This is a genomic window from Frigoribacterium sp. CFBP 13707 (genome assembly GCF_014842245.1).
Classification (GTDB): Bacteria; Actinomycetota; Actinomycetes; order Actinomycetales; family Microbacteriaceae; genus Frigoribacterium; species Frigoribacterium endophyticum.
Map to the genome: position 1 here is coordinate 57,672 of NZ_JACYVL010000003.1, position 57,671 is coordinate 115,342.

The window sequence follows — 57,671 nt, forward strand, 5'->3', positions numbered from 1 at the left end:
ACGCCGCCGTAGAAGCCCTGCGAGTCGAGGTAGAGGGCGCCGATGCGCTCGGCGCCGCCCTCGCCGCCGTCGGCGCTGGGGATGGAGCAGCCCGCGAGGGCGGCGGCCGCCGCGAGGAGCGCGGCGGCGGAGAGGACGCGGCGTCGCGCCCTCGGCCTGATCGGTGTCGACATGGTGGTCATGGTTCCTTCCTAGGGGCGCCCGGCGTCGTCGCCGGACGTGACCGCGGGGGCGGTCGGGTCGGGGGTGGTGGGGTCGACGGGGGAGGGCTCGTGGCCCAGCCCCGTCCACAGCTCGGCGACCACGTGGCGCAGCCGGGTGACGTCGGCGTCGCGCCCCTGCTGCGGGTCGTCCTGGAAGAGCAGCATCGTGGGCAGCGAGGTGGCGAAGTAGTCGACCTCGGCCGGGGTGGCGGCCAGCTCGACGACGAACGCGTCGAACCGGCGGAGCAGGGCCCGCGCCTCGTCGTCAGCGCCGAGCCTGGTCAGGGCGGTCACCGACGCGGCGCTCCGCTCGGTGAAGGCCTGGGCGGCCATGCCGGCGAAGTCGCCCGTGGCGTCGGCCGCCTGCCGCCAGGCCCACCGGGCGGCGTCGTCGTCTCCGCGGGCGGCGAGGGCGTCGCCGAGGGCGAGGTGGAGCTCCGCCGTCGTCTGCAGGGGGTGGCGGGCCTCGCCCAGGGTCGTCGGGGGCTCGAGCGCGGCGACGACGTGGTCGTGCGCCGTGTCGGCGCCGCCCGCGGCGAGCGCCGCGCGGGCGGCCGCCAGCGAGGCGGCCTCCCAGGCGCCGAGCACCTGGCCCTCGCCGCCCTCCCAGGGCTGGAACCGACGAGCGCGCACCGCGGCGAGGGCGTCGTCGTGACGGCCGACGGCGGTGAGCAGCCGGGCGCGGACGACGCTGAGGTCGTCGCGCTCGAGCACGAGGGCCGACTGCCGTTCGAGGGCGTCGAGTCGCTCGGCCGCGGGCACCCCACGGCGCTCGGCGAGCTGGTCGCTCTCGAAGAGCAGGCGCGAGTCGTCGGGCCGGAGCTGGCGGGCCGCGGCGTAGTGCTCGGCCGCCGCCTCGGGGTCGTGGGCGACGTTGTAGGCGGCCACGCCGAGGTTGCGCTCGACGACCGCGGCCTGGGCGTCGTCGAGGTCGCCCTGGAGGGCCCGACGCCACGCGTCGGCGGCGTCGGCGCCGCGGCCGTGGGCGTAGTACCAGCTGCCGAGCAGCGACCAGGCGAGGCCGTCGGCCGGCACCACCTGCACGGCCTCGAGCAGCACGGTGACGTCGTCGAGCCGCGACGGCAGGCAGCGGGTGGCGTCGACGGCGTGCAGCGAGACGAGGGCGCGGCGGGCCTCGGCCGTGCGGCCGGCCCGGGCCAGCAGGGAGGCGCGGTGGTAGCCGAGCAGGGGGCCCACGTTCACCTGGCCCTGAGCGGCACGGGGGAGCTGCGCCTGGGCGAGGTCGAGAACCGAGAGGGCCTCGTCGAGGTACCCGGCCGAGCCGTACTCGAGGGCGACGTCGAGCAGGGTGGGGGAGTCGTCGGAGAGGACCCGGCCGGCGAGGTGCCGGGCCCACTGGTCGAGCGGGTCGAGGGCCAGCGTCTCGTGCAGCAGGTCGTCCGCCTCGTCGCGCCGGTCGAGGTCGCGGAGGGTCAGGACGAGGAGGTCGCGGGCCTGCAGGTTGTCGGCGTCGCGGCGCAGCACGGCGCGGAGTAGCTGCTCCGCGGCGGCGGGGTCGGAGCGGCCGAGGAGGCGCGCGCGGGCCAGCGAGGCGGGCCCGGCCCAGGCGGCGTTCCAGGCGGACTTCGCCAGCGCCTCCTGCGCCTCCGCCCCCCGGCCGAGGCGGGTGAGGGTGAGGCCGAGCCGGTAGAGCGGCTCACCGTCGGCAGGGTTCGGCGCCCAGGCCAGCTGGCGCGTCACGGCCGTGCGCAGCAGGTCGAGCGCCTCGCCCCAGCGGGCGGAGTCGTGCAGGAGCGTCGCCAGCGCGACGTTGACCCGCACGTCTCCGGGGTCGCGACGGAGCGCCTCCCGCCAGTACGGCTCGGGCGACCGGGTCGCGTGGCGGTACTGCTGCAGGTACTGGCCGACGAGGAAGAGCTCGTCGACGGTGGCGACGTCGGCGGGGGCCGGCGGAGCGACCGCGGCGGCCGGGGCGTCGACGGTGCCGGTGCCGTCGGTGCCGTCGGTGCCGTCCGCGCCGCCCTCGGCGTCGAGCTGGGCGGCCACGCTGCGGCCGTCGACCGCGACGAGCACGCGCCCCTCGGCCCGCGCCTCCACCAGGACGTCGTCGAGCACCGTGCCCTCGGGCAGCGGGCGGTCGAGCACCGCGGGCGAGCCGGGCGCGACGGCGACGCGGTGCTGGTCGAGCACCCGGCCGTCGCGGGCCCGGACGACGACGTCGACGGCGGGGTGGGCGTGCGTCACGGCGAGGCCGACGCGGAGCACCGCGGGCCCCTCCTCGGGCAGGTCGACACGCAGCGCGGCGTCGCGCGTCGCCTGGTGAGCCGGGCCGATCTCGGTGATCGGGTACCAGAACTGGCTGAAGGTCTTCGTCTCGCCGGGCGTGAGGAAGGAGAAGTCGGGCTGGTTGTCGGTGTACACGCCGGCCATGAGCTCGACGTAGGGGCCGTCGCCGTCGGTGAGGTTGTCGTCCCAGGCCCAGCCGAAGGGAGCGTCGCCCCACGTCCACTGCTTCTTGCCGGGGGAGATCGCCCGGTCGGCCCAGTGGACGAAGCCGGCCCGACGGCCGTGGTCGTAGCCGCCGAAGAAGTCGTCGTCGGTGTGCGTGACCATGTACGAGGTCGGCACCGGGATGTTGCGGTACCAGTCGAGCCGGTCGCCGTCGGGGTGGTCGGCGTCGACGCGCGCGGGGTAGTCGACGCCGTAGTACTCGCCGGCGACCCGTGGGAAGTCGACGACGGCGCGCTTCGCGTGGTCGGCCACGTGCCGTACGTCGGTCGGGAAGAACGACTGGTAGTCGTCGTTGACCGCGGCGGCGACGTTCGCCCACCAGAGGAAGGTCTGCGTCTCGTCGCTGCGGTTGAAGAGCCGCACGCGGGCCTCGATCAGCGAGGAGCCGGGCCGCAGGCGGATGCCGTGCATGCCCTTCATCCGCGCGAAGGGGTCGTGGTCGGAGCACCACACGGTGACGGCCCCGTCGGCCTCGCGCTCGATCGACACGTCGGTGGGGAGGAACGTCGCGGGGCGGTGGTGCTGGGGCCAGTTGAACTCGACGCCGCCGGAGATCCAGGGCCCGGCGAGGCCGACGAGCGCGGGCTTGACGACGTTGTTGCGGTAGAAGATGTCGTAGTCGGCCGTCTTGTCGTAGGCCACGTGGATGCGGCCGCCGAGCTGCGGCAGGACGACGAGGCGCAGCCACTCGTTCTCGAGGTGCACGGCGTCCCACGCGTGGGGCCGCTTCTCGGCCTCGATGCGCTCGTGGAACGGCAGCGGGAAGACCCGCCCGGACGATCCTTGGTAGACCCGGGAGTCGAGGAAGGCCGGGTACCTGTCGGGCTCGCCCGGCAGGTAGGTGTCGACGACGAGGGGCTCCGACCAGGCGGCGACGCCTGCCGAGGCCTGGTCAGCGGGCACGGGGGGAAGAGTCAACCTCGACTCGGCGGTGAGCATGGGGCCAGCGTACGGAGCCGACCCGCGCCTCCGGAACGCCCGATCCACCGGCGTCCCTGGACGAAACGACGATCGGTGCGTCATCATCGACCCATGACCATCGAGGACGGCTTCCCCGGGCAGCGGCTGCTCGTCATGCCCCGCCAGGCGGTGCGCACCGCCCTCACGCAGCCGGGCACGTCGCACCTCGTCGTGACCGACGCGGGGTACTTCCCCGAGGCCCGCGCGCACGGCATGGCCCGCCCCGCCGGGGTGCCGCAGAGCGTCGTGCTCGTCTGCGTGCGAGGCGGCGGCTGGTGCGAGGTCGGCGGCGTGCGCCACGTCGTCAGCGCCGGGCAGGTCGTCGTGGTGCCGCCCGAGACGGCGCACGAGTACGGCTCGGACGACGCCGCGCCCTGGACGCTCTGGTGGCTGCACCTCGACGGGCGCGACCTCGCCGAGTTCCTCCGCGTCGCCGGCCTGACCGCGTCGGCGCCCGTGCGGCAGCTCACCGACGTCTACCGCGTCGTCGCGCTGATCGAGGAGGTCGTGCAGGCGATGGAGCGCGACCAGACCTTCGCGAGCGTGCTCGCCGCCTCGGGCGCCGCGTGGCACCTCATGGCCCTGCTCTGCTCGGAGCGCCGGGTCGGCAGCCCGCGGGAGTCGGCGGTCGAGCAGGCGCAGGACTACCTGCGCAAGCACGTCACCGAGCGCGTCTCGGTCGAGGAGCTCGCGGCCCTCGCCCGGCTCAGCCCGTCGCACTTCGCGGCGCGCTTCAAGGCGGAGACCGGGTCGACCCCGCTGCGGTACCAGACGCAGCTGCGCATGGCGCGGGCCCGGGAGCTGCTCGACACCACCGACCTGCCGGTCGGGCTGGTGGCGGAGCGGGTGGGCTACGTCGACCCCTTCTACTTCTCGCGCCAGTTCAAGGCGGTGCACGGGTCGACGCCGGTGGGGTACCGGGCGCAGCGGAAGGGCTGAGGTCAGGGCCGGGCCGGCCCGCACAGGGCGGGCGGCGCTGGCGGGCCGTGCCGTCCTCAGGCCGCGGGCAGCGCCCCCGCGACCACCCGCCCGCGGGCCACGACCGCGACGATCGCGTCACGGTCGAGCGCGGCCGCGTCCTCCCACGGGCGCCCGCGCAGCAGCACGAAGTCGGCGGCGGCCCCGACCGCCACGCGGCCGAGCTGCGTCGACCGGCCGATCGCCGCCGCCGCCCGCGACGTGCCCGCCCGGAGCACCCGCTCGGGCGACCAGCCGAACACGTCGCCCATCCGCCGCAGCTCGCGCATCTGGTCGCCGAACGCGACGTGGAACCCGTTGGCGTCGGTGCCGAGCACGAAGTCGACGCCGACCTCGGCGGCGGCGCGGAACGCAGGGTCGCGGGTCGCGACGAGCGCGGCCGCCGTCTCGCGCTGCTCGGCCGAGACGGGCACCGAGCCCTCGGCGATGGCGTCGTTGATCAGCAGCGTGGGGGCGACGGGCAGCCCGGCCGCCACGACCTGCCGGGCGAGGTCGCCGTCGAGCTGTGTGGCGTGCTCGATCGAGTCGACGCCCGCGCGGAGGGCCACGCGGATGCCCTCGGCGGTGTGGGCGTGGGCCGCGACGAGCAGGCCGAGCGCGTGCGCCTCGTCGACGATCGCGTCGATCTCGGCGCTCGTGTGGTTGCGCCAGGAGGGGGCGTCGCCCTCGGAGAGCAGCCCGCCGCTCGTCGCGATCTTGATGCCCGTCGCCCCCGCACGCGCGTGCGTCCGCACCAGGGCCCGGCAGGCGTCGACGCCGTCGGCGGTGGGCTTCCGGAGGCGCGGGTCGACCCCCGGGGGCACGAACATGTCGCCGTGCCCTCCCGTCATGCTCACCATGCCGTGCGCGAGGATCCGCGGCGCCTCGACGAGCCCCGCCTCCACGGCGCGCGCCAGCGAGAACTGCACCTCGTCGGCCGACAGGTCGCGCAGGGTGGTGACCCCGCCGGCCAGGGCACGCCGGGCGTGGGCCAGGCCGTGCAGCACCTGCTCGGTGGGGGGCGTCACGAGCGGCCAGGTCAGGAACCCCGAGGAGGCGCCTCCCGCGTTCCCGATCAGGTGGACGTGGGTGTCGACGAGGCCGGGCACGAGCGACAGCCCCTCGAAGCGGGCCGACGGCTCTGCCGGCTCCACCTCGGTGACCACGGCGTCCGTCGCGATGCCGGGCCGCGCGGGGCCCCAGCTGACGGTGCTCGGGCCGAGGGCGCCGTGGCCGTCCCAGACGTCGACGCCGGCGAGGGAGGTGGGGGAGGCATGGTGGAGCACGGTGGGTCCTCGAGAGGTCGGGGGAGCAGGAGCAGGAGCAGGGGCAGGAGCAGGAGCAGGACGGGCCGGGCGGGGTCAGCTGCGGCGCGTGCGTCGCGGCACCAGCCGCCCGAGCGCCGCCGGGGGCCGCATGCGGGTGCCGGCGACGACCAGCACCGCCAGCGTCACGACGTACGGGGTCGCGCTGGAGACCGCGGCGGGCAGCGGCACCGCGACGAACACGACGAGCAGCACGACGCCCACGACCAGGGGCGGCAGGCCCTCGCGCAGCTTCCGGCCGGGCACCGTGCGGCGCAGCCGCAGCAGGCCGAGGGCCGTGAAGACGACGGCGAGCACGAGCACGAGCGCCCGCAGCGTCTCCGGCCGGCCGATGCCGACGGCGTCGCTGACGCCGAAGAGGGCGGCGCCGAAGAACACGCCCGACGGCGTCCAGTTGCCGAAGATCAGCGTCGCGAGGCCGATGAAGCCGCGGCCGGCGGTCTGGTTCTCGATGTAGCCCTGCGAGATGAGGGTGAGGTAGCCGCCCGCGAAGCCGGCGAGCCCCGAGCCGACGAGCACCGCGATCCAGCGCGTGCGGTGCACGCTGCCGCCGAGCGCCTGCAGGGCGGCGGGCTCCTCGCCGGCGGCGCGCCAGCGGAGGCCGAACGGCGTCTTCCAGAGCACCCACGCGACGACGGGGATGATCAGCAGGCCGATCACCGCGGCGAGCGAGACGTCGCGGGTCAGGCCCCCGACGAGGCCGCCGACCTGGGCGACGACGGGCAGCTCGGAGGCCTCCATGGCACGGCTGAGGTCGGGCGTGCCGAGGCCGCCGCTGACGAACGGCAGCGACAGGTGCGGCACGTCCGCGCCGATGCGGGGCGACCGCGCGATGGTGCCGCCGTCCATCCCGCTGAAGACGATGTCGGAGGCGAAGCGCGCGACGGCCGCCGCGATGACGTTGATCGAGACGCCGACGATCAGCTGGTTGATGCCCATCTCGATGCAGAGCACCGCCATCAGCACCCCGAAGACGAGCCCGCCGGCGACGCCGCCGACCAGGGCGGCCCAGGGGCCCGCGACGGCGCCGAGGAGGCCGGCCGTCCACGTGCCGCCGATCATCATGCCCTCGAGGCCGACGTTGATGACGCCCGAGCGCTCGGAGAGGAGGCCGCCCATCGCGACGACGGCGATCGGCACGGTCAGCCGCAGGGCCGAGCCCCAGGTCGCCGACGCCGTGATGCCGGGGGCGTCGGCCAGGTAACGGGCGAGGATGAGCAGGCCGAGGCCGAGCAGGGTCCAGCGGAGCGCGGCGCGCACGTGGCGCGCGGACGGGCGGAGGCGGTGGACGGAGGCGCGGGCGGGCCCGGCCCCCGAGGGGGTCACCGCGGCGAGGGGATCGGTGCCGGTGCTCATCAGGAGGCTCCTCCGGTCGGGGCGGCGTCGGGGGTGCGGGCGGCCCGGAGGCGGCGGCGCACGGCGGCGGCGAGGGCGACGCGCTGGTCGACGCGCTCGGTGAGCCAGTACCCGACGGCCGACGAGAGCAGCACGACGGCGAGGAAGACCTGGCCCACCTCGGTCGGCAGCTGCACGAGGCCGAGCACCTGGCTGCTGCGCTCGACGAAGGCGAGCACGAACGCGCCGAGCGCCATGCCGATCGGGTGCTGGCGCCCGAGGAGGGTCGCCGCCAGACCGGTGAACATGAGGTCGGTCGGCAGCGTGCCGTCGAAGCGGCCGGCGACCGAGAGCACGTGGGGCAGCCCGACGAGCCCGGCGACGGCGCCGCTGACGAGCATCGCCTGGACGATCTTGCGGTCGACCCGGATGCCGGCCGATTCGGCCGCCTCGGGCGACCGGGCCGCGACCCGGAGGCCGTAGCCGAAGAGGCTGCGGTCGACGACGAGGTGGTAGACGACGCCGACCAGCACGGCGACGACGACGAAGCTCGAGACCGCTCCCTGCCCGCTCCCCGTGCCGGGCAGGGCGGGCATGAGCCCGCTGGCGTCGATCATCGCCGTGCCGGTGTTCTGCCCGCCGCCGGACCGGAAGACGCCGCTGAGCAGCACGGCGACGACGGTGGTCGCGACCGCGTTGAGGAGGATGGACGTGATGACCTCGTTGACGCCGCGGTGGATCTTGAGCAGGGCGGGGATGAGGGCCCAGCCGGCGCCCACGGCGCACGAGATCAGCAGGGTCAGGGGCAGGCGCACCGCCAGCGGGAAGGGCAGCGACGCGGCGGCGACCGCGCCGGCCAGGGCCGCCATGCGGTACTGCCCGTCGACGCCGATGTTGAAGAGGCCCATCCGCACCGCGAAGGCGCCCGCGACCGCGGCGAGGTAGAGCGGCACGGCCGAGTCGAGGCTCGCGACGAGCGACGCCGGCTGCGTGCCGTACGACCACATCACCGAGAAGGCGCTCGACGCGCTGTAGCCGCCGACGGTGAGGAAGAGGGCGGTGACCGCGAGGGCCAGCAGCACCGAGACGACGGGCCCGGCCGCGGTGACGACGACGCGGCGCATCAGCTGGCCCCTCCCGTCGCGGGGGCGTGGGCGCCGGTCATGTGTTCTCCCAGGTCGAGGGCGGTGACGTGTCGGGGGTCGAGCTCGGCGACGACGCGGCCGCCGTACATGACGAGCAGCCGGTCGCTCAGGGCGAGCAGCTCGTCGAGGTCGGCCGAGACGAGCAGCGTGCCGAGGCCGGCGTCGCGGGCCTCGACGAGTTCGCGCCAGACGGCGCTCTGCGCGCCGACGTCGACGCCGCGGGTCGGGTGCGCCGCGACGAGCACCGTCGGGTCGGAGCCGAGCTCGCGGCCGATGATGAACTTCTGCTGGTTCCCGCCGGAGAGCGCCCGGGCGCGGGTCGACGGGGTGCCGCCGCGCACGTCGAAGCGCCGGATGATCTCGGCGGNCGGCCCTGGTAGCCGAGCGCGGCGTTCTCGGCGAGGCTCAGGTCGAGCACGACCCCGTCGCGGTGGCGGTCCTCAGGGATGTACGCGAGCCCGAGCGCGCGGCGCTCGCGGGTGGGCAGGTCGTCGATGACGCGCCCGCCGAGCGACACGCTGCCCGTGTGCTCGACCCGGCCGAGCAGCGCGGCCAGCAGCTCCGACTGGCCGTTGCCCTCGACGCCCGCGACGCCGACGACCTCGCCCCGGCGCACGGTGAGCGACAGGTCGTCGACCAGGGGGCGCTCGCCGGGGCGGCCGACGGTGAGCCCCTCGACGGCGAGCACGACGTCGTCGCCCGGCGGCGTGCTGCGCGGCTCCACGGTCGGCATCGCGACCTCGACCATCAGCCCGGCCAGCTCGCGCGGCGTGGTCTCGGCAGCGGTCGTCCGCCCCACCACGCGCCCCGCCCGGATGACCGTGATGTCGTCGGCGAAGGCGAGCACCTCGTCGAGCTTGTGCGAGATGAAGACGACGGAGGCGCCCCTCGCGGTGAGCGCGCGGATGGACGCGAAGAGGGCGGTCGCCTCCGACGGCACGAGCACGGCCGTGGGCTCGTCGAGGATGATGACGCGGGCCTCGCGCCAGAGCACCTTGAGGATCTCGACCCGCTGCCGGTCGCCGACGCCGAGGTCGGACACGAACGCCTCGGGGTCGACGTCGAAGCCGTTGGCCGACGCCAGCTCGCCGACGCGTCGGCGGGCCGCCGCCGCGTCGATGCGCCAGGCCGAGCCGGGCTCGTCGGCGAGGACGACGTTCTCCCACACGCGGAGGGCGCCCGCGAGGAGGAAGTGCTGGTGGACGATGCCCACGCCGGCCTGCTGGGCCTGGCGCGGCGAGCGGAAGTCGTGCGCGACTCCCTCGACCTCGACCGTGCCCTCGTCGGGGCGCTCCTCGCCGGCGAGCACCTTCATCAGGGTCGACTTGCCGGCCCCGTTCTCGCCGACGACGGCGTGCACCGTGCCGGGGCGCACGAGGACGTCGATCCGGTCGTTCGCGGTGAACGTCCCGAAGCGCTTGACGATCCCGGTCAGCCGGACCGCCGCCTCCTGCGCCCCCACGGTCTCAGAGCGCCGTCGGGACGGTGACGTCGCCGTCGACGACGGCCGTCTTCGCCGCCTCGAGCTGGTCGGCGATGCCGTCGACGAAGCCGCCGCTCGTCGAGTAGCCGACGCCGCCGGTCTCCAGGTCGAAGACCTGCTCGCCGGGCTCGAGGCTGCCCTCGTCGAAGGAGGTGATGACGTCCTTGACCGCCACGTCGACGTTCTTCAGCGCCGAGGTGAGGATGAACGGCTTGATGTCGTCGTCGACCTGCGCGTACGCGTCGCCGTCGACGCCGATCGCCCAGACCTTGGCGGAGTCGGTGCTCGCGGCCGCAGCCTGCTCGTAGACGCCCTGGCCGGAGCCGCCGGCGGCCGCGTAGACGACGTCGGCGCCGCCGGCGTACATCGAGGCGGCGGCCTCCTTGCCCTTGGTCGGGTCAGAGAACCCGGTGAAGTCGCCGAGCGGCGAGAGGTAGGTGGAGTCGACGACGACGTCGGGGTCGACGCTCTTCGCCCCGGCCTCGTAGCCGACGAAGAAGTTCTGGATCGACGGCTGGTCGACGCCGCCCACGAAGCCGATGTGGCCGGTGGTCGAGGTCAGCGCGGCGGCCACCCCGACGAGGTACGACGACTCGTTCGCGGCGAACGAGATGGTCGTCACGCCGTCGATCTCGGTGCCGATGTCGGTGTCGACGTCGACGAACGCCGTGTCGGGGTGCTCGGTGTCGCCCATCGGCTGGGCGAACTGGAAGCCGATGCCGACGGCGAGGTCGGCGCCCTGCGAGACGGCGAGGTCGAGGCGGTCCTGGTAGTCGTCGGTGTTCGGGCTCGACAGCTCGAGGGGGTTGAAGCCCAGGTCCTCCTGCGCCGCGGTGAAGCCGGCGTAGCCGCCGTCCATGATGGAGTAGTCGCCCGTCGTGCCGTAGAGCAGCGCGACCGTCGCGGCGTCGGGGTCGGCCGAGGGGGCCGTCGCGGCCGTCTGGCCGGAGCAGGAGGCGAGGAGGAGCGTGGCGCTGAGCGCGGCTCCCGAGACGATCAGGAGGCGACGGGGGCGACGCAGGGGCATGGGGTGCTCCGGTTCTGTGAACGTTTTCACGGCAGGTGGCCTCGGGCGCTCGCAGGATCGGCTCCGAGGGGGTGCAGGGGTGCTGCAACCGTAGACCGGCTCGTGTTACCGACGTGTTTCGGGGACGTAAGGAGTCGGGTAAACGTTCTCAGCGACTCCCGCGTCCGTGGCACGCTGGCGACATGACCCCCGCAGCTCCCGGCGCCGCTCCGGTGCCCGTCGACCTCGTCGTCCGTCGCGTGACCGTGCTCGCGCCGACCGTCCGGCCGCCGGTCGGGTACCCCGACCTCGACCCCGGCGACCCCGGGCGACCAGCCCCGGCCGTGTTCGTGGCCGACCAGGCGATCGGCGTCGCGGGCGGCGTCATCGCCTGGATCGTGCCCGACGCCGACCTCGGCCCGGCCGACCTCGCCGGCGCCCGGGTGGTCGACGCGCCGGGCCGCGTCGCGATCCCCGGCCTGGTCAACGCCCACAGCCACTCGTCGATGACCTTCTTCCGGGGCTCCGCGGAGGACGTGCCCACCGCCTCCTGGTTCAACGACCACATCTGGCCGATGGAGGTCAACCTCACCGACCGCGACGTGCTGCTCGGCGCGCGCCTCGCGGTCGCCGAGATGCTGCTCGCGGGCGTGACCACGGTCGCCGACCACTACTTCTCGACCGAGCAGATCGCCACGGCGGTCGACGAGGGCGGCATGCGGGCCGTGCTCGCCCGCACCTTCTTCTCGTCGCAGGGCGCGGAGGGCCTCGACCGGAGCGCCTCCTTCGCGGCCGAGTGGGACGGCGCGGCCGGCGGGCGCATCACCACGATGCTCGGGCCGCACGCCGTCTACACCGTCGACGACGCCGACCTGGCCCGCACGGCCGAGGCCGCCCGGGCGATCGGGGTGCGGACGCACATCCACGCGTCGGAGACGATGCACCAGACGGAGTCGTCGCTCGCCCGGCGCGGGGCGACCCCGATCCAGGTGCTGCACGACACCGGCGTGCTCGACGCGGGAGCCCTGATCGCGCACGGGACGGGCATCGTCGAGAGCGACCTGCAGTGGCTGACGCCCGTCGCCGACCGGGTCGGCGTCGCGTGCTGCGCGAAGGTCTACCAGAAGCACACGCACGGGCCCACGCCGATCCGCCTGCTGCACGACGCGGGCGTGCCGGTGGGGATCGGCACGGACGGCTGCGCGTCGGGCAACACCCTCGACGTGCTCGAGAGCACCCGCACCATGGCCCTCGTGCAGAAGGCCCACACGGGCGACGCCACCTGGATGACGAGCGCCCACGCCCTCGACCTCATGACCCGCCAGGGCGCCGCCGTCATCGGGCGCGAGCACGACCTCGGGTCGCTGGCGCCCGGGTTCGCCGCGGACGTCGTGCTGATCGACCCCTGGAAGCCGCACCTCCAGCCGATGAACGACCTCGCCGCCGCCCTCGTGCTCAGCGTGCGGGCGAGCGACGTCGAGACCGTGATCGTCGCCGGCCGCGTCGTCGTCGAGCACGGCCGCCTCGTCGACGTCGACCTCGGGCCGCTGATGACCGAGATGAACGAGCGCCTGCCCGGGCTGACCGACCGGTCGCACGGCCGCACCGTGCAGACGTACGCTCCCTAGTGATGATCGACGCCGACCACACGCCCTGGCCCGACGTGGCCGCCGCCCACCGCCGCGGAGCCGGCCTCGCCGTGCTGCCCGTCGGCGCGCACGAGCAGCACGGGCCGCACCTGCCCCTCGGCACCGACACGGCCACCGCCGTCGAGGTCGCCCGCCGCCTGGCCGAGCGGCTCGACGCCGTGCTGCTGCCGCCGGTGCACTACGGCGCGACCTGGGGCACCTCGGGCTGGCCGGGCACGCTCTCGCTCTCGGCCGCGACGGTCACCGCGATCGTCGTCGACCTGGGGCGGGCGCTCGCCGCGTCGGGCGCGGGCGGCCTCGTCGTCGTGAACGGCGACTGGGGCAACCGGGCGCCGCTGCTCGTCGCGGCCCAGCAGCTCACGGAGGAGGGCGTGCTGCCCGTCGTCACGCTCGACCACCCCGGCATGGCCGAGGCGATCGACGAGGTGCGCGAGAGCGCCCCGGCGGCGCCCGGTCTGGCCCACGCGGAGGAGGTCGAGACCTCGATCATGCTGCGCCTCGCTCCCGACGACGTCCACCCCGACCGGTACGAGGCCTGCTACCCGGTGTTCCCGTCGCACTTCGGCACCGCGCCGATGCCGCTGCACCCGTTCTCGCCCAGCGGCGTGTTCGGCGACCCCGCCCTCGCGACCGCGGAGAAGGGCGAGCGGCTGCTCGCCGCGACCGTGGAGGGGTGCCTCGCCGTCCTCGACGACTTCGTCGCCGGCGTGCTCGCGGGCCGGGCGGAGGCGCGGTGAGCCCGACGTCCGTCCCCACCCTGGTCGACGTGGCCCGGGAGGCCGGGGTGTCGATCGCGACCGCCTCGCGCGTGCTCTCGGGGGCCCAGCACGTCTCGGAGGCCCGGGCCCGCGCGGTGCGGAAGGCGATCACCGAGCTCGGCTACCGGCACAACGCCGTCGCCAGCGCCCTGCGGAGCCAGCGCACCGAGACGGTCGGGCTCATCCTGCCCCGGTACACGACGGGCTTCCTCTCCGCCCTGATCGAGTCGGTCAGCGAGGCCCTCGACGACGCCGGGCTCTCGCTGGTGCTGCGGTACTCGGCGGAGGGCGACGACCACGACGCCCGGACGGTGGAGTCGCTCCTCAGCCGACGCGTCGACGGCCTCGTCATCTGCCCCCCGACGGAGGAGGTCAGCCGTGACGCCGTCGCGGCCGCCGACCGCGTGCCCGTCGTGCAGGTGGGCCGCCACATCTTCGGCGACGGCACCGACTCGGTGGGGCTCGACGACAACCGGGCGACCGACCTGCTCGTCGGCGCCCTCGCGGACGGCGGGACGACGGAGGTCGTGACCGTCGGCCTGTCGCCGGCCGACCCCGCCGACGCGCGACGCATCGCGGCCGTGCGGGCCTCGTGCGAGCTGCGCGGCGTGCGGTTCGGCGGCGCGCGACCGGCCGGGGCCGAGCTCGCGGGCGGCGTCGCCGCCGCGAACGAGCTCGTCGCGAGCGGCGACCTCGCGCGGCTCGACGCGGTGGTCTGCGCGAACGACGACGTGGCGCACGGCCTGGTCACGGTGCTCCGCCTCAACGGCGTCGACGTGCCGGGGGCCGTGCAGGTCGCGAGCCTGCTCGACGTGTCGTCGGTCGAGGGCGACGACGAGCGCGAGATCACGACCCTCCGCCACCCGTGGCCCGCCATGGGCCGGGAGGCCGTGCGGCTGCTGCTCGACGCCCTGGCGAGCGGCGACCGCGACGACTCCGGCGGCGCCCGCCGCGTCACGCTCGCGCCCCGGCTGCTGCACGGACGCTCGACCCGCTGACCGCGGCTCCGGGAGCCCGGGGGAGTCGCCCCCGCTGTCGGTCGCGCCCGCTAGCGTTCGAGCACGGCCGGGTCGCTGCCCGGGCCGGACCTGAACGTCAGCACAGCGCCGCCCCGCACTGCCACGCACCGCCCGCACCGCCCGCACGCCCGCACCGCCCGCCGAGGAGGCCGCCATCTACATCGACCCCGACACCGACCTCGTCGTCACCAGCCCGTCCGACCTCACCACCTGGGCGGCGTGCGAGTGGGCGTTCCTCCGGCGGCTCGACGCCGCCCTGGGGCGCATCGACCGGATCGACGCCGTGTCGGACGCCATGCTCGACCGGACGGCGCGGATGGGCGACGACCACGAGGTGCGCTTCCTCGAGCAGCTGCGCGCGAGCCACGAGGTGGTCGAGTTCGAGCGCCCGTCCCGGGAGGGCTACCCGGCGGCGGCCGCGGCCGCCGAGCAGGCGATGCGCGACGGCGTGCCGGTGCTCTACCAGGCGACGTTCCACGACCCGACCTTCATCGGCTTCTCCGACTTCCTCGTGCGCAACGACGCCGGCGAGTACGAGGTCTACGACACGAAGCTCGCCCGGCACGCGAAGATCCCCGCCCTCCTCCAGCTCGCGGCCTACGCCGAGCAGATCGAGGCGCTCGGGGTGCCGGTGGGGGCGCAGGTGCACCTCGTGCTCGGCGACGGGTCGCGGTCGACGCACGAGCTCGCCGACATCGCCCCCGTGCACCGGGCCCAGCGGTCTCGGCTGCGCGACGCGGTCGAGCGACGGCAGCGCGCCTCCTCGGCCCTGTCCTGGGGCGCACCCGGGGTGACGGCCTGCGGCCGGTGCTCGCAGTGCGCGGCGCAGGTCGAGGCGCACCGCGACCTCGTGCTCGTCGCCGGCCTGAGCCTCGGGCAGCGTGCCGCGCTGATCGCGGCGGGCGTCGACAGCATCGACGCCCTCGCTCGGAGCACGGGCGGCGTGCCGGGCGTGGGCGGGGCCGCCCTGTCGCGGCTGCGCGCCCAGGCGCAGCTGCAGGTCGCGAGCGAGGGCGGCGTGCCCGAGGTGCGTCTCGTCGACCCCGGGGCGCTCGCGGCGATCCCCGCCCCCGACGACGGCGACGTGTTCTTCGACTTCGAGGGCGACCCGCTGTACACGGAGGGCGACGGCAGCACCTGGGGCCTCGACTACCTCTTCGGGCTGGTCGACGTCGAGGCGCGGTCGACCGCCTTCTGGGCGCACGACCTCCGGGCCGAGCGGCAGGCGCTCGTCGACTTCCTGGCGTTCGTGCGGGAGCGACGGGCGGCGCACCCGGGCATGCACGTGTACCACTACGCCTCCTACGAGCGCACCCACCTGCTCTCGCTCGCCGCCCGGCACGGCGTCGGAGAGGAGGAAGTCGACGACCTGCTGCGCGACGGCGTGCTCGTCGACCTCTACCCGGTGGTGCGGAAGGCGCTCGTCGTCGGCTCGCGCAGCTACTCGATCAAGAAGCTGGAGCCGCTGTACATGGGCGGCGACCTCCGCGACGGCGACGGGGTCCTCAACGGCGCCGACAGCATCACCGCCTACGTCGAGGCGATCGCGGCGGTGCGGGCCGGCGACCCGGCCGGGCAGGCGCGGCTCGACCAGGTCGCCGACTACAACGAGTACGACTGCCGGTCGACGCTCCGGCTGCGCGACTGGCTGCTGTCGTTCGTGCCGCCCGGGTCGACGACCGACGAGGCGGTCGCCCTCGTCGACGACGAGCGCGTGCGCGCCGAGCCCGACCCGGTCTTCGTCGAGCTGTCGGCTCTGCTCGCCGACGTCGACCCGCTCGACCGCACGCCCGACCAGACGGCCCTCGCGCTCGCCGCGGCCGCGATCGACTACCACCGGCGCGAGGCGAAGACGTTCTGGCAGGAGCACTTCGGGCGGCTCCGTGACCCGCTCGACGAGTGGGCCGACACGCGGGACGTGTTCGTCGTCGAGCAGGCCGAGGTGGTCCGCGACTGGGAGAAGCTGCCGCGCGCCCGCACCCTGTCGCGCGACCTGCGACTGAGGGGCTCGCTCGCGCCCGGCAGCCGGCTGACGCCCGGGGGAGCGCCGCACCTCGTCTACGACGCCCCGCTGCCTCCCTCGATCACGGCGTCGGGGCCGGGCCTGCGCGGCGCGACGTCGCGGGTCGCGGTGCTCGACGTCGACGCCGACCACGACGGCGTCGTGATGCTCGTGAAGGAGTCGCTGCCCGGGGGCGCCGACCCGCACGAGGCGTTCCCGCTCGCGATCACGCCGGCGGCGCCCCCGCGCGCGGCCCCGCAGCCCGCGGCGATCTCCGAGTGGGGTCGCTCGGTGCTCGACGACCTGCCCGCCTTCGTCGACGACGCGGCACTCGACCTGCTGCGTCGCGTCCCCCCGCGGGGCGGGGTCGTGCCCGTCGTCGGCGACGACACCGTCGGCGCCGTCACGGCGACGCTGCTCGGCCTCGACCGGTCGTACCTCGCCGTGCAGGGCCCGCCCGGAACGGGCAAGACGTACGTCGGGTCGACGGTCGTGGCGCGGCTGGTGCGGGAGCACGGCTGGCGCGTGGGCGTCGTCGGCCAGTCGCACGCGGTGGTGGAGAACTTCCTGGAGGCGGTGGTCGGCAAGGGCGTCGACCCCGCGCTGGTCGTCAAGGTGCCGAAGAGCGGAGCGAGCGCGGAGGCGGTCGAGGCCGCCGCGTGGACGCCCGTGAAGAACGGGGCCGGCCTGGCCGAGTTCCTCACCGGCCCGGGCGAGACCGGGGGAGTCGTCGGGGGCACCGCCTGGACCTTCGCCAACCCGGACTACGTCGCGCGGCACTCGCTCGACCTGCTCGTCGTCGACGAGGCCGGTCAGTTCTCGCTCGCGCCGACGATCGCGTCGGCCGTCGCCGCGCAGCGCCTGCTGCTGCTCGGCGACCCGCAGCAGCTGCCTCAGGTCAGCCAGGGCTCGCACCCCGAGCCCGTCGACGCGTCGTCGCTCGGCTGGCTCGCCGACGGGCACGACGTGCTGCCGCCGGAGCTCGGCTACTTCCTGTCGCGGACGTACCGGATGCACCCCGCCGTGACGGCGCCGGTGTCGCGGCTCTCGTACGAGGGCGCGCTCGAGTCGAGGGCGCCGGAGCGGCACCTCGAGGGCGTCGAACCCGGGCTGCACGCCGTGCCGGTCGAGCACGCGGGCAACACGACGTCGTCGGTCGAGGAGGCCGAGCGCGTGGTCGACCTCGCCCGGTCGGTCGTCGGTCGGGAGTGGTCGGACGAGCACGGCACGCGTCGGCTGACGGACGACGACGTGATCGTCGTCGCGCCGTACAACGCGCAGGGGGCCGTGATCCGCGACGCGCTCGACGCCGCGGGGCTGACCGGCACGACGGTCGGCACCGTCGACCTCTTCCAGGGGCGGGAGGCGGTGGTCGCGATCGTCTCGCTGGCCGCGTCGAGCGCCGCCGACATCCCGCGCGGCCTGGACTTCCTGCTCATGCCCAACCGGCTCAACGTCGGCATCAGCCGAGCGCAGTGGGCGGCGTACCTCGTGCACTCGCCCGCGCTGGCCAGCTCGATGCCCACGTCGATCGCGGGGCTCGGCACGCTGTCGCGGTTCATCGAGCTGGTCGAGCGGCGCTGACGCGCGCGCGGGGCGGGGCGGCGTGCGCCGTGCTGGCCCGCGGGCGGCGCGCGCCGCTCCGGCCCGCGGGACACCCCGTTCTCGCACGGGAACCCCGCCGCGGCAGGGTTCCCCTGCAAGAACAGGGTTCATCTCGGCGAGCGGCCGACCGCTCGGCCCGAGCGGCACCACCTTCCCGCACGCGAACCATGCCGCGGCGTAGTTCCCCTGCGAAGAAGTGGTTCATCGTCGTCGCCTCGAGCTCGCAGCTCGTGGAGACCGATCCGAGAGGGCCGTCGGTCCTGCGATCCTCACTTCTCGGTGCGGACGTCGTGGAGCACCGGCGTCACACGTCCACCGCCGCGCGCCGCAGCACCGCAGCACCGCCTCCACGGCGTCGATCGCCTCGGCCGGGGGCGTGTGCTCCCACACCCGGACGACCGCCCACCCCGCCGACCTCAGCTCGTGGTCGTGGGCGACGTCGCGCCGCCGGTTGGCGAGCAGCTTGGCGTGCCAGTAGGCCGCGTTCGCGGTCGGCAGGTGCGTGTGCTCGACGCAGAAGTGCCAGAAGCAGCCGTCGACGAAGACGGCGAGGCGGAGGCGCGGGAAGAGCAGGTCGGGGCGACACCGTGAGACCCCCGCCACGGGGCGGCCCACGAAGTACCGCCAGCCCCTCGCGTGCAGCCCACGTCGCAGAGCGAGCTCGGGGCGCGTGTCACGACGGCGGATCCGGCTCATGCGGCGTCGCAGTGGAGACGCGCATCAGTGGGCAGGCAGCATCACCTTCCAGCTCGACGGCAGCCGCTCCGAGCACGACGTCCTCGACGCCGTCGCGACCGGCTTCACGTCCCAGGAGGGCTTCCGGTCGACGGTCGACGACGACGGAGAACGCGAGCGCATCCTCGTCTCCGGGCCCGAGGGTCTGGCGTTCGTCGCCCGGGTCAGCGACGCGGACGAACTCTACGTCGCGTCCGCGTCCCGCTGCTTCCTGCTCCGCGACGATGAATCGGTCCACGACACCTACTGATGCTGGCTGCTGCCGGTCGAACGACGGCGAGGACCGCGAGTCGCCGTCCGGCACGGACTGGCCGGGCCCCGCGCCCACCCGTCGTAGGCTCGTCTCCATGGGTCTCTTCTCGCGCCGCACGTCAGTCCGACCCGCGGAGGCGCCCCCGAGCACGGAGTCGCAGGCTGACGAGGTCGGCCCCGCGCAGGCCAGCCGCGCCGAGACCGAGGTGACGGAGGCTGGGCAGCCGACCCGCGACTCCTCGGGGCTCGTCGTCCACACCGCCCTGCAGCAGGCCCTGACCGGGTGGGGGCGGGAGAAGAACTCCGTCACGCTGGGCACCGTCATGGCCGAGCTGACCGCCGGTGAGCTGCTGGTCGACCTCACGCGCTCGACCCTCGCCGACCCCGCCGCGGGGCCCCAGCACGGCGACGTCGTCGCCATCGCGCACCAGACCGACAACGCCGGCAAGCGACTCCTGCTCGCCTTCACCAGCGCCGACCGCCTCGCCCGCTACCGCGACGGGGAGACCCCCGTGCCGTTCGCCCAGCCCGCGGCCGTCGTCGTCGACCAGGCCGTGCGCGAGTACGAGGGGCTCGCCCTCGACCCCGGCACCCCCGAGACGCAGTTCATCGCCTACTCGGACGAGCTCCGACGCGGCCTCGGCGACGACGTCACCGCCTCCGTCCCGGTCGCCCGGGCGCTCGCCGAGCGCACCATCGCCTGGCCCGACATGCTCGAGCTGCTCCGCACCTCGCCGTCGTTGTACGTCGCCGAGGTCGAGCAGCGCGACGCGGAGGGCGAGGCCACCTCGACCGTCGTCGCCACGGCCACCGGCGAGCAGGGCGAGACCTGGTCGGTCGTCCACACCACCCCGGCGGCCGCCTGGGCCTGGGCGCCCGGCTCCACGGCCCGGGCGGTCTCGTTCGCCGACCTGGCCGGCGTGGCGCTCGCCGAGGGGCACGCCGGCGTCGTCGTCGAGCCGGGGGAGCGCTCCGTCGCCGTCACGCCCGACGAGCTCCGCGCCCTCGCCGACCGCTGACCTCGCCCCCGGGGCCGTCCGGGACGATCGCGGGCCCCGGCGCGGCCGGACGGGGGGAGTCGCGGGTCGCCCCGCCGACACCCGTCGCCTCGCCGAGGGCGTTCCCCCAGCACGCCCTCGCTAACGTCGACGCAGACGAAGGAGGTGTGCCGTGCTCGACCCCGAGAGCTTCGTCGCCGTCCTCCTCATGATCGCCGGGCTGGTCGCCCTCGCGGTCGGCGTGCCGCTCGTCGCGTCGTTCCTCATCGACGGCGTCGTCGCGATGATCCGCGGTCGCGGGCTGCGCGTCTTCGGGCTCGCCGCCGTCGGCACGCTGCTCACGGCGATCGCGGGGGTCGTCCTGCTCGTCGTGTCGCGCCTCCTCACGCAGGACCCGGCCGGCCTCGGGTCGACCGAGAGCGGGCTCGGCGGCGTGCTCATCTGGCTGGCCCCCGCCATGTGCGTGCTCGGCGTCGTGCAGAGCGTGCGACGGCTGACCGGGCGCCGACAGGGCTGACGGCGGCGCTGACGCCGGAGGCCGGCGCTCGTCAGCGCCGCGGCGCCGGGGAGAGCGCGAAGACGACCGCCGCGACGACCGTGAGGGCCGCCGCGACCGGCACGAGCGGCGAGACGCCGTCGCCGAACGCCCCGACGACGCCGCCCGGTCGGCCGTAGCCGACGACGACCTCGCCGATCGCGAGCAGCACCAGTGCGAAGGCTGCTCCGAGCAGGCTCACCCGCCCCAGGTCGTGACGTCGCTGCCCGCCGTCGTCGTCCCTGGCCAGGTCGGGGCGACGGAGCCGCATCCTGGCCCACAGCACGAGGGCCACCACCGCGAGCAGCAGCGGCACGACGCTGCCGATGGTGAGCGTCGTCTGCACGACGCCGAACAGGGCACCGGTGCCGGTGGGGCCGGTCGGGGCGGCGGCGGTGAGGAGGGGGACCACGGGTACTCCAGGGCGACGGACGGACGGACGGACGGACGGACGGCCGGTCGGGGCCGGGACGACGGACGGCGCCCGTCGCAGTCACCTGCGAGCGGGCGCCGTCCGGGGAGGCGGAGCCGAGCCTACGAGTGGCGCGGCTTGCGGGGGCGCTCGTCGCGGTCGTCGCGACGGGGCGCACCGGAGCCGCCGCCACGGCGGTCGGGCTTGATCTCGATGAGCACGCCGCTGATGCGGGTGTCGACGAGACGGTCGAGCATCTCCTTGCTGACGTCCGAGGCGAGCTCGACGACGGAGAAGTCGGGGCGGATCTGGATCGCGCCGAAGTCGTCACGGCTGAGGCCGCCCTCGTTGGCGAGGGCGCCGACGATCTGGCGGGGCTCGACGCGCTGACGACGACCGACCTCGATGCGGTAGGCCGTCATCGGCTTCGACGTGCGGGGGCCGCGGTCGCGCTCGGGGCGCGAGCCACGGTCGTCGCGGTCGAAGCGGCCGCCCCGGTCGTCGCCGCCGCGGTCGTCACGGGCGGGACGGTCGTCACGCTCGCGCCGGGCCGGTCGCTCGTCTTTCGGGTCGAGCAGCAGCGGTGTCTCGCCCTGGGCGACCACGGCGAGGGCGGCGGCCACGTCGGCCTCCGGCACGTCGTGGTGCTCGACGTAGTGGCCGATGATGTCGCGGAAGGCGGCGATCCGGCTCTCCTGGGCCAGCGCCTCCGTGATCTGGTCGTCGAAGCGCGCGAGACGCGTGACGTTGACGTCCTCCAGCGTGGGCAGCTGCATCTGCGTCAGCGGCTGACGCGTGGCCTTCTCGATCGCGCCGAGCAGGCGACGCTCGCGGGGCGTGACGAAGCTGATCGCCGCGCCGCTGCGCCCGGCACGGCCGGTGCGGCCGATGCGGTGCACGTACGACTCGGTGTCGATCGGCAGGTCGTAGTTGACGACGTGGCTGATGCGGTCGACGTCGAGACCACGGGCCGCGACGTCGGTCGCGACGAGGATGTCGAGCTTGCCGCTCTTCAGCTGGTTGACCGTGCGCTCGCGCTGGGCCTGCGCCACGTCGCCGCTGATGGCGGCGGCGGAGTAGCCGCGGGCCCGCAGCTTCTCGGCGAGGGTCTCGGTCTCGTTCTTCGTGCGGACGAAGATGATCATGCCCTCGAAGTTCTCGACCTCGAGGATGCGCGTGAGGGCGTCGACCTTCTGCGGGTACGACACCATCAGGTAGCGCTGCGTGGTGTTCGCCGAGGTCGTGGTCTTCTGCTTGACCGTGATCTCTTCGGCGTCGTTGAGGTACTGCTTCGAGATGCGACGGATCTGGGGCGGCATCGTCGCGGAGAAGAGCGCGACCTGCTTGTCGTCGGGGGTGTCGGCGAGGATCGTCTCGACGTCCTCCGCGAAGCCCATCTTGAGCATCTCGTCGGCCTCGTCGAGCACGAGGTACTTGAGCTCGGAGAGGTCGAGCGTGCCCTTCGCGAGGTGGTCCATGATGCGGCCGGGCGTGCCGACGACGACGTGGACGCCGCGACGGAGCGCGCTCAGCTGGACGCCGTAGGCCTGGCCGCCGTAGACGGGGAGCACGTGGACGCCGCGCATGCCGGAGGCGAACTGCTCGAACGCCTCGCACACCTGGAGCGCGAGCTCACGGGTGGGGGAGAGCACGAGCGCCTGCGGCTTCTTGGCCGAGACGTCGAGGCGGCTGAGGATCGGCAGCGCGAAGGCGGCCGTCTTGCCGGTGCCCGTCTGGGCGAGCCCGACGACGTCGCGACCCGACAGGAGGGTGGGGATGGTGGCCGCCTGGATGGCGGAGGGGGTCTCGTAGCCGATCTCCTTCACGGCCTTGAGGACGGCATCGCTGAGCCCCAGGTCGGAGAAGGTCGGCGCAGAGTCGGGGGTGTCGGCGTCGATCTCGTCGCGCGTTTCGGTGGGGCTCATCCTGCAAGGGTAGAGGGTCGACGTCCTGATCGACACCGGGGCGTGCCGGGAGATCGGGGCGGACTGTACTCCAGCGCCCCGATCCGCGGCCCGGGCGGGCCCGGCCGGGCCCGCCCGGGCCGCGATCGGGCCCGCCCGGGTCAGTTCTCGCAGCCCACCCCGTCACCGTCGCGGTCGAGGTGGCTGGCGTAGCCGGGCTGGCCCGCCCTGATCGGCGCGGCACCCGCGGCCCGGACGGCGTCGCAGTTCTTGTAGTACGTGCTGCTGGGGGCGGCGACGGGCGCGGGAGCGGCCGCGGCCCGGGCTGCCTCGGCCTGCGCGGCGGCCGCGGCAGCAGCCGCAGCGGCTGCCTGCTCGGCGGCGACGCGGTCGGCCTCGGCCTGGGCCGCCGCAGCCTGCTCGGCCGCGACGCGCTCGGCCTCGACCCGCGCGGCCTCCGCGGCCGCGTCGGCCTCCGCCTTCGCCGACGCGGCGGCCTCGGTCGTCTCGCGCTTGCGCTGGTCCTCTGCGGCCTTCGCCGCGGCGATCCGCTCCTTCTCCTCCTTCGCGTCGTCCGCACGCTCCTGCTCGGCCTTGGCCTGCCCGCTCGAGCTGGCACCGACCAGCGACGCGGGGCCGGAGGCGTCGGCGACGTCCTCCGAGCTGGGGGCGACGACGCCGCCGACCACCAGCGCCGCCAGAGCCACGACGGCCGTCAGCGCCCCGGCGCGGCGCGACCTGAGGCCGAGCAGGCTGCGCCGACCGGTGGCGAAGGTCCAGACGCCGAAGAGGAGGAGCAGGAGCCCCGCGATGATCAACAGGCCGCTGACGCCGCTGGACAGGGCGACGATCAGGAGGAGCAGCGCGATCAGCGCGAGCACGATGTGTCGCACGCCCGGTCGTCGTCGGGTGGGCAGGCCGGTCTTGGGGTCGAGGGCAGGCATGGTTCTCCGGAGGTCGTGATCGGTCGGGTCACGTCGGGGCCCCGCGGGGAGGCGCGGCTCGGGTCAGCCGCGGACGACGCGCAGTCGTGAAGCTAACTCAGATCACACCCCGGCCCGACCCCCACAAGGGGGGCTTGGTGGGAGCGGGCGTGCTCTGATCACCGCAAGCGCAGCAGGAGGGTGTCGGAGTCGCCGTCGCGGCCAGCGGGGACGAAGCCGCGGTGCTCGTAGAGGGCACGCGCCGGGTCGTTGCCGTCCTCGACCGAGAGGCTCAGGCCGGGCAGGCCGGCCTCGCGCGCGTGGGCGACGAGGGCGTCGAGCAGCTGCCCGCCGAGACCGCGACCACGGTGCGCGGGCGCCACGCCCATGCTGAGCTCGGGCACGTCGTCGGCGACCCAGCCGTAGCCGCGGTCGCGCTCGTCGAAGGTCCGCCACCAGGCGGCACCGGCAGGGTGCCCGTCCACGACCGCCACGCGCCCGGCGTCACCGGCCCGCGGCCAGCCCGCCACGTAGTGCCAGATCTCGGGCCTCTGACGGAGGTCGGCGCGGTCGAGGCCGTCGGGCTGGCCCCGCCAGGTGAAGGCCTGGAACAGCACCTCGGCCAGGAACTCGGCGTCGTCGGCCGTCGCGGCACGGAGCTGGGTGGTCACGAGCGCCTCCTGGGGGTCCGGCCGCGCCGCGGTGCACGACCGACGCCAGGCTAGCGACCCCGCTGCCCGGCCCGGCCGGACCCGGCCCGGGCGGGAGGAACCACGTCGTCGCGGGGGAACCACGCCGCGGCGTGGTTCGCAGGCGAGGACGTGGTGCCTGACGACCAGCCCGGCCCGGCCCGCCGGCCCGCGGGCTGCCGCTGCCGCCGCGCGACGCGCCGCGCGCTCAGGTCGGCGGGACGGGCGGCACGGCCGGCGCCGGCGGCACGATCGCGATCGGCGACGTGTCGAGCCGCTGCGACTGCACGACGACGCGCTTCGTGCGACGGCGCAGGTAGCGGCGCGCGCCGGGCGTCGCGAGGAGGCTGCCGAGCACGAGCCCGGCGCCGATCGCGAGCGTCGTCGACATCGAGGCGACGAAGTCGACCGCCGCGCCGTCGGTGCCCGCCATGAAGTTGAGCAGCGCCGACGCCACCGCCAGCGAGGGCAGCAGCGAGCCGCAGAACGCCGGCACCGCGATCGCCGTCGCCGAGACCCGCAGCCGCGCCGCGACCACCGTGCTGAGCGCCCCGAGCAGCACCGCGACGAGGAAGGTCGCGCCGAGCAGCGGCAGCCCGAGCTGCTTCAGCCCCCAGAGCGACACGGTGCCGACGATCGCGACCCCGATCGCGACCGGCATCACGCGCGCGTTGGCGCCCTGCGTCACCGCGGTGGCCGCGGCGGCGAAGAACGTGGTGATGAGCAGCAGCCAGATCGGCAGCGACCGCAGGGTGATGTCGGTCGGGTCGACCTCGAGCGCGACGCCCGAGGTGAGCGCGAGGCCGCCGGGGATCCCCACGACGATGCCCGCCACGATCAGCACGATCACGAGGGCACGCGACACGGCCATGGCCCGGAACCCCGAGATGGCGTCCTGCGCCCAGGTGACGATCGTCACGTGGGGCAGGATGAGCACGACCACCGCGGCCACCATCGCCGCCGCGCTGCCCGCCGGCATCGCCCCCGCCCAGATCGCGAGGGTGCCGAGGGCGGCGACGCAGGCCGACTGCAGCACGACCGCGAAGAACTGCGGGATCCCCTTGCGCGCGAGCCAGCGCCCCAGCGTCATGACGCCGATCATCAGGACGAAGGCCCCGACGGCGCCGACGATCGAGCCGCCGGCCTGCAGCGAGACCGAGACGCCGAAGAGGCCCATGGCCCCGTCGGTGATCCACGACGGCCACCGCGGCGGCGACTGCAGCACCTCGACCAGGCCCTCGACGGCGCTCGTCATGTCGCGGTCGTCGTGCAGCAGCTCGTCGACGATCTGGTAGACGAGCGACAGCCGGTGCAGGTCGCTGCCCTCCGCGCTCACCACGCGCATCTTGACGAGCGGCGGGCCCTCGGCCGGCGCGTACTGCAGCGTGATCGCGGTGCCCGTGATGTCGAGCTCGAGCGGGGCGAGGTTCCACTTGGTGCTGACGGCGACGATGGCCACCTCGACCGTGCGGACGTCGGCGCCGGAGGCGAGCATCACCTCGCCGAGGTCGAGGCAGAAGTCGACGATCTGGCGGGGCGAGTAGAGGTCGCCGAGCCGGCCGTGCTGCGGGGTCGTGCCCTCGTAGATGGTGCCGCGCAGGCGGGCGCGGACGTCGCGCATCTCCTGCGGGTTGACCCGGCGGCGGCGCTGCCGGGCCGGGCGGGCGGCGGGCTTGCCCGCGGGTGAGGCGGCCTCCCGGCGCGGGGGCGGCGGAGCCGACGGGTCGCGGATCGGTGCGCCCGCGGCCGGGGTCACCGCGGTCGCGGGCGAGGGCGCGGACGTCTCGGGCGCGACCGGCCGCGGCGGCGGGTCGTACGCGCGGGGGCCGTCGCTCACGGCCGGGCCCCCGAGGAGGCGCGGGTCGGGCCGCCGAGGCCGGCGAGGGTCGTCGAGGTGGTGCTCAGCGCGATCAGCGCTCCGTTCGGTCGGGCGACCGAGCGGATCGGTCTGGCGGGTCGGCCCGGGGGCGTCCCTCCACTGTAAGCGCGACCGGGGGACGGGTCGTCGACCGTGGGGCGGCCGGTCGGGCGACGCGCCCGGGCGGGGCTGTGGGGGAACACGGAGCGGCGCCGCGTACTTTCACGACACGTGACCGACAACACGACCACCCCCACGACCACCGGCCCGTCGACCGAGGGCGAGGCGGGGCCCAGCCCGACCCGCGCCTCCGGCGAGGCTCCCCGCACCGCGCTCGTCGTCGGCGCCAGCGGCATCACGGGCACCGCGCTCGTCGAGGCGCTCACGCGCGACGGGTGGGAGGTCCTCGCGCTCTCGCGCCGCGCCTCCTCCGCCCCCGGCGTGCGCGGCGTCGCCGCCGACCTGCGCAGCGCGGAGAGCCTCGCCGAGGCGCTCCGCGACGAACGGCCGACGCACGTCTTCTTCACGGCGTGGTCGCGACAGGAGACCGAGGCCGAGAACATCGCCGTCAACGCCGGGATGGTGCGCGACCTGCTCGCGGCCCTGGTGCACGCCCCGCTGCAGCACGTCGCCCTCGTCACCGGCCTCAAGCACTACCTCGGGCCGTTCGAGGCGTACGCGGCCGGCGAGATGCCCGACACGCCCTTCCACGAGGAGGAGCCGCGGCTCGACACCCCGAACTTCTACTACGCGCAGGAGGACGAGCTGTTCGCGGCCGCCGAGCGCCAGGGCTTCACCTGGTCGGTGCACCGCTCGCACACGGTGATCGGCTACGCCGTCGGCAACGCCATGAACATGGGCCTGACCGTCGCGGCCGCCGCCACGCTCAGCCGTGAGCTCGGCCTGCCCTTCACCTTCCCCGGCAGCGAGACGCAGTGGAACTCGCTCACCGACATGACCGACGCGGGCCTGCTCGCCGACCACATGGTCTGGGCCGCCACCGACCCGGCCGGCGCCGACGAGCCGCTCAACGTCGTCAACGGCGACGTGTTCCGGTGGCGCTGGATGTGGCCGCGCCTCGCCGAGCACCTCGGCGTCGACCCCGCCCTCGTGCAGGGCTACGAGGGGGCGCCGCGCCCCTTCGAGCAGCAGTTCGCGGGGCGGGAGGCCGACTGGGCCGAGATCGCCGGGCGCCTCGGCCTGGCGGAGGCCGACCTCTCCCGGGTCGCCTCGTGGTGGCACACCGACGCCGACCTCGGCCGCGAGATGGAGGTCGTGACCGACATGGGCAAGAGCCGCGAGGCCGGCTTCCTCGGCTTCGTCCGCACCGAGACCGCCTTCGCCCGGCTCTTCACCCGCTACCGCGAGGCGCGCCTCATCCCGTAGCCCCGCGCTCCGGCGGGCCCGGCCGGCCTCGGCCGACCACCGGCCCGGCCCGGCTGCACGATGTGCACGACCGCCGTGCCGAGCCCGCGGCACGCCCATATACTCGGCGGGTGCCCGGGCCGACCGCCGGGGCACCCCGTGGGGGCCCGGGCCCGCACGGTCACGAGCAGGCCGGCACGACCGGCCGAGGGGGAGTCGCCAGGTGTTCTTCAAGACGTTCGCGGGGTCGCTGGTCGTCACGGTGCTGGCCCTCGCGGTGGGTTTCGTCTACGGCGGCGTCGAGGCGCTGATCCTGGTCGCGGTGCTCGGCATCCTCGAGATCAGCCTCAGCTTCGACAACGCGGTGGTCAACGCCCGCATCCTCGAGCGCATGAGCGCCTTCTGGCAGAAGATGTTCCTCACCGTGGGCATCCTCATCGCCGTGCTCGGCATGCGGATCCTCTTCCCGCTGTTGATCGTCGCCGTCACGGCCCAGCTGAACCCGGTCGAGGCGATCCGCCTCGCGCTCGAGCAGGGCAGCATCGAGGAGCCCGGCACCTACGCGTACATCCTCAACGACGCGCACCCGCAGATCGCGGCCTTCGGCGGGATCTTCCTGCTCATGCTCTTCCTCGACTTCATGTTCGAGGACCGCGACATCCGCTGGCTGAAGATCCCCGAGCTCGCGTTCGCCTGGGTCGGCAAGCTGAGCAGCGCCTCCGTCGTCATCGGCCTCGTCGCCCTCGTCGTCGCCTCCCTCGCGGCGGGCGAGAAGCAGGCCGTCGTGCTCGTCGCCGGCGCGCTCGGCATGGTCGCGTACTTCCTCGTCACGGGCCTCGGCGCGCTGTTCGACGTGTCGGACGACGACGACGACCAGGACATCGACCCCGAGGAGGTCGCGGCACGCGCCGAGCGCATCAGCGCCGGCGGGCCGCGCAACACCGGCGGCAAGGTCGTGGGCCGGGCGGCCTTCCTGCTCTTCCTCTACCTCGAGGTCATCGACGCGTCGTTCTCGTTCGACGGGGTCATCGGCGCGTTCGCCATCACGAGCGACCCCATCCTCATCGCGCTCGGCCTCGGCCTCATCGGCGCGATCTTCGTCCGGTCGCTCACGGTCTTCCTCGTCCGGGCCGGCACGCTCGACGACTACGTCTACCTCGACCACGGCGCGCACTGGGCGATCGGCGCGCTGGCCACGATCCTGCTCGTGTCGATCAGCGTCCACGTCAACGAGGTCGTCACGGGCCTCATCGGGGTCGTGTTCATCCTCGCCGCGTTCGCGTCGTCGCTGGTGCGCAACCGGCGCGTGGCGCGCGAGGAGGCGGCGGAGGCGCCGGTCACCGCCTCCCGCTAGCGGGCTCCGGGTGCCGTTCCGCGCCTCCCCGGGCACAGGGCTCCGACAGCTGCTCCATCGCCCGCGGTCAGCACCAGCCCAGGTCGTTCGGACAGGATGTCACCAGTCACACAGGCAACGAACAGGAGGAGCGGGCCTCGCGGCAGCTCTCCACCACGATCATCGAAGGAGAACATCATGGGTCTGAGCTTGCAGAAGGGCCAGTCGCTGAGCCTCAAGAAGGCCGACGGCGGCCAGCTGTCGAAGGTGCGCCTCGGCCTCGGCTGGGACAGCGCGACGCCGGCCAAGAAGGGCTTCTTCGGCGGCCTCAAGAAGGAGGCCGACGTCGACCTCGACGCCTCGGCGATCTTCTTCGACGCGAACGGCGCGGTGCTCGACCTCGTCTGGTTCCAGCAGCTCGCGAGCAAGGACGGCTCGGCCCGGCACACCGGCGACAACCTCACCGGCGAGGGCGACGGCGACGACGAGACGATCATGATCGACCTCACCCGCGTCTCGCCGAGCGTCAGCCAGATCGTCTTCGTCATCAGCAGCTACAGCCGCCAGACCTTCGACCTCGTCAAGAACGCGTTCTGCCGCGTCGTCGACGACTCGAGCGCCGGCAGCCCCGAGGTCGCGCGCTACCAGCTGACCGACTCGGGCACGCACACCGCCATGATCATGGCCAAGGTCGCGCGCACGCCCGAGGGCTGGACCTTCACCGCCATCGGCGAGCGGGCGAACGGCCGGGCCGTGCCCGAGCTCGTCGGCCCCGCCGCCGCCGCGCTCTAGGTCGTCGGCCGAGCCGACAGCGCCCCGCACCAGGCACCCCGCACGGAAGGAACACATCGATGGCGAGCCTCACCCTCTCCAAGGGCCACAACCTCTCCCTCTCCAAGGCCGACCCGACCCTGAGCCGTGCCGTCGTCGGCCTCGGCTGGGACCCGCGGACCACCGCCGGCCAGGCCTTCGACCTCGACGCCTCGGCGCTGCTGCTCGGCGCCGATGGGAAGGTCCGGTCGCAGGACGACTTCATCTTCTACAACCAGCTGGCCACCCCCGACGGCTCCGTCGCCCACCTCGGCGACAACCGCACCGGCGAGGGCGATGGCGACGACGAGCAGATCCGCATCGACCTGTCGCTGCTGCCCCCCGACGTCGACCGCATCGTCATCTGCGTCACGATCGACCAGGGTGACGTCCGTCGGCAGAACTTCGGGCAGGTGCGCGACGCGTTCTGCCGCGTCGTCAACGAAGACACGGGGCAGGAGGTCGTGCGCTACGACCTCAGCGAGGACGCCGCCTCCGAGACGGCCATGATCTTCTCCGAGATCTACCGGCACGGCGCCGAGTGGAAGTTCCGCGCCGTGGGCCAGGGCTACTCCACCGGCCTCTACGGCATCGCCACCGACTTCGGCATCGTGCTCGACTGAGCCAAGGCCGCACCGCCCTGCACCACCAGCACCAGCACCAGCACCGCCAGCACCACCGCACCCCGTACGCGCACCACCACGACAGAAGGACGACACCATGGCCGGACTCTCGCTCGCCAAGGGCAACAACCTCTCGCTCACGAAGACCAGCCCCGGGCTGACCGTCGCCACCGTCGGCCTCGGCTGGGACCCGCGCACCACCAGCGGCGAGGCCTTCGACCTCGACGCCTCGGCCCTCCTCGTCGGCCCGGCCGGCAAGGTCCGCTCGTCGGCCGACTTCATCTTCTACAACCAGACCGAGGCCGCCGACGGCTCGGTGAAGCACCTCGGCGACAACCGCTCCGGCGCGGGCGACGGCGACGACGAGCAGATCTCGATCGACCTGCAGAGCGTGTCGGCCGACGTCGACCGCGTCGTCATCGCGGTCTCGATCGACCAGGCCGACGAGCGCCGCCAGAACTTCGGCCAGGTCCGCGGCGCCTACTGCCGCGTGCTCGACCAGGACGACAAGGAGATCGTGCGCTTCGACCTCAGCGAGGACGCCGCGCCCGAGACCGCCATGGTCTTCGCCGAGGTCTACCGCAGCGGCTCGGAGTGGAAGTTCAAGGCCGTCGGCCAGGGCTACACCACCGGCCTCGCGGGCATCGCCGGCGACTTCGGCGTCACCTTCGGCTGAGCCGCCCCCACCACCCGGTTCCACCCCGTCGACACCTCAGGATCGGATCACCCATGAGCATGACCCTCACCCCTCCCGACCCCGACGAGAGCGGCGAGCTCGTCCTGCGCGCACCCGAGGCGCCGGCGATCGTCGAGCCCGAGACGGCGCCCGGCATGATCCCCGTGCCGGAGGAGCGCCAGGTCGAGATCCGGCGCCAGGCGCAGGAGTTCATCCGCGACGTGTCGACGCTCGACCCGCGGGCGCCCGAGTTCACCGAGAAGGTCGAGGGCATCTCGAGCCTCGCCAGCGCCGAGATGACCTCGTCGAGCGGCTACTCGACGCGCATGCTCGAGCGGTCGAGTTCGTCGGTCGCCGGGGCCAAGCGCGGCGGTGACAGCGCGCAGATCAAGGTCGCGAACACCCTGGGCGACCTGCGGTCGACGGTGGAGGACCTCACGCCGAACCAGGCCGACCTCGGCGTGGGCCGGAAGATCCTCGGGTTCATCCCGGGCGGGAACAAGCTGGCCAAGTACTTCCAGAAGTACGAGTCGGCCCAGACGCAGCTCGACGCGATCATCAAGTCGCTCATGTCGGGCAAGGACGAGCTGCTCAAGGACAACGCCGCCTTGGCTGGCGAGAAGCAGCAGCTCTGGGAGACGATGGGGCAGCTCAGCGAGTACGCCGTCTTCGCCGACGCCCTCGACCAGGCCGCGACCGCCAAGATCGACTCCGCGCGCGCCGCCGGCCAGCTGGAGCAGGCGCAGAAGCTCGAGGCCGACGTCCTCTTCCCGATCCGCCAGCGCCGACAGGACATCCTCACGCAGCTGGCGGTGTCGGTGCAGGGCTACCTCGCCATGGACCTCATCCGCAAGAACAACATCGAGCTGGTGAAGGGCGTCGACCGGGCCCGCACGACGACCATCGCCGCCCTCCGCACAGCCGTCACGGTCGCGGCGGCCCTGGCCAACCAGAAGATGGTGCTCGACCAGATCGACGCCATCAACACCACGACGAACAACATGATCCTGCAGACCAGCGAGATGCTGAAGGACCAGACCGCCCGCATCCACGAGCAGGCGTCGTCGTCGGGCGTCAGCGTCGACACGCTGCAGAAGGCCTTCGACAACGTGTTCGCGACGATGGACTCGATCGACTCCTTCCGCTCGCAGGCGGCGCAGAACATGTCCGGCACGGTGGCCGCCCTCGAGGCCGGCATCACCCGGGCCAAGCCCTACCTCGAGCGCAGCCGCCAGGGCGAGGCCGCCGAGCTCGGCGGCGCGACCGCCCGCCCGGCGCTGGGCGGCCCCTCGGCCTAGCCGATGGTCTTCGGCAGGATCTTCGGGCGCGACCGGGACGACTCCGTCCCGGCGCGTCCGTCGTCGACCCCGGGGGAGGCGGTGGCCGCGGCCGGGGAGGCCGTCGCGTCGGCGCTCGGGCAGGGCTCCACGACGCCGGAGGCCCGTCGGCTCGAGGAGCTGGCGCGCTCGATCGACGCCGGCGGAGGCCGCCTGCCCACCCTCGTCACCTCGCGCCTGCTCCAGATCGTCGACGTGCTCCGCGAGTCGGCGGCCCTGATCGAGTCGCAGGGCGCCTCGACCGAGCAGCGGGTGCTCATGGAGCAGCTCGTCGAGGACCACGTGCCCACGCCGCTCGGCCGCTACCTCTCGCTGCCCGCGACCGACCGCGCCGACGACTCCCGCCCCACCGCCCTCTTCGTCGAGCAGCTCGGCATCGTCCACGAGACCGTGCTCGACTTCACCAACCAGGTCAGGCTCGGCGCGATCGAGGAGCTGTCGACCCACGGCCGCTTCCTCCGCTCCAAGTTCGACGAGCCGACCCTCCGACTGGAAGGACCCTGATGGGCGAGATGGTGCCCGGCAGCAACGCCGCGCTGACCGCCGAGAACCCCGACGTGCACGAGCTGCTCGTCGGCTTCTCGTGGCAGACCACGCCGAGCCGCGGCCCGCAGCCCGAGCTCGTGCCCCTCGCGGTGCTCTGCGGCGCGGACGGCACCGCCCGCACCGGCGACGACGTGGTGTTCTTCAACCAGCTCGTCTCGGCCGACGGCGCCGTCGCGTTCGACGGCGCCGCCGACCAGGAGCAGATCGACGTCGACCTCGCCCTCGTGCCCGACGACGTGGCCAAGATCGTCTTCGTCGTCTACGTCGACCCCGACCGCCGCGGCCTCGGCACCTTCGGGGCCGTCCGCCAGGCGAGCATGCGCGTCGCCACGAAGGACGGCCGCGACCTCGTCCGCTTCGTCGTGCCGAGCGACGAGAACCACGCGATCAACGCGATGCTCTTCGGCGAGCTCTACCGCCACCGCGACGACTGGAAGTTCCGCGCCCTCGGCCAGGGCTACACCACCGGCCTCGCCGGGGTGGCCCGCGACTACAAGGTCACGCTCTAGCCGTGGCCGAGCGTCCGACGCGCACCGACCTCGTCTTCCTGCGACGGCGGGTGAAGCCGCAGGTCGCGGTGCCCGACGTCCCCGCCACGCCGGCGCCGGCACCGGCGCCGGTCTCGGCTCCGGTCTCCGTGGCTCGTCCCGCCCCTGCTCCGGAGGCGCGGGTCGGCGACCCGGGGCGCGCCTCCTCGGGCCTGTCGCTCGGTGGCCCCCGCAGCTCGACGCCGCCCGCCGCGTCGAGCGCGTCCGGTGCGACCGGCCCGACCCGCCCCGCTCGCCCCGCTCGCCCGTCGCGCCCCGCGCCGTTCCCCGCGCCCGACGTCACCGACGTCCGCGAGCTGAGCCGCGACCAGCCCGTCGTGCGGCTCTCGCCGCGGCGGTCGGCGATCGGCACGCTCGTCGTCACCGGCGGCGTGCACGCCGTGTGGGAGAGCACGGAGCTGGTCGACGGGGCGGCGTTCTCGACCGGCCAGCGCATGGGCGACGTCGTGACGACCAGCGGCAACCGCCCGCTCGTGGCCTTCGACGGCGACGAGGTGCTCGTCACCCTGCGGCACGTGCGCGAGCTGCGCCGGGCCCTGGTCGTCGCGGGCGACGGCGCGTGGCTGGAGGTCGAGCTGCCCGGCGATCGCCGCCTGTCGGTCGACCCGGCCGAGCCCGGCGAGCGGGTCGCGCTGGCGATGCTCGTCGTCGACGGCCTCCTCGAGCTGCGCCGGGTGACCCTGCCGGACACCCTCACGCCACCTCTCGTCCACCAGAGATTCGGGTACTCGATCCCCGAGCGTCCCGGTGACAGCGCCCCGAACGGGAGATGATCGCCCATGCGCCATTTCGGCTTCCTCAGCGACGAGCAGCTGTCGCTCGTCTTCCACACGATCCCGCAGCGGCTCGACCTCTCGTCGCCCGCGCCGCTTCTCGCGGTGGCCCTCGGGGCCACGCTCTACTGCCCCGGCACGCGCCCCGACCTCGTCGGCGCGGTGCACAAGCAGGCGGCCCGCGGCGTGATGAGCATGGTGCTCTGCCTGGAGGACAGCGTCGCCGACGACGAGGTCGACCAGGCCGAGGACGCCGTGGTGGCGGCCCTGGCCGAGCTGCACCGTGAGCAGGCCGGCGACCTCGCGCCCGACGCGGCGCCGCTGCCCGCGCCCCTGCTCTTCGTGCGCGTGCGGACGCCCGAGCAGATGCTCCGCGTGGCCGAGCGATCGGGCTCCGCGCTCGACGTGCTCAGCGGCTTCGTGCTGCCGAAGTTCGAGAACCAGGACGGCTACGCCGACCGCTTCTTCGCCGTGCTGCACGAGATCCACGAGCGCTTCGACCAGGGCGGCGACGCGGCCCGTCGGCGGCTCCGGGTCATGCCCATCCTCGAGTCGCCCGTGATGATCCACGCCGAGACGCGCACCGCGGCGCTCGAGGGCATCACCGACGTGCTGCAGCGTCACCGTGACGACGTGCTCGCCGTCCGGATCGGCGCGACCGATCTCTCGAGCGCCTTCGGCCTCCGCCGGTCGCGCGACCTCACGATCTACGACGTGGGCGTCGTCGCGTCGATGATCGCCGACATCGTCAACCGGCTGGGGCGCCACGACCGCGGCTTCGTCATCAGCGGCCCGGTCTGGGAGCACTACGCCGACACCGAGCGCCTCCTGCGCCCCCAGCTGCGCATGACGCCCTTCGTCGAGGCCGACGACGTCGACCTGCGCCGCCGGCTGCTGCTCGAGAACTTCGACGGCCTGCTGCGCGAGATCGCGCTCGACCAGGCGAACGGCATCACGGGCAAGACCGTCATCCACCCGTCGCACGTGGCGCTCGTGCACGCGATGAGCGTCGTCAGCCACGAGGAGTACCACGACGCCCTCGCGATCACGGGTCGCCAGGGCGGCGGCGCGGTCGCCTCGCCCTACCGCAACAAGATGAACGAGATGAAGCCGCACCGTGCCTGGGCCGAGCGCACGCTGCTGCGCGCCGCGGCCTTCGGGGTGGCTGCGGAGGAGACCACGTACGTCGACCTGCTCGAGCTCAGCATGCGGGCGACCTCGCTGAGCCTGGCCGGAGGCGCGGCGTGAGCGCGAGCGCCGGGCCGGTCTCCGAGGCGGTGCGGTCCGCCGCGCCCGCCGCCGCCGCACCCGCCGCCCCCTCGACGCCGCCCGCCCTTCCGATGTCGCCCGAGAGCGGCTTCGTGCACGACCGGGTGGGCATCGTCGTGCGCTCCGAGGGCGACGGCCTGGTGCCCGTCGAGCTCCTCGTCGGCCTCGCGCTCCGGCGGAACCCCCGACGGGCGCACCTCCTCGTCTCCACCGTGCTCGCCAAGCACGTGCCGACCGTCCCCGGCCTCGCCGTGGTGGCGGGCGAGCTGCTCGGCACGGCGGCGGACCTCGCGCTGGCCGAGGGCGACGCGGGCGCCCGCGGTGCCGAGCTCCGACGGCTGGCGGACGAGTTCGCCAGGCTGCTGGCCGAGCGGGAGGCCGAGGGGGAGGCGCGGGCGCGACTCCGGGGCGACCTCGCCGCCCTGCGCCGTGAGCTGGCCGCCCTCCGCACCGGGCACCCCGGCGTCGCGACGCTCGGCTACGCCGAGACGGCGACCGGGCTCGGGCGCCTCGTCGCCGACGCCCTCGGCTCCTGGTATCTCCACTCGACCCGGCACGACCCCGCGGGCGCGGTCGCGTTCGGCGCGTTCGAGGAGGCCCACTCGCACGCCACCAGCCACCGGCTGCTGCCGACCGACCCGTCGCGGCTGCGCGTCGGCGGCACCGTGGTGCTCGTCGACGACGAGCTGAGCACCGGGGCGACGGTCGTCGACACCGTCCGCGACCTGCACGCGCGGGTGCCGCAGGAGCGCTTCGTCGTGGCGGCCCTCGTCGACCTCCGGGGCGACGACGACCGGGCGGCGCTCGACGCCGTCGCGCGCGAGCTCGGCACCCGCGTCGACGTCGTCGCGCTCGGGCAGGGCCGCGTCGAGCTGCCCGCCGACGTGCTGACCGTCGGGGCCGACGTGGCGGCCGGGCTCGGCGAGGCCGTGCCGACCCTCCGCCGTGCCTCGGCGGCCGACGCCGTCGCGCTGCTCGACCTCCGCGACGTGGTCGCCCCGGTGCGGAGCGAGCGGTTCGGGGTCGACGCCCCGGCCGCGACGGCCGACGTCGACGTGCGCGGCGTCGTGGCGGCCGTGCTCGACGCCCTGCCGGCCGAGCTGCGCGAGGGCGTCCGCGGCGACGACCCGGTCGTCGTGCTCGGCACCGAGGAGTTCCTCTCCGTCCCCCTCGCCGTCGCGTACGAGCTCGACGGGCACGTGCCCACACGGGCCTCGTCGACCACGCGGTCGCCCATCGCCGTGCTCGACCGCCCCGACTACGCGGTCGCCTCGGGCGTCACCTTCCGCAGCCACGACGTGACCCTCGACGGCCCCGGCCCGCGGCACGCCTACAACCTGTCGCGGGCCGGCGCGCGGCCGCGCGTCGTCGTGCTGATGCCCGAGCCGGGCACCGACCCCGCCGAGCTCGTCGGCGGCGGGAGCGTCACCGAGGCGCTCCGCGAGGTCGCCGAGCACGTGCTCGTCGTGCTGCTCGCGGCGGCCGACGACGGCCCCGCCCCCGCCCCCGCGCTAGCCCGCCCCGCCGCCCGCCTCACCGAGAGATCCGCCGTGCAGCCCAGCCCCGCCTCCACCGCCCCTGCCGCCGCCCCGACCGGGGCGTCGCGCTCCGCCGACGAGCTGCCCGAGCGGCCCGAGCGGCCCGATCTTCCCGAGCCGCTCGTCGGCCCGACGTTCGGCTCGTACGACGCCGACGACGTGTCGTGGCTGCTCACCGACCTCGGCGACGCGCAGCTCGAGGCGCCCGCGCACGAGCGTGAGGCGACGCTGCAGGGCGGGACGGCCAACTACGCCGAGTCGCTGCCGATCGAGTACCAGCCCACCCCCGAGTACCAGGCCCTGTACGAGGAGGCGCTGGCCCGGTCGGCCGACCGCGTCGCGACGGCCGTCGGGGTCGTCACCGACCTCGCGCTCGCCGCCCGCGACCAGGCCCCGGTGCTCGTCTCGCTCGCGCGGGCCGGCACCCCCGTCGGGGTGCTGATGCGCCGCTGGGCCGCCCGCGTGCGCGGCGTCGACGCCCCGCACCTCACGATGAGCATCGTGCGCGGCGTGGGCCTCGACCCGGTCGCCCTGCGCTGGCTGGTCGCCCACCACGACCCGGCGCGCGTCGTCTTCGTGGACGGCTGGACGGGCAAGGGCGCCATCACCCGCGAGCTCACCGAGGCGCTGGCGCGCTTCGAGGAGACCGACGGGGTGCGCTTCGGCGACGACCTCGCCGTGCTCGCCGACCCGGGCCGCTGCGCGTCGACCTGGGGCACCCGCGACGACTTCCTCATCCCGTCCGCGTGCCTCAACTCGACCGTCTCGGGCCTCGTCTCGCGCACGGTCTACAACCGTCGGCTGATCGGCGACCACGACTTCCACGGCGGCAAGTTCTACTCGGAGCTCGCCGACGCCGACGTGTCGCGCGCCTTCGTCGACACGGTCTCGGCGCGCTTCGACGCCGTCGTCGACGAGGTCGACCGCCGCGTCGCCGCCGCGGCGACGGAGCCCGACCGGGCCGCCGGCCCGACCTGGGCCGGCTGGGAGGCCGTCGAGCGCATCAGCGCCGAGCAGGGCGTGCACGACGTGAACCTCGTCAAGCCCGGCGTGGGCGAGACGACCCGCGTGCTGCTGCGGCGCATCCCCTGGAAGGTGCTCGTGCGCGCCGACGCCCTCGACGAGGTCCGCCACGTGCTGCTGCTGGCCGAGCAGCGCGGCGTGCCGGTGGAGGTCGTCGACGAGCTGCCCTACAGCTGCGTCGGGCTGATCCACCCCGTGCACACCGCCGGGGCGACCGGTGCCGACGGGCGCGCCGTGCGCGCCGAGCCAGCCCCGACCGCCCCGACCGACGGAGGCGCCCGATGAGCCGCGCCCCCGTGGTCGTCGCCTGTGACCTCGACCGCACCCTGATCTACTCCGCCGCGGCGCTGCGCCTCCAGGGCGACGACCGCGACGCGCCCGACCTGCTCGTGGCGGAGGTCTACGGGTGCGTGCCGATCTCGTTCACGACCCGCGCCTCCGAGGGGCTGCTCGTCTCGCTCGCGGCCGCGGCGCACCTCGTCCCGGTGACGACGCGCACCGTGGCCCAGTACCAGCGCGTGCGGCTGCCGGGCGTCCGGCCGACGCACGCCGTGACGACCAACGGCGGCGCGCTGCTCGTCGACGGCGTGCCCGACCTCGACTGGCGACGACGGCTCGACGCCCGCGTCGCGGAGGAGTGCGCGCCCCTCGCCCAGGTCGAGGCCCTCCTGACCGACGCGCACTGGAGCACGTGGACGCTCTCGGTCAAGGTCGCGGAGGACCTCTTCGTCTACGCGGTCGTCGACCGTGCCGAGATGCCCGAGACGGCGGTGGCCGACCTGGCCGCGCGCTGCGACGAGCTCGGCTGGACGGTCTCGGTGCAGGGCCGGAAGGTCTACTGCGTGCCGAGCCCGGTCACCAAGGCGGCGGCCCTCGAGGAGGTGCGGGCTCGCACGGGCGCCGACCTCGTGCTCGCCGCGGGCGACTCGCTGCTCGACCAGGGCATGCTGGAGGTCGCCGACCACGCCTTCCGCCCCGCCCACGGCGAGCTGCACGACCTCGGCTGGACGGCGTCGCACCTCACGGTGACCGACGCCGACGGCGTGCTGGCCGGCGAGGAGCTGCTGCGGCGGATGTCGGCCGTCGTCGCCGACGCGGCCCGCGCCCCCGCACCCGTCTCCGCGTAGCGCCCGGCCCCGCCGCCCACCGCCCCTCGTCCGCCATCGGCGCACCCGTCACGCCGGCGAACCACCGACTGATCAACGAACCACGCAACGACGTGGTTCGTTGATCAGTCGGTGGTTCGCCGGACTGGTCCGGTGGGCAGGGCAGGGCAGGGCAGGGCAGGGCAGGGCAGGGCAGGGCAGGGCTGGGGCGGGCCGGGCGCTCGGCCGGCGAGCCGGGGGGAGCAGCGTCAGCGCGGGGAGTCGCCCTCGCCGTGCTGGCGGTCGCTGCCCGACGAGCGCTGGCCCTGGTCGCCGGCGTCGTGGAGGTCACGGGGGTCGGCCTCGCCCTCGGGCAGCGTGCCCCGGCGCGGGTCGGCGGCCTCGAGGTCGTCGTCCGACGGCGACGAGGCGCCGCCGCGACGTGCCCCCAGCTCGTCGTCGGCCGCGTCACGCACGGCGTCGTCGAGCGCCTCGCCGTCGCGGGCGTGGGCGACGACCGAGCGGGCCGTCGCGCCGAGCACCTCGGCGGCGTCGACGCCGCGGGCGTCCGCCAGGGCGTGGCTCAGGCCGGCCGCGAGGGCCCCGCCAGCCGTGCCGAGGGTCGTGACGACCTCCTGCTGCCGCTCCGTGAGGGGCTGGTCGGTCTGCCCCGCCACGACCTCCCGCAGGTTCTCGTCGCTCGCGTCGAGCGCCGCGTCGTCCTCCTGCGTGATGGCGGTGGCGTGCGAGACGATCGCGAGCGCGAGCTCGGCGGCGTCCTGCTCGGGCGTGCGCGGTGCGGTCGAGTCGTCGGAGTCCATGCGCGTGACGCTACGCGGAGGGTCCCTCGCATTGTCGGCGTCCTCGGAGGCGCGGAGCGGCGACCCGTGGTCGGTCGCCCCGGCACGCGCCTCAGCGAGTCCGAGACGTCAGCGAGTCCGAGACCTCAGCGCGCTCGACACCTCAGCGCGCTCGACACCTCAGCGCGCTCGGGCCCTCAGTGCGCCCCGCGGCGCCGGGCCTCCGAGACCGCCTGCGCCGCGCCTCCCCGGAACGGCGCTCCGTGGCCGGGCAGCAGCACCCGCGCCCCCGTCGCCGCGATCCGGTCGAGCGACGCCAGGGCCAGCTCGCTGTCGGCCGTCGCCGCGCCCGCGACGATCTGCGGGCCCCGCCGGCCCGTGTACGGGTCGAGCGTCACCACGGCGTCGCCGACGATGACCGCGTCTCGGTCGGGCAGGTGCAGCGCGACGTGGCCGTCGGTGTGCCCCGGGGTCTCGAGCAGCACGGCGCCCGCGGGCAGGGCCGCCTCCGTGATCGGGCGCGTGTCGAGCACGGCGGGCACGGAGAGGGCGCCGGCCAGGGCCATGCGGGTCAGCGCGGGCACCGCGGCGGGGTGCTCGACCGGGTAGCGCCACCGGGGCCGCTCGTGCCGGTACGAGTACGGGTGCCGCGCGAACCGGGCGTCGTCGGGGTGCACCCAGACGGGCAGCCCCCACTGCTGGCGCAGCCGCCGGGCCGTGCCGACGTGGTCGAAGTGCGCGTGCGTGAGCAGCACGCCGTCGACGTCGCCGAGGCCGTGGCCCAGCTCGAAGAGCGACTCGACGAGGTGCGGCCACACCCCCGGCAGGCCCGCGTCGACGATGAGCACGCGGTCGCCGTGCTCGACGAGGTAGAGGTTCGTGTCGGCGTGCTCGAGCCGGTGCACCCCGGGGGCGACGTCGCGGTCGAGCACGGCACGGGGGCGCAGAGGAGACATGGCTGCCACGCAAGCACCGGGGCGCGGCGGCCGGTGACGCCTTGACACGGCGGGGCGCGACCGCCTAGTCGAGCAGCCCGCGGATGTCGTCGGCCGTCAGCGCCGAGCTGAAGACGGCGTCGTCGTCGACGACCGCGTCGAAGAGCGCGGCCTTCTTCTGCTGCAGCGCGAGGACCTTCTCCTCGACGGTGTCGTTCGCGATCATCCGGTAGACCATGACGTTCTTCGTCTGGCCGATGCGGTGCGTGCGGTCGACGGCCTGCGACTCCGAGGCGGGGTTCCACCACGGGTCGAGCATGAACACGTAGTCGGCCTCGGTGAGGTTGAGCCCGAAGCCGCCCGCCTTGAGGCTGATCAGGAACACGGGCGAGGCGCCGCCCTTGAACCTCTCGATCACCTCGCCCCGTCGCCGCGTCGAGCCGTCGAGGTACTCGTGCGCCGTGCCCCGCTGGTCGAGGCGCTCGGCCACGCGCCCGAGGAACGAGGTGAACTGGCTGAAGACCAGGGCCCGGTGCCCCTCGGCCACGACGTCGTCGAGCTCGTCGAGCAGCTGGTCGAGCTTCGCCGACGGCACGTCGGAGTACTCGGGGTCGATCAGCGCCGCGTCGAGCGCGAGCATGCGCAGCAGCGTCAGCGACCGGAAGACGATGAACCGGTTGCGGTCGAGGTCGTCGATGAGGTCGAGCAGCTTGAGTCGCTCGCGCTGGAGGAACGCGTCGTACAGCTCGCGGTGCGCCGGGGCGAGGTCGACGCGCAGCAGCTGCTCCTGCTTGGCGGGCAGGTCGGCGGCGACGAGCTCCTTCGTGCGGCGGAGCATGAGGGGCCGGATGCGCGCCCGCAGCCGCGCGAGCAGCTCCGGTCGTTCACCGGTCGCGATCGGCTTGACGTAGTCGTCGGAGAAGCGGACGTGCGTGGACAGCAGCCCCGGGGCCACGACGTGGAAGAGCGCCCAGAGGTCGGTCAGCGAGTTCTCGAGCGGCGTGCCCGTGATCGCGAGCTTGAACGGCGCGTCGAGCTCGACGGCGCAGCGGTGCGCCTGCGAGGAGGGGTTCTTGACGAACTGCGCCTCGTCGAGCACCAGCCCCGCCCAGGCGTGCCGGGAGTAGCTGGCCGCGTCGAGCCGGAACAGCGCGTACGACGTGACGACGAGGTCGACGTCGCCGCCGGCGAGCGCCGCGGCGAGCCGCCGCCGGCTCTTCGCCTCGGTCTCCGTGACGACGTGCACGCGGAGCCCGGGGGTGAAGCGCGCCGCCTCCGACGCCCAGTTCGGCACGACCGAGGTCGGCGCGACCACGAGGAACGGCGGGCGCCCCGCCGACCCGGCCCGCGCCTCCCGCCCGCGCGCCTCCTCCTCGCGCACGTGCGCCGGTGCCTCCCGCTCGCGCCCGTGCGCCCGCGCCTCCTCCTCGCGCACGTGCGCGACGAGCGCCAGCGTCTGCACCGTCTTGCCGAGGCCCATGTCGTCGGCGAGGACCCCGCCGAGGCCGTGCTGGTGCAGGAACGCCAGCCAGCGGAAGCCTGCGAGCTGGTACGGCCGCAGCTCGGCGTCGAGGCCGGCGGGCACGGGGGTGTCGGCCACGCCCGGCAGCTGGTCGCCGGCCGCGAGCTCGAGCAGGCCGCCCACGGCGCTCCGCCAGGCGTCGGCCTGCACCGTCGCGTCGGCGAGGTCGTCGAACTCCGACCAGAGCGAGGCCTGGTAGCGGTTGATGCGCGGCCCGGCCTCCCACTCGTCGAGGCCGGTGGCCTCGTCGATCAGGCGCTTCAGCTCGTCGAAGGCGGGGTGGGCGAGCGACAGGTACGACTTGTCGACGAGCAGCATCTTGTCGCGCCGCCTCGCGAGGGCCGTGAGCAGCGGCACGAGCGGCACCGTCCGCCCCTCGACCGTGACGAGCACCCCGAGGTCGAACCAGTCCCTCTTGTCGGTCTCGACCGTGGTGACCGTCAGGTGCGGCGCCTCGGTGAGCTCGCGGTAGTCGGGGCGCTCGCCGTCGACGACGACGCGGAGGTCGTCGCGCCCCTCGAGCGCGGGCAGGCGGGTGGCCACGAACTCGGCGGCGGCGACGCCCTTCAGGGTCGCCCCGCGCGCGGGGACGCCGAGCGCCTCCAGGTCGAGCGACGTCTCGTGCGCGGAGAAGGGCTCGGTGCGGCCGGCGATCACCCAGCGCCAGGTCAGGGCGAGAGCGTCGCCGGCGCCGAACGACGCCGTGAGCACGAGCTGGGGAGGCAGCACCTCGGGCAGCGCGACCGACTCGTCGCGGCTGGTCACGGCGACCGCCTGCTGCAGGCCCGGGTACCAGTCGCGGAGGAACTCCTCGGCGTCGGCCTCGGGCACCGTGATCTCGGCCGTGCTCGTCAGCAGCTGCTTCTGCTCGGGGGCCAGCGGGGCGACGGTCGGGGCGAGCACGACGGCGAGGTGCGGCTGGGGCGTCGCCACGTACACGCCGTGGTCGCCGATCGTGCCGGTGTCGGCGGCGGCGTGCGGCTCGCCGTCGACCGTGACCCCGGCGCTCAGCACGAGGCCCCGGCCCGGATCGGTGCGCGCGTCGACGGTGACGCGGGCCTCGGCGGCGACCGTGACGTCGGTGGCGCGCTTGCCGGTGACGAGGGCGACGCCGAGCCGGCGGGCCTCGGCGAGCAGGGGCCAGAGCAGCGGGCTCGTGAAGTCGTCGAGCATCAGCCAGTCCGCCTCGCCCGGCACGTACGAGGCGTGCACCGACCGGTGCAGGGCGGCGAACTGCCCGAACCAGGCGTGCTGCTCCGCCCCGATCGCGAGCCGGTTCATCTGGTAGGGCAGCGACGTCCAGGTGAGGTCGCCCCTCACCCAGTTGCCCGTCGGGCTGAGGCTGACCGGCCGCACGCCCAGACGCCAGCTCGCCGCCCCCGACGGCCGGACCGGAGCCGGGGAGGCGCCCCCCGCGCCCGCGAGGGAGCTGCCGCTCACGAGGCCCCCGCCGAGACCGCCCGTCGAGCGCTCGTGCCGGTCGACGCGCGGGGCGTCCCACCGGGCGCTGCGGGGCGGGGCGACCCGCGGCCGCAGCTCGAACAGCAGGCCCATGGAGGTGGTGCGGGCGTCGCGGGGCGCCGGCCGGCCGGTGAGGCCGCCGAGCCGGGCGCGCCAGTCGTCGGGGGAGGGGGCCGCGTCGCCGGCCGCGCCGCCGCCGGCCCGGGGCGAGGGGAGGTCGCCGTCGCCGCCGAGCGGCGCGGCCGCGGGCGGGGCCAGCGCCGCCGCGTTGTTGGCGAGCAGCACGGCGGCCACGTGCTTGCAGTCCCCGCCGAGCGGGCAGGTGCAGGTGCTGCGCGAGGGGCGGCTCTGCTCGCCGCGCGTCGGCTGGAGGACGATCTCGCACCGGTAGGGCTCGGCGGCGCTGCCGCGCACGGTGCCGGTGACGACCTGGTCGACGGGGTCGTACGTGATGTCGCTGACCCGGTCTTCGCGCGAGTACTGCCGCCCCTTGGCGAAGGGGCGCGGGCCGACGAAGCGGATGACGTCGACGGCGTCGACGAGCGGCGCGACGTCGAGGAGGGGCATGACGACCATCTTCGCAGCGACCGCCGACACCCGTCGCCGCCGCGCACCAGCCTCGGCGAGGCCGCCGCAGATGGTAACCGGGGACGGGCCGCGCAGGCAAGGCCCCCGGCGCGGTCGGCCCTCACCGCGACTCCCGTCGTTCACTGGCGTCGACCAGGGGCGCCGCGCCGAGGGGCCGGGCCCGACGACGAAGGAGGACGAGCCGTGCGAGCGATGACCTACCGGGGGCCGTACAAGATCCGCGTGGAGGAGAAGGACGTGCCGCGCATCGAGCACCCGAACGACGCGATCGTCCGGGTGACGCTGGCGGCGATCTGCGGCTCCGACCTGCACCTCTACCACGGGCTCATGCCCGACACCCGGATCGGGCACACCTTCGGCCACGAGTTCATCGGGGTCGTCGAGGAGGTCGGGTCGTCGGTCGAGACCCTGAAGAGGGGCGACCGCGTGATGGTGCCCTTCAACATCTACTGCGGCTCGTGCTGGTTCTGCGCGCGCGGGCTGTGGTCCAACTGCCACAACGTCAACGCGAACGCCACGGCCGTCGGCGGCATCTACGGCTACTCGCACACCACGGGCGGCTAAGACGGCGGCCCGGCCGAGTTCGTCCGCGTGCCGTTCGCCGACGTGGGGCCGAGCATCATCCCCGACGACATCGCCGACGAGGACGCCCTGCTGATGACCGACGCGCTCAGCACCGGCTACTTCGGCGCGCAGCTCGGCGAGATCGGCCAGGGCGACACCGTCGTCGTGCTCGGCGCCGGGCCCGTGGGCCTCTTCGCGGCGCGCTCGGCGTGGTTCATGGGCGCCGCGCGGGTGATCGTCGTCGACCACCTCGAGTACCGACTGGAGAAGGCCCGCACGTTCGCCCACGCGGAGACGATCAACTTCGCCGAGCACGACGACGTGGTCGTCGAGCTGAAGAAGCAGACCGACCACCTCGGCGCCGACATCGTGATCGACGCGGTGGGCGCCGAAGCCGACGGCGACCTCGTGCAGCACCTGACCAGCGCCAAGGCCAAGCTGCAGGGAGGGTCTCCCGTCGCCCTGAACTGGGCCATCGACGGCGTCCGCAAGGGCGGCACCGTCTCCGTCCTGGGCGCCTACGGCCCCCTCCCGAGCGCCGTCAAGTTCGGCGACGCCCTCAACAAGGGCCTCACGCTGCGGATGAACCAGGCGCCGGTCAAGCGCCAGTGGCCGCGCCTCTTCGAGCACATCCGCGCCGGGCACTTCCGGCCGAGCAACGTCGTCACCCACCGGGTGCCGCTCGAGCACATCGCCGAGGGGTACCACCTCTTCTCCGCGAAGCTCGACGGGAACATCAAGACCCTCGTCGTCCCCGGCGCCTGACCCCGCCCCCCGACCCTCACGACCCACCGACATCCCCGCACCCGGAGGCCCCCCATGAGCGACCACGACGACGTCCCCCTCGCCTACCTCCCCTCGAAGCCCCGCGCCGTCCCGACGCAGGAGCAGCTCCGGGCCCGCGTACCCGGCTGGGGTGCCGACCTCGACCCGGCCGACCGCCCGTCGCACCCGAAGCTGCAGTACGCGCCCGGGGCCTCCGGAGCCCGATGGGAGTTCCCCGAGCGGCAGCCGGGCGGCGAGGGGCGGGAGCGCTCGATCGAGCACGCCTTCGTCACGCCGGTCTTCGGCACGGCGCAGCCTCTGCACGGGCTCTCAGGCGCGATCCGCCGCGTGGCGTACGACCGCTACAGCGAGGGCCGGCTCGCGCACTGGCTCCTGCTCGTCGTCGGCGACCGGGTCGACTCGACCGGCGCCCACCTGCGGTCGCTGGTCAGCGGCCGCCCCGACGACCTGCTGCGCGAGACCGGCGTCACGGCCGAGGCCCGGAAGGAGGCGCGGGCCACGTCGCGGGACCGCACCCGCGTCGACCGCCGCCACCGCTGGCTCGACCCGCTGATCGTCGCCGGGCCGTGGGTCGTCACCGGGGTGGTCGCGGTGCGGGGCGTCGCGAAGGTGGTCCGCGCCCTCCGCTGAGGACGCAGCCCGAGTGACGCCCCGAGGGCGCGACGGGGGACAGCTCAGGGCGGTCCGGGGTGCGCCGCGTACCCCGCTGACCGCGACCTGGGTGACACCGCGGGTGAGGGCGTACCGTTCCACGGGCTGGAAGCGTTCAGCGCTCCCACTGGCCGGTGTCGCACTGCACCCCTGCCCGTGAAGCTCAGTCGCAGGGCGACGCCAGCGCCAGACAGGGCACGACCGCCGGCGCGGTCGTGCCCTGTCGTCGTCCCGAGGGCGGACGACCCTCGGCCGGGTGGGCGCGCGCGCCCCTCGCGGAGTGCCACACTTGTCGCGACGAGTCCGACCCCGTGCTCGTCGACCCCGGCCTGATCCCTGCCGGTGCACCGAGAGCTGCCGCGGACCGACGTCGTTCCCGCGCATCTGCCCCGACCGACATCGATCCACCGAAGGAACCGCGCCATGTCCTCCCTCCTGCCCCGCGACTCCTCGCGCCTGGGCGAGCTCCGCGCCCTCCTGTTCGACCTCGACGGCGTCCTCACGCCGACCGCCGAGGTGCACATGCGGGCCTGGTCGCGCCTCTTCTCCGAGTGGTTCGCCGCCCACGACCTCGGCCCGTACACCGACGCCGACTACTTCGAGCACGTCGACGGGCGACCGCGCTTCGACGGCGTCCGCGCCATGCTCGCCGCCCGCGGCGTCACCCTGCCCGAGGGCCACGACGACGACAGCCCCGACACCGAGACCGTGCGCGGACTCGGCAACCGCAAGAACGCGGTCTTCGCCGCCGAGCTCGCCGAGAACGGCGTCGAGCCCTACCCGGGCAGCGTCGCCTTCCTCGACCGGGCCATCGCGCTCGGCGTGCACGTCGCCGTCGTCTCGAGCTCGCGCAACGCCGTGCCCGTGCTCGAGGCCGCCGGCCTCCGCGACCGCTTCGAGGTCGTCGTCGACGGCGCCGTCGCCGCGGCCGAGGGCATCGCCGGCAAGCCCGCCCCCGACACCTACCTCGAGGGCGCCCGCCGCCTCGGCCTCACCGCGGAGGACTGCGTCGTCGTCGAGGACGCCACCTCCGGCGTCGAGGCCGGGAGGCGCGGGTCGTTCGGCCTCGTCCTGGGCGTCGACCGCGGGGCCGGCCACGCCGCCCTGCTCGCCTCGGGCGCCGACGTGGTCGTCGACGACCTCGGCGACGTGGTCGACGCGCTCGGCGCGACCCGCGACTCCGCCGGCTCCGGCATCGCCGGCGACACGACCAGCAGCGACACGACCAGCAGCGACGCAGAGGACCCCTCGTGAACACCATCACCACCGACCCGCTCGACCGGCACCGCTTCCCGGTCGACGAGTGGGCGCTCGTCGAGGACGAGTACGTGCAGGGCGACGAGGGCGTCACCGAGACGATCTTCGCCGTGGGCAACGGCTACCTGGGCCTCCGCGGCAACCCCGACGAGGGGCGCGGCGGCCACTCGTTCGGCACCTACGTCAACGGCTTCCACGAGACGTGGCCGATCCGCCACGCGGAGGAGGCCTTCGGCTTCGCCCGCGTCGGCCAGACCATCGTCAACGTGCCCGACGCCAAGGTGATCCGCCTCTACGTCGACGACGAGCCGTTCGTGCTCTTCGAGGCTGACATCCTCGACCACACGCGTCGCCTCGACTTCCGCGACGGCGTGCTCACCCGCGACGTCGAGTGGCGCACCCCCTCGGGCAAGCGCGTGCTCGTCACGAGCCGTCGCCTGGTCAGCTTCGAGGACCGCCACCTCGCGATCATCGAGTACGAGGTGACGGTGCTCGACGCCGACGCGTCGCTGCTCATCTCGAGCCAGATCCTCAACCGACAGGACATGGGCGACGAGTACCACGCGGGCATGCGCGCCGCGGCCGGCGCCTTCGACCCGCGCCGTGCCGAGGCCTTCGACTCGCGCGTGCTCCAGCCGGTGCTGAAGCGCAACGGCGGCACGCGTGCGGTGCTCGGCTACCGCACGTCGAACTCGGGCATGACCATCGCGGTCGGCGCCGACCACGTCATGGACACCGAGAACGAGTGGGACGAGTCGTCGTCGATCGACGACGACCTCGCCAAGCACGTGTACCGGGTGCGGGCCAAGGCCGGCGTCTCGACGCGCATCGTCAAGACGATCACCTACCACACCAGCCGCGGCGTGCCCCCGCGCGAGCTCGCCGACCGCTGCGACCGCACCCTCGACCGCGTCGCCGAGGAGCCGCCGTCGGCGATGTTCGACAAGCAGCGCGCGTGGCTCGACGACTACTGGGCCCGCACCGACGTCGTCGTCGGCGGCCAACCCGAGGTGCAGCAGGCCGTGCGCTGGAACCTCTTCCAGCTCGCGCAGGCCACGGCGCGCACCGACGGCCAGGGCGTCGCCGCCAAGGGCGTGACCGGCTCGGGCTACGGCGGGCACTACTTCTGGGACACCGAGATCTACGTCCTGCCCTTCCTCACCTACACGGCGCCGAACGTCGCCCGGAACGCCCTGCGCTTCCGCCTCGGCATGCTCGACGCGGCCCGTGACCGGGCGGTCGAGCTGAACCAGCGCGGTGCTCTCTTCCCGTGGCGCACCATCAACGGCCTCGAGTCGTCGGCGTACTACGCCGCCGGCACCGCGCAGTACCACATCGACGCCGACATCAGCCACGCCCTCAGCCAGTACGTGCAGGCGAGCGGCGACCTCGACTTCATCGAGCGCGGCGCCGTCGACATCCTCGTCGAGACCGCCCGGCTCTGGGCCGACCTGGGCTTCTGGCGCTCGAACGGCGACCAGCGGTTCCACATCGACGGGGTCACCGGCCCCGACGAGTACACGACGGTCGTCGACGACAACCTCTACACGAACGTCATGGCGCGCGCGAACCTCCGGGCCGCCGTCCGCTACGTCACCCGCCTGGCCGAGGAGTCGCCCGCCGCCTACTCGAGGATGGTCACCCGCCTCGACCTCGAGGACCACGAGGTCACGGGCTGGCAGGTGGCCGCCGAGGCGATGGAGATCCCCTACGACGAGCACCGCGGCATCCACCCGCAGGACGCGCAGTTCCTCGACAAGGAGCTGTGGGACCTCGAGTCGACGCCGGCCAGCAAGCGCCCGCTGCTGCTGCACTACCACCCGCTCGTGATCTACCGCTTCCAGGTGCTGAAGCAGGCCGACGTCGTGCTCGCGCTCTTCCTCCAGGGCGACGAGTTCACCGCCGAGCAGAAGCTCCGCGACTTCGAGTACTACGACGCGCTGACGACCGGCGACTCGACCCTCTCGGGCGTCGTGCAGTCGATCATCGCGGCCGAGGTGGGCCACCACCAGCTGTCGCAGCAGTACTTCCTGTCGTCGCTGTACGTCGACCTCGCCGACCTGCACCGCAACACGGCCGACGGCGTGCACGTCGCCTCGACGGGCGGCATCTGGAGCGCGCTGGTCAGCGGCTACGGCGGCATGCGCGACTACCTCGGCGACATCACCTTCGACCCGCGACTGCCCGCCGACTGGGACGAGCTGAGCTTCAAGCTCACCATCCACGGGTCGCGGGTGCGCGTCGACCTCGCGCAGCACGAGATCGTCTTCACGGTCGAGGAGGGCACCGGCGTGAGCGTCGGCGTCCGCGGCGAGCGGGTGGAGGTCGGCGAGCTGCCCGTGCGCGTGGCGCTCGACGACCAGGGGCCCCGCATCACGACGAAGGTGCCGACGACCAGCGACCTGCGCGGCCTGATGCGCGCCGACGGCTCGGTCATCACGGCGTCGATCCCGACGATCAGCATCGACCGCTACGACGACGACGAGGCTGTTTCGTAGCGGCGGGTCCTCGTCCTCCGGGGCGGGCCGGCGCTGGCCGGCCGGGGAGGACACGCACCCGCCGAAGGCTGGTCGGCCTTCCTGCGGACGCGTCGGGGGTCGACCCGCGGTGCCGAGCAGGCCCTGCCGACCCCGGCCCCGTGCGGCGGCACCTCCGGCGAGGCGTCGCCCGGCCTAGAAGGGCCCGGCCGCCGAGGCGATCGCCTGGAAGAGCGCCGTCGTGTCGGCGTCGCGCTTCTTGACGCTCGCGCCGATCGTGCCGGCGGGGGAGTGCACCTCGCCGGTCACGCGGATGCCCTGGTCGGTCGGCGTGAACACCAGGCGCACGACGTCGCGGTCGCTCGCCGTCGCGCTGCGGCGCAGCAGCTCGGCGCCCTCCTCGTCGGCCGAGGTGACGCTGAAGCCGGGCGTCGACTGCACGGCCCGGCGCACGAGCCCCGGCAGCAGCGCGGCCGGGAGCTTCAGCTCGAGGGAGGCGCGGGTCACGTCGGGGTCGCCGGTCACGATCTGCGGTGCACGTTCGTCAGCCATGGGCCGAGGCTACGGCACGGCGTCGGGGCCGCGCGCTGCCGGGCCGCGGCGGTCGCCGACTCCGCTCGCGCTCACGCTCGTGCCCGCGCATGATCTCGCGCTCAGTCCCCGACCTCGTCCTCGCAGTCGAGCCCGCGCGCGATGAGGCCGCGGTAGTCGTCGCACTTCGCGGTGAGCACGCCGAGGTCGGCCCGGAGCTGCGCCATCTGCTGCTCGATCGCGGTCACCTGGGCCTCGAGCAGGGCCAGCCGCACGGGGTGCGTCGCGAGCTCGCCCCGGCCCGCCTGCACGAAGGCGCGCACGTCCGCCACGGGCATGCCCGTCCGCCGGAGCGCCTGGACGAGCCGCACGAAGCGCACCGCGGCCGGGCCGTACCGGCGTCGGCCGTCGCCGCCCCGCCCGACGAGGGGGAGCAGCCCCTCCCGCTCGTACCAGCGCAGGGCGTCGACGCTGAGGCCGGTCGCCTCGGCGACGCGACCGATGCCGACGGGGGCGACCCGCGCCTCCTCGAGGACGTCGTCGAGGTCGGCCGCGTCGTGGGCGCGACCCGCCTCGCCGTCGAGGGGACGGAGCGGGGGAGGCGTCGCGAGCGTCATCGTCACAGGGTACGTCCGTCCTCCCAGCGGCCCGAGGCCCGTGCGCCCCCGGCGTCGGCGGCGGAGGCGGGCGAGGCCGCCGCGGCCGCCTGCGGGTCCGCCTCCGGTCGCAGGTCGAGGACGAACCGGTAGCGGACGTCGTTGTGGGCGAGGCGGTCGAGGGCCTCGGCGAGCCGGGCGGCCGGCAGCACCTCGACGTCGGCGACGACGCCGTGCTCGGCCGCGAAGTCGAGCATCGCCTGGGTGTCGGCCCGGCCGGCGCTGCCCGAGGCGGTCAACGACCGGTGGGGCAGCAGGCTCATCGCCGAGACGCTGTAGCGCGGCGGGATGCCGAGCATGCAGAGGGTGCCGCCGCGGCGCAGCGTCTCGAGGTACGGCGACGGGTCGTGGTCGCCCGAGGCGGTGTCGACGACGAGGTCGAAGCGCCGGGCGGCGGCCGCCATGGCCTCGGGGTCGGTCGACACGACGACCTCGACGGCGCCGAGCGCGAGGGCGTCGGACCGCTTGCGCGGCGACGTCGTGAAGACGGAGACCTCGGCGCCCCGGGCGACGGCGAACTTGACCGCGAGGTGGCCCAGGCCGCCCAGCCCGACGACGCCGACCCGGTCGCCGGGCCCCACGCCCGCCCGGGCGAGCGGGGCCCAGGTCGTCACGCCCGCGCACATCAGCGGGGCGACGGCCGCCGGGTCGAGGCCCGCGGGCAGGTGGTAGGCGAACGACTCGCGGACGACGTACTCGCCCGACCAGGCGCCCTGGGTGCGGCTGCCGTCGTGGCGGTCGCGCCCGCCGTAGGTGAGGGTCGGGAACTCCACGCAGAGCGACTGCTCGTCGGCGAGGCAGTTCTCGCACGTGCCGCAGGAGTCGACGATGTTGCCGACGGCGACCGGGTCGCCGACGGAGAACCCGGTGACGGCGGGGCCCACGGCGACGACCTCGCCGACGAACTCGTGGCCCGGCACGAGCGGCAGCTGGCCGGTCCGGGCCTGCTCGAGGGCGTGCAGGTCGCTGTGGCAGACGCCGCAGAAGTCGATCCGCACGGCGAGGTCGTCGGGGCGGAGGTCGCGGCGGTCGAGCGTGATCTGCCGGAGCGGGGCGCCGGGGGCGAGCAGGGCGTGGGCGGTCGTGGTCCTCATGGGGCGACCGTACGAGCTGGAGTGCGCTCCAGCGCAAGGGCCACCGCCCGTAGGGTGGGCGCATGAAGACTCTGTACTACGCGGGCCAGGAGCTGATCGTGACCGACGAGCTGGCCGAGGTGCTGCTGGCCGCGGCGATGGAGTTCAGCGACGACGACCGCACCTTCCGCGTGCCGGTCGCCTGCCGCCTCGACGGCGTGGCCCACATGGCGCAGCTGCTGCTCGGCCCGGGCATCCCGCTGCTCGTCGTCGACGCGCCGGACGACGTCGAGCCGGCCGCCGGGTCGGAGTCGTCGGCCGCCTTCATCGTCGAGCTGACCGAGAGCCTCGTCGACGAGGACTGAGCACCAGGGCGTCGCGACCGCCGACGGCTCGCGCCGCCGTCAGCTGGCTCCCCGTCCCCGGGCCTAGCCTCGGGGCATGTCCGTGCGCCTGGAGACCCCCGTCGAGCCCGCCTCCGCGGGGATGCCGCCCCGCGCCTCCTCGGGGTGGGCCGCCCTCGCCGGCGTCGTCTCGTTCGTGGCCTGGGCCGGCGCCGCCGAGGCGGGCGCCGTCGTCACCGGGCCCGGGGGCAGCCCGCTGCTCGCCGTCGGCTCCGCCGTGATCGACCTCGCGCCGGCCGCCGCCAAGGACACGATGGTGGGCCTGTTCGGCACCGGCGACAAGGTCGCCCTCGGCGTGCTGATGGCCGTGGTGCTCGTCGTCGTCACGGGCCTGGCCGGCGTCGCCGAGCAGCGCCGACCGCCGCTCGGCCGTGTCGTCTTCGGGGTCGGCGGGGCCCTCGCGGTCGCCGCGGTGCTCACCCGGGCCGGCAGCGGCAGCCTCGACGCGGCCCCGGCCGTGATCGGCACGGTGGTGGCGGTCGTGGTGCTGCCCGGCCTGCTCCGACGGCTGTGGCGCTGGCGCCTCTCGACCACCCCCGGCTGGGCCGCCGCGACCGAGCCCACGCCGCCGCTCGGCGGAGCCCCGGTCGAGCGCCGCAGCTTCCTCACCGCGATCGGGCTCACGAGCGCCGTCGCGGTCGTCGTGGGCGCCGGCGCCCGCGTGATCAACGCGGGCCGCGCCGACGTCGCGGCCCTGCGCGACGGCATCGCCCTCCCGGAGGCGGCCGTCACCGCCGAGCCCGTGCCGGCCGGCGCCTCCCTCGACGTGCCCGGCATCACGCCCTACGTGACCTCGAACGAAGACTTCTACCGCATCGACACGGCTCTCCGCGTGCCCTCGATCGACCCCGCCGAGTGGAGCCTGCGCATCCACGGCCTCGTCGAGAACGAGATCGTCGTCTCGTTCGACGAGCTGCTCGCCCTGCCCCTCGAGGAGCACCTCGCCACCCTCAGCTGCGTGTCGAACGAGGTCGGCGGCGACCTGATCGGCACCGCCCTCTGGCTCGGCCACCCGATCCGCACCCTGCTCGCCCGGGCGGTGCCGACAGCGGGCGCCGACATGGTGCTCTCGACCAGCGAGGACGGCTTCACCGCGGGCACCCCGCTCGACGTGCTCACCGACGAGGGCACCGACGCCCTGCTCGCCGTGGGCATGAACGGGCAGCCCCTGCCGCAGGAGCACGGCTTCCCCGTGCGCATGGTCGTGCCGGGCCTCTTCGGCTACGTCTCGGCGACGAAGTGGGTCGTCGACCTCGAGGTCACCCGCTTCGCCGACGCCGAGGGGTACTGGACGCCCCGCGGCTGGGACGCCCTCGGCCCGGTCAAGCTGGAGTCGCGGGTGGACGTGCCGGCGTCGGGCACGTCGGTCGACGCGGGCACCGTGCCGATCGCGGGCGTGGCGTGGCACCCGCACACGGGCGTCGCGCGCGTCGAGGTGCAGATCGACGACGAGCCGTGGGTCGACGCACAGCTCGCGGACTCCGTCTCGGCGGACACCTGGGTGCAGTGGGTGCACCGCTGGGAGGCGACGAGCGGGCGGCACACCGTGAGGGTCCGGGCGACCGGCGCCGACGGCGAGGTGCAGCGGGAGGCCCGGATGGCCCCCGCCCCGAACGGCGCCGAGGGCTGGGACGAGCACCAGGTCACGGTGCGCTGAGACCACCGCTCACCGAGCCGGGGCGGGGCGCGGCGCTTGTCGGGCCCGGCGCTCGTCGGGCCCGTCGGGCCCGCCGCCCGGCCCGCGCGCTACGCGACGACCCCGAGCGCGAACGGGAGCACCGCGGAGGCGCCCGCCCGACGGAGCTCGCGCCCCGCGACGGTGACCGTCCACCGGCTGTCGACGAGGTCGTCGACGAGCAGCACGGGCCCGGGCGTGGCCGCCAGGGCCGCGACGAGCTCGGGGCCGACCTCCACCGACCCCCACACGTCGGCGAGGCGGTAGACGCTGTTGCCGCCGCCGCGCGGGGCGTCGGACGAGCGCTGGCGGGTCGGCGTCAGCTGTCCGAGCACGGGCAGCCGCCCGACGTGGCCGAGGGCCTCGCCCAGCGAGGCCACGAGCTGCGGGTGCCCCTGCGACGGCATCACGACGATGCCGACGGGCCGCTCGGCCCAGCCCCAGTCGGCCAGCACCCGGACGCAGCCGTCGACGAGCGCCCGCGTGACGGGCTGGTCGGGCGTCGACGGCGCGAACACCTCCCGGAGCGTCGTGCCCCAGCCGAGGTCGGTGAGGCGCGCGAGGGCCCGCCCCTGCTCGACGCGCTCGTCGGGCGCGATCTTGCCCTTGGCGGGCACGCCGGCCCGGTCGGCGCCGGTGGGCCACTGCGCCCGCGGCTCGACCTCGACGCCCACGCGGTCGAGCGAGCTGGCGGCCGACGCGGCCGCGTCGCTCGTCACGTCGCTCGGGTACCAGGGGCCCGCACAGACGTCGCACCGGCCGCACGGCACCGCGGCGGGGTCGTCGAGGTCGAGCTGCAGCATCTGCATGCGGCAGGTGGCGCCCTCCTCGTAGCGGATCATCGACTCCTGCTCGGCGAGCCGGGCGGTCGCGATGCGGTCGTACCGCTCGCGGTCGTAGACCCACGGCCGCCCGGTCGAGACCCAGCCGCCCTGCACGCGGTGCACGGCGCCGTCGACGTCGAGCACCTTGAGCAGCAGCTCGAGCGGGGTGCGCTTGATGTCGACCCGCGCCTCCAGCGCCGGCGTCGAGAGCGGCGTCTCGCCGAGCTCGGCGAGCACGGCGCTCGCGCGCGCCTCGGAGGGCATCGACGCCGTCGCGAAGTACTGCCAGATCTCGCGGTCCTCGCGCCCGGGCAGCAGCAGCACGTCGGCGTTGTCGGTCGCGCGCCCGGCGCGGCCGATCTGCTGGTAGTAGGCGACCGGCGACGACGGCGCGCCGAGGTGCACCACGAAGCCGAGGTCGGGCTTGTCGAAGCCCATGCCGAGCGCGCTCGTCGCGACCAGCGCCTTGAGGTCGTTGGTCTTGAGGCGCTGCTCGAGCTGCTCGCGCTCTTCCGGGTCGGTGCGGCCGGTGTACGAGCGGACGTCGTGGCCGGCCTCGCGCAGCAGCCGGGCGGTGTCGTCGGCCGCCGAGATGGTCAGCGTGTAGATGATGCCGCTGCCCGCGAGGTCGCCGAGGTGGGCGAGCAGCCAGCCGAGCCGGTCGCGCGAGGTGGGCAGGTCGAGCACCCCCAGCCGCAGGGAGGCGCGGGCCAGCGAGCCGCGGATCGTCAGCACCGAGGTCTCCGGCCCCTCGGTCAGCTGCTCCTCGACGTCGGCCACGACGCGCTCGTTCGCGGTGGCCGTCGTGGCGAGGACGGGCACGCCGGCCGGCAGCGTGCGGATGAGCTCGGCCAGGCGCCGGTAGTCGGGGCGGAAGTCGTGCCCCCAGTCGCTGATGCAGTGCGCCTCGTCGACGACGAGCATGCCGAGCCGGTCGACCAGCAGCGGCAGCTGCTCGTCGCGGAACCTCGGGTTGTTGAGGCGCTCGGGCGACACGAGCAGCACGTCGACCTCGTCGGCGAGCAGCGCCTGCTGCACGTCGGCCCACTCGTGGGCGTTCGCCGAGTTGAGGGCCACCGCGCGGACGCCGGCCCGGGCGGCCGCGGCCACCTGGTCGCGCATCAGCGCGAGCAGCGGCGAGACGAGCAGGGCGGGCCCCGTGCCGCGACGCCGCAGCAGGAGGGTGGCGATGAAGTAGACCGCGGACTTGCCCCAGCCGGTGCGCTGCACGACGAGCGCGCGTCGGCGGTCGGCGACGAGGGCGCGGATCGCCTCGAGCTGGCCGTCGTGGAAGACGGCGTCGTCACGCCCGGTCAGGCGTCGCAGCAGCTCGAGGGCCTCGGCGTCGACGTCGGTCACGGCGGGGGCGGCGGTGTCGGTCATCGGGCCATGGTGCCACGCACCACCGACCCTGCCGGCCCCGGGCCGGCCGACGCCGGCCTCAGGAGGCGGCGGGCGCCTCCGGCACGACGACGAGCTCGAGGTGGTCGCGCAGCTGCCCCGGCACGTCGACCTCGTCGGGCGCGAGCAGCCACTGCAGCTGCAGGCCGTCCCAGAGGGCGACGAGGGCGGTCGCGGCCCGGTCGGGGTCGACGCCGGGCCGCAGGAGCCCGGCCGCCTGGAGCCCGCGGAAGGCGTCGCCGAACTCGCGACGGAGCCCGGCGAGGCGGGCGGAGACGTAGTCGCGGCCCGGGTTGCCCGCCGTGACGGCCTCGCCCGAGAGCACCGCGTAGAGCTCGACGACCCCGGGCACGGACTCGTTCGCGCGGGCCTGCCGCACGACGGCCTCGACCATCGAGCCCTCGGCGGGCGTCGCCGGCATCGGCCCCGCCGAGACCTCGTCGCGGCGCGCGAGGACGGCGAGCAGCAGGTGGCTCTTGGTGGGGAAGTAGTGCAGCAGGCTCGTCTGGCTCATGCCGACGACGTCGGCGACCTTCTGCAGCGAGCCCCCCGCGTAGCCGTGGGCAGCGAAGACCTCGAACGCGGCCGCGACGATCGCGGCCCGGCGCTCCGCCGACTTGGCGTACGGGCCCCGGCGAGCCCGCGGGGCGTCGGCCGCGGCGGCGGTGCCCGCGGCGTCGGCGCTGCCCGGCGCGGCGGCGGGGTCGGCGGGCGAGGCGGTCATGGGGGGCAGCCTACGACGCCCGGCGACGTGCCCCGCGAATTTCGAGCGACCACTCGACACTGTGTTAGCGTCGTCGCGTCCCGCCCACGTCGCCGGGGGCCCGCGCCTGCGCCCCGGTCGTCGTCGACGGCCGCCCCGCCCGCCCCCTCAGCACGGTCGACGCCCTCCCGCGGCGGCCCCGGAAGGACTCG

45 protein-coding genes and 2 pseudogenes (1 of these 47 only partly in view) are annotated in these 57,671 nt (G+C 74.7%); 26 read left to right on the top strand and 21 right to left on the bottom strand.

Annotated elements, in window-relative coordinates; genetic code table 11:
- Positions 1-182, bottom strand: the 5' end (the start) of a protein-coding gene (locus IFT45_RS07290) for a substrate-binding domain-containing protein (protein ID WP_192127489.1). It extends 841 nt beyond the left edge of the window; only the first 182 of its 1,023 coding nucleotides appear in the window; its start codon is at positions 180-182; its stop codon lies beyond the left edge, outside the window.
- 9 nt (positions 183-191) lie between these two features.
- Complete coding sequence (locus IFT45_RS17635; RefSeq protein WP_192127490.1) at positions 192-3,614, bottom strand: DUF5107 domain-containing protein; 3,423 nt, start codon at positions 3,612-3,614, stop codon at positions 192-194.
- 93 nt (positions 3,615-3,707) lie between these two features.
- On the opposite strand from IFT45_RS17635, the gene IFT45_RS07300 reads away from it, so the two are divergent.
- Entirely contained in the window at positions 3,708-4,574 is an 867-nt protein-coding gene (locus IFT45_RS07300) for an AraC family transcriptional regulator (protein ID WP_056055314.1), read from the top strand.
- Between the two features lie 56 nt (positions 4,575-4,630).
- On the opposite strand, the gene IFT45_RS07305 is transcribed toward IFT45_RS07300, so the two are convergent.
- From IFT45_RS07305 to IFT45_RS07325, 5 genes and pseudogenes are all read right to left on the bottom strand, one after another.
- Positions 4,631-5,878 carry an amidohydrolase family protein gene (locus IFT45_RS07305; protein ID WP_192127491.1) on the bottom strand — a complete coding sequence of 416 codons (1,248 nt, stop codon included), beginning with the start codon at positions 5,876-5,878 and terminating at the stop codon, positions 4,631-4,633.
- A gap of 75 nt (positions 5,879-5,953) precedes the next feature.
- A complete protein-coding gene (locus IFT45_RS07310; protein ID WP_192127492.1) occupies positions 5,954-7,273 on the bottom strand; it encodes an ABC transporter permease in 1,320 nt (439 codons plus the stop codon).
- Entirely contained in the window at positions 7,273-8,376 is a 1,104-nt protein-coding gene (locus tag IFT45_RS07315) for an ABC transporter permease (RefSeq protein WP_192127493.1), read from the bottom strand. The genes IFT45_RS07310 and IFT45_RS07315 overlap by 1 nt, the downstream gene beginning before the upstream one ends.
- Positions 8,377-8,765: 389 nt before the next feature.
- Positions 8,766-9,859 (bottom strand): annotated as a pseudogene (locus IFT45_RS07320) (ABC transporter ATP-binding protein); the annotation flags it as partial.
- A gap of 4 nt (positions 9,860-9,863) precedes the next feature.
- Positions 9,864-10,907 carry a BMP family protein gene (locus tag IFT45_RS07325; RefSeq protein WP_056055299.1) on the bottom strand — a complete coding sequence of 348 codons (1,044 nt, stop codon included), beginning with the start codon at positions 10,905-10,907 and terminating at the stop codon, positions 9,864-9,866.
- 182 nt (positions 10,908-11,089) lie between these two features.
- On the opposite strand from IFT45_RS07325, the gene IFT45_RS07330 reads away from it, so the two are divergent.
- The 4 genes from IFT45_RS07330 to IFT45_RS07345 all read left to right on the top strand — a co-directional run bounded on the left by IFT45_RS07330 (position 11,090) and on the right by IFT45_RS07345 (position 17,898).
- Positions 11,090-12,514: an amidohydrolase gene (locus tag IFT45_RS07330; protein ID WP_192127495.1), complete on the top strand. Its 1,425-nt coding sequence runs from the start codon at positions 11,090-11,092 to the stop codon at positions 12,512-12,514.
- A gap of 2 nt (positions 12,515-12,516) precedes the next feature.
- Entirely contained in the window at positions 12,517-13,272 is a 756-nt protein-coding gene (locus tag IFT45_RS07335) for a creatininase family protein (RefSeq protein WP_192045801.1), read from the top strand.
- Positions 13,269-14,291: a LacI family DNA-binding transcriptional regulator gene (locus IFT45_RS07340; protein ID WP_185232865.1), complete on the top strand. Its 1,023-nt coding sequence runs from the start codon at positions 13,269-13,271 to the stop codon at positions 14,289-14,291. Before IFT45_RS07335 ends, IFT45_RS07340 begins: the two co-directional genes overlap by 4 nt.
- 304 nt (positions 14,292-14,595) lie before the next feature.
- Entirely contained in the window at positions 14,596-17,898 is a 3,303-nt protein-coding gene (locus IFT45_RS07345; RefSeq protein ID WP_371810901.1) for a TM0106 family RecB-like putative nuclease, read from the top strand.
- Positions 17,899-18,120: 222 nt separating this feature from the next.
- Here the strand turns inward: IFT45_RS07345 and IFT45_RS07350 are convergent, their stop codons facing one another.
- Positions 18,121-18,615, bottom strand: a complete 495-nt coding sequence (locus IFT45_RS07350; RefSeq protein ID WP_192127496.1) for a very short patch repair endonuclease — start codon at positions 18,613-18,615, stop codon at positions 18,121-18,123.
- Here IFT45_RS07350 and IFT45_RS07355 point away from each other — a divergent pair.
- From IFT45_RS07355 to IFT45_RS07365, 3 genes are all read left to right on the top strand, one after another.
- Positions 18,614-18,904 (top strand): hypothetical protein, encoded by a 291-nt coding sequence (locus tag IFT45_RS07355; RefSeq protein ID WP_192127497.1) that lies wholly within the window; start codon positions 18,614-18,616, stop codon positions 18,902-18,904. The genes IFT45_RS07350 and IFT45_RS07355 overlap by 2 nt on opposite strands.
- A 97-nt stretch (positions 18,905-19,001) precedes the next feature.
- Complete coding sequence (locus tag IFT45_RS07360; protein WP_192127498.1) at positions 19,002-19,925, top strand: SseB family protein; 924 nt, start codon at positions 19,002-19,004, stop codon at positions 19,923-19,925.
- Positions 19,926-20,076: 151 nt separating this feature from the next.
- On the top strand, positions 20,077-20,421 hold the full coding sequence (locus IFT45_RS07365; protein WP_056055280.1) for a hypothetical protein: 345 nt from the start codon (positions 20,077-20,079) through the stop codon (positions 20,419-20,421).
- A gap of 31 nt (positions 20,422-20,452) precedes the next feature.
- On the opposite strand, the gene IFT45_RS07370 is transcribed toward IFT45_RS07365, so the two are convergent.
- From IFT45_RS07370 to IFT45_RS07390, 5 genes are all read right to left on the bottom strand, one after another.
- Entirely contained in the window at positions 20,453-20,851 is a 399-nt protein-coding gene (locus IFT45_RS07370; RefSeq protein WP_192127499.1) for a hypothetical protein, read from the bottom strand.
- A 122-nt stretch (positions 20,852-20,973) separates the two neighbouring features.
- On the bottom strand, positions 20,974-22,776 hold the full coding sequence (locus IFT45_RS07375; protein WP_192045792.1) for a DEAD/DEAH box helicase: 1,803 nt from the start codon (positions 22,774-22,776) through the stop codon (positions 20,974-20,976).
- Positions 22,777-22,916: 140 nt separating this feature from the next.
- Positions 22,917-23,699: an excalibur calcium-binding domain-containing protein gene (locus IFT45_RS07380; RefSeq protein ID WP_192127501.1), complete on the bottom strand. Its 783-nt coding sequence runs from the start codon at positions 23,697-23,699 to the stop codon at positions 22,917-22,919.
- A gap of 158 nt (positions 23,700-23,857) precedes the next feature.
- The gene (locus IFT45_RS07385; RefSeq protein WP_192127503.1) at positions 23,858-24,349 is read right to left on the bottom strand and encodes a GNAT family N-acetyltransferase; all 492 of its coding nucleotides are present in this window, start codon (positions 24,347-24,349) and stop codon (positions 23,858-23,860) included.
- 226 nt (positions 24,350-24,575) lie between these two features.
- Positions 24,576-26,204, bottom strand: a complete 1,629-nt coding sequence (locus tag IFT45_RS07390; protein ID WP_371810902.1) for a threonine/serine exporter family protein — start codon at positions 26,202-26,204, stop codon at positions 24,576-24,578.
- Positions 26,205-26,456: 252 nt separating this feature from the next.
- Between IFT45_RS07390 and IFT45_RS07395 the strand changes: the two genes are divergently transcribed.
- From IFT45_RS07395 to IFT45_RS07450, 12 genes are all read left to right on the top strand, one after another.
- Positions 26,457-27,611, top strand: a complete 1,155-nt coding sequence (locus IFT45_RS07395; RefSeq protein ID WP_192127504.1) for an NAD-dependent epimerase/dehydratase family protein — start codon at positions 26,457-26,459, stop codon at positions 27,609-27,611.
- Positions 27,612-27,813: 202 nt separating this feature from the next.
- Positions 27,814-28,944: a DUF475 domain-containing protein gene (locus IFT45_RS07400; protein WP_056055266.1), complete on the top strand. Its 1,131-nt coding sequence runs from the start codon at positions 27,814-27,816 to the stop codon at positions 28,942-28,944.
- Between the two features lie 177 nt (positions 28,945-29,121).
- Positions 29,122-29,715 carry a TerD family protein gene (locus IFT45_RS07405; RefSeq protein ID WP_192127506.1) on the top strand — a complete coding sequence of 198 codons (594 nt, stop codon included), beginning with the start codon at positions 29,122-29,124 and terminating at the stop codon, positions 29,713-29,715.
- 59 nt (positions 29,716-29,774) lie between these two features.
- Positions 29,775-30,356 (top strand): TerD family protein, encoded by a 582-nt coding sequence (locus IFT45_RS07410; RefSeq protein WP_056055261.1) that lies wholly within the window; start codon positions 29,775-29,777, stop codon positions 30,354-30,356.
- A gap of 97 nt (positions 30,357-30,453) precedes the next feature.
- Positions 30,454-31,032 (top strand): TerD family protein, encoded by a 579-nt coding sequence (locus IFT45_RS07415; RefSeq protein WP_056055259.1) that lies wholly within the window; start codon positions 30,454-30,456, stop codon positions 31,030-31,032.
- Between the two features lie 53 nt (positions 31,033-31,085).
- Positions 31,086-32,330: a toxic anion resistance protein gene (locus IFT45_RS07420; RefSeq protein ID WP_244637821.1), complete on the top strand. Its 1,245-nt coding sequence runs from the start codon at positions 31,086-31,088 to the stop codon at positions 32,328-32,330.
- Positions 32,331-32,333: 3 nt separating this feature from the next.
- Positions 32,334-32,873 (top strand): hypothetical protein, encoded by a 540-nt coding sequence (locus tag IFT45_RS07425; protein ID WP_192127508.1) that lies wholly within the window; start codon positions 32,334-32,336, stop codon positions 32,871-32,873.
- Positions 32,873-33,424: a TerD family protein gene (locus IFT45_RS07430; RefSeq protein WP_192127510.1), complete on the top strand. Its 552-nt coding sequence runs from the start codon at positions 32,873-32,875 to the stop codon at positions 33,422-33,424. The genes IFT45_RS07425 and IFT45_RS07430 overlap by 1 nt, the downstream gene beginning before the upstream one ends.
- A gap of 2 nt (positions 33,425-33,426) precedes the next feature.
- Positions 33,427-34,236: a hypothetical protein gene (locus IFT45_RS07435; protein ID WP_192127512.1), complete on the top strand. Its 810-nt coding sequence runs from the start codon at positions 33,427-33,429 to the stop codon at positions 34,234-34,236.
- 6 nt (positions 34,237-34,242) lie between these two features.
- A complete protein-coding gene (locus tag IFT45_RS07440) occupies positions 34,243-35,484 on the top strand; it encodes an HpcH/HpaI aldolase/citrate lyase family protein (protein ID WP_056055245.1) in 1,242 nt (413 codons plus the stop codon).
- Positions 35,481-38,351, top strand: coding sequence for a phosphoribosyltransferase domain-containing protein (locus IFT45_RS07445; RefSeq protein ID WP_371810903.1), 2,871 nt, complete (start codon positions 35,481-35,483; stop codon positions 38,349-38,351). Before IFT45_RS07440 ends, IFT45_RS07445 begins: the two co-directional genes overlap by 4 nt.
- Entirely contained in the window at positions 38,348-39,193 is an 846-nt protein-coding gene (locus IFT45_RS07450; protein ID WP_192127514.1) for an HAD family hydrolase, read from the top strand. The genes IFT45_RS07445 and IFT45_RS07450 overlap by 4 nt, the downstream gene beginning before the upstream one ends.
- A 227-nt stretch (positions 39,194-39,420) precedes the next feature.
- Here the strand turns inward: IFT45_RS07450 and IFT45_RS07455 are convergent, their stop codons facing one another.
- The 3 genes from IFT45_RS07455 to IFT45_RS07465 all read right to left on the bottom strand — a co-directional run bounded on the left by IFT45_RS07455 (position 39,421) and on the right by IFT45_RS07465 (position 44,436).
- Complete coding sequence (locus tag IFT45_RS07455) at positions 39,421-39,972, bottom strand: hypothetical protein (RefSeq protein ID WP_192127516.1); 552 nt, start codon at positions 39,970-39,972, stop codon at positions 39,421-39,423.
- A 176-nt stretch (positions 39,973-40,148) separates the two neighbouring features.
- Positions 40,149-40,907: an MBL fold metallo-hydrolase gene (locus IFT45_RS07460; protein WP_197982291.1), complete on the bottom strand. Its 759-nt coding sequence runs from the start codon at positions 40,905-40,907 to the stop codon at positions 40,149-40,151.
- 64 nt (positions 40,908-40,971) lie between these two features.
- A complete protein-coding gene (locus IFT45_RS07465) occupies positions 40,972-44,436 on the bottom strand; it encodes a DEAD/DEAH box helicase (RefSeq protein ID WP_192127518.1) in 3,465 nt (1,154 codons plus the stop codon).
- A gap of 204 nt (positions 44,437-44,640) precedes the next feature.
- Here IFT45_RS07465 and IFT45_RS07470 point away from each other — a divergent pair.
- The 4 genes and pseudogenes from IFT45_RS07470 (at position 44,641) to IFT45_RS07485 (ending at position 50,213) form a co-directional block, all read left to right on the top strand.
- Positions 44,641-45,786, top strand: a pseudogene (locus IFT45_RS07470) (zinc-dependent alcohol dehydrogenase).
- 54 nt (positions 45,787-45,840) lie between these two features.
- The gene (locus IFT45_RS07475; RefSeq protein WP_192127519.1) at positions 45,841-46,437 is read left to right on the top strand and encodes a hypothetical protein; all 597 of its coding nucleotides are present in this window, start codon (positions 45,841-45,843) and stop codon (positions 46,435-46,437) included.
- Positions 46,438-46,881: 444 nt separating this feature from the next.
- Positions 46,882-47,712: an HAD family phosphatase gene (locus IFT45_RS07480; protein ID WP_192127521.1), complete on the top strand. Its 831-nt coding sequence runs from the start codon at positions 46,882-46,884 to the stop codon at positions 47,710-47,712.
- On the top strand, positions 47,709-50,213 hold the full coding sequence (locus IFT45_RS07485; RefSeq protein WP_192127523.1) for a glycoside hydrolase family 65 protein: 2,505 nt from the start codon (positions 47,709-47,711) through the stop codon (positions 50,211-50,213). Before IFT45_RS07480 ends, IFT45_RS07485 begins: the two co-directional genes overlap by 4 nt.
- Positions 50,214-50,387: 174 nt before the next feature.
- Here the strand turns inward: IFT45_RS07485 and IFT45_RS07490 are convergent, their stop codons facing one another.
- The 3 genes from IFT45_RS07490 to IFT45_RS07500 form a co-directional block, all read right to left on the bottom strand.
- Positions 50,388-50,744 (bottom strand): hypothetical protein, encoded by a 357-nt coding sequence (locus tag IFT45_RS07490; RefSeq protein WP_056055223.1) that lies wholly within the window; start codon positions 50,742-50,744, stop codon positions 50,388-50,390.
- 101 nt (positions 50,745-50,845) lie between these two features.
- Complete coding sequence (locus tag IFT45_RS07495) at positions 50,846-51,340, bottom strand: MerR family transcriptional regulator (protein WP_185232831.1); 495 nt, start codon at positions 51,338-51,340, stop codon at positions 50,846-50,848.
- A 2-nt stretch (positions 51,341-51,342) separates the two neighbouring features.
- Positions 51,343-52,473: an NAD(P)-dependent alcohol dehydrogenase gene (locus IFT45_RS07500; RefSeq protein WP_192127525.1), complete on the bottom strand. Its 1,131-nt coding sequence runs from the start codon at positions 52,471-52,473 to the stop codon at positions 51,343-51,345.
- A gap of 62 nt (positions 52,474-52,535) precedes the next feature.
- Between IFT45_RS07500 and IFT45_RS07505 the strand changes: the two genes are divergently transcribed.
- Positions 52,536-52,817: a hypothetical protein gene (locus tag IFT45_RS07505; protein ID WP_056055219.1), complete on the top strand. Its 282-nt coding sequence runs from the start codon at positions 52,536-52,538 to the stop codon at positions 52,815-52,817.
- A 76-nt stretch (positions 52,818-52,893) separates the two neighbouring features.
- Entirely contained in the window at positions 52,894-54,513 is a 1,620-nt protein-coding gene (locus IFT45_RS07510; RefSeq protein ID WP_192127527.1) for a molybdopterin-dependent oxidoreductase, read from the top strand.
- A gap of 89 nt (positions 54,514-54,602) precedes the next feature.
- On the opposite strand, the gene IFT45_RS07515 is transcribed toward IFT45_RS07510, so the two are convergent.
- Both IFT45_RS07515 and IFT45_RS07520 read right to left on the bottom strand, forming a co-directional pair.
- Entirely contained in the window at positions 54,603-56,738 is a 2,136-nt protein-coding gene (locus IFT45_RS07515; RefSeq protein WP_192127529.1) for an ATP-dependent DNA helicase RecQ, read from the bottom strand.
- Between the two features lie 58 nt (positions 56,739-56,796).
- The gene (locus IFT45_RS07520; RefSeq protein ID WP_192127531.1) at positions 56,797-57,480 is read right to left on the bottom strand and encodes a TetR/AcrR family transcriptional regulator; all 684 of its coding nucleotides are present in this window, start codon (positions 57,478-57,480) and stop codon (positions 56,797-56,799) included.
- Positions 57,481-57,671 lie beyond the last annotated feature (191 nt).

Bases quoted from the DNA above. Each gene is read 5' to 3' on its own strand.
- IFT45_RS07375 (WP_192045792.1), bottom strand. From the start codon at position 22,776: ATGAGCCCCACCGAAACGCGCGACGAGATCGACGCCGACACCCCCGAC.
- IFT45_RS07505 (WP_056055219.1), top strand. From the start codon at position 52,536: ATGAAGACTCTGTACTACGCGGGCCAGGAGCTGATCGTGACCGACGAG.
- IFT45_RS07455 (WP_192127516.1), bottom strand. From the start codon at position 39,972: ATGGACTCCGACGACTCGACCGCACCGCGCACGCCCGAGCAGGACGCC.
- IFT45_RS07410 (WP_056055261.1), top strand. From the start codon at position 29,775: ATGGCGAGCCTCACCCTCTCCAAGGGCCACAACCTCTCCCTCTCCAAG.
- IFT45_RS07450 (WP_192127514.1), top strand. From the start codon at position 38,348: ATGAGCCGCGCCCCCGTGGTCGTCGCCTGTGACCTCGACCGCACCCTG.
- IFT45_RS07465 (WP_192127518.1), bottom strand. From the start codon at position 44,436: ATGCCCCTCCTCGACGTCGCGCCGCTCGTCGACGCCGTCGACGTCATC.
- IFT45_RS07510 (WP_192127527.1), top strand. From the start codon at position 52,894: ATGTCCGTGCGCCTGGAGACCCCCGTCGAGCCCGCCTCCGCGGGGATG.
- IFT45_RS07475 (WP_192127519.1), top strand. From the start codon at position 45,841: ATGAGCGACCACGACGACGTCCCCCTCGCCTACCTCCCCTCGAAGCCC.
- IFT45_RS07415 (WP_056055259.1), top strand. From the start codon at position 30,454: ATGGCCGGACTCTCGCTCGCCAAGGGCAACAACCTCTCGCTCACGAAG.
- IFT45_RS07335 (WP_192045801.1), top strand. From the start codon at position 12,517: ATGATCGACGCCGACCACACGCCCTGGCCCGACGTGGCCGCCGCCCAC.
- IFT45_RS07315 (WP_192127493.1), bottom strand. From the start codon at position 8,376: ATGCGCCGCGTCGTCGTCACCGCGGCCGGGCCCGTCGTCTCGGTGCTG.
- IFT45_RS07495 (WP_185232831.1), bottom strand. From the start codon at position 51,340: ATGACGCTCGCGACGCCTCCCCCGCTCCGTCCCCTCGACGGCGAGGCG.
- IFT45_RS07515 (WP_192127529.1), bottom strand. From the start codon at position 56,738: ATGACCGACACCGCCGCCCCCGCCGTGACCGACGTCGACGCCGAGGCC.
- IFT45_RS07405 (WP_192127506.1), top strand. From the start codon at position 29,122: ATGGGTCTGAGCTTGCAGAAGGGCCAGTCGCTGAGCCTCAAGAAGGCC.
- IFT45_RS07350 (WP_192127496.1), bottom strand. From the start codon at position 18,615: ATGAGCCGGATCCGCCGTCGTGACACGCGCCCCGAGCTCGCTCTGCGA.
- IFT45_RS07380 (WP_192127501.1), bottom strand. From the start codon at position 23,699: ATGCCTGCCCTCGACCCCAAGACCGGCCTGCCCACCCGACGACGACCG.
- IFT45_RS07425 (WP_192127508.1), top strand. From the start codon at position 32,334: ATGGTCTTCGGCAGGATCTTCGGGCGCGACCGGGACGACTCCGTCCCG.
- IFT45_RS07310 (WP_192127492.1), bottom strand. From the start codon at position 7,273: ATGAGCACCGGCACCGATCCCCTCGCCGCGGTGACCCCCTCGGGGGCC.
- IFT45_RS07325 (WP_056055299.1), bottom strand. From the start codon at position 10,907: ATGCCCCTGCGTCGCCCCCGTCGCCTCCTGATCGTCTCGGGAGCCGCG.
- IFT45_RS07460 (WP_197982291.1), bottom strand. From the start codon at position 40,907: ATGTCTCCTCTGCGCCCCCGTGCCGTGCTCGACCGCGACGTCGCCCCC.
- IFT45_RS07430 (WP_192127510.1), top strand. From the start codon at position 32,873: ATGGGCGAGATGGTGCCCGGCAGCAACGCCGCGCTGACCGCCGAGAAC.
- IFT45_RS07355 (WP_192127497.1), top strand. From the start codon at position 18,614: ATGCGGCGTCGCAGTGGAGACGCGCATCAGTGGGCAGGCAGCATCACC.
- IFT45_RS07300 (WP_056055314.1), top strand. From the start codon at position 3,708: ATGACCATCGAGGACGGCTTCCCCGGGCAGCGGCTGCTCGTCATGCCC.
- IFT45_RS07330 (WP_192127495.1), top strand. From the start codon at position 11,090: ATGACCCCCGCAGCTCCCGGCGCCGCTCCGGTGCCCGTCGACCTCGTC.
- IFT45_RS07420 (WP_244637821.1), top strand. From the start codon at position 31,086: ATGAGCATGACCCTCACCCCTCCCGACCCCGACGAGAGCGGCGAGCTC.
- IFT45_RS07440 (WP_056055245.1), top strand. From the start codon at position 34,243: ATGCGCCATTTCGGCTTCCTCAGCGACGAGCAGCTGTCGCTCGTCTTC.
- IFT45_RS07480 (WP_192127521.1), top strand. From the start codon at position 46,882: ATGTCCTCCCTCCTGCCCCGCGACTCCTCGCGCCTGGGCGAGCTCCGC.
- IFT45_RS07520 (WP_192127531.1), bottom strand. From the start codon at position 57,480: ATGACCGCCTCGCCCGCCGACCCCGCCGCCGCGCCGGGCAGCGCCGAC.
- IFT45_RS07360 (WP_192127498.1), top strand. From the start codon at position 19,002: ATGGGTCTCTTCTCGCGCCGCACGTCAGTCCGACCCGCGGAGGCGCCC.
- IFT45_RS07490 (WP_056055223.1), bottom strand. From the start codon at position 50,744: ATGGCTGACGAACGTGCACCGCAGATCGTGACCGGCGACCCCGACGTG.
- IFT45_RS07500 (WP_192127525.1), bottom strand. From the start codon at position 52,473: ATGAGGACCACGACCGCCCACGCCCTGCTCGCCCCCGGCGCCCCGCTC.
- IFT45_RS17635 (WP_192127490.1), bottom strand. From the start codon at position 3,614: ATGCTCACCGCCGAGTCGAGGTTGACTCTTCCCCCCGTGCCCGCTGAC.